Consider the following 54,501-nt stretch of genomic DNA (forward strand, 5'->3'; position numbering starts at 1 on the left):
CGCAGCCAACTCCCCACCCAGCACACCCGATCAACGACACGACCGATCAAGAAGACACGCCATCCCAGACCGCACATGACCAAGCACTACTAGGAGCGCCCCGCCCCGCGGATCGGCGTGAGCAGGGCGGCCGTGGCGATGAGCACGCAGCAGGCGCCCGCCGCCAGGGCGACCGGTGTGGTGCCGTGGTGCTCCGCCGCCCAGGTGAGGACGGCCGCGCCGATGGGGGCGACCGAGTACTGGAGGGTCCAGAAGGCGGAGGTGACGCGGCCGAGCAGGTACTCGGGGGTCACCTCCTGGCGCAGGGACATCGAGCAGGTGCCCGCCATGCCGACGCAGGCGAGGAACGCGGCGCTCAGCAGGGCGACAGCGGGCACCTCGGTCACCCGGCCGAGACCGGCGAAGGCCAGTCCGCACACCGCGACCGAGCCGGTCCAGGTCGGGCCGAAGCCGAGCAGGCGCCGCGCGCGGGCCACCAGCAGCGCGCCGGTGATGGTGCCGAGCGCGCCGACCGCCATGACGGTGCCGACCGTGCCGTCGTCGCGGCCCAGGTCGTGCTTGAGGTGGTAGATGACCAGGTCGTTCAGGCCGAGGGTGAGGAAGCTGAAGCCGCACAGCAGCACGGTGAGCGAGCGCAGCACGGGGTGCCCGTACAGGAACAGGACCCCGGTGCGCAGGTCCTGCCACAGCCCCGGCCGCTTCCCCGTGGCGGGGGCGTCGTCGGCGGGGCGGGAGCGGAAGCGGACGAAGGCGACGCAGGCGGCCGAGACGCCGAAGCTGGCCGCGTCGACGCCGATGGCGGTGGCCGGTCCCGACCAGCCGGCCACCACCCCGGCGCACAGCGGACCCAGCACGCCGGCCGCGGCGGCGGTGGCGTTGAGCCGCCCGTTGGCCTCGGTGAGCTGTTCGGTGCCGACCAGGCTGCGTACGACGGTGACGTAGCCGACGGCGAACAGCATGCCCACGGCCTCGCACAGCGGCAGGACGACGTAGAGCAGCCAGATCTGCGGGCCGAACAGCCAGACGACGGGGACCAGCCCGTACATGCCCATCCGGACGAGGTCGCAGCCGATGAGCAGCTTGCGGCGGTCGACGCGGTCGACGACGGCGCCGGCGAACACGGCCGCGAGGACCGCGGCGCCGCCGCCCACGGCGGTGAGCAGGCCCATCCGGGCGATCGAGCCGGTGGCCTCCAGGACCAGCAGGGGCAGCGCGATCAGCGCGAAGGAGTCGCCGAGGACGGAGAGGGTCTGCGCGGCCCAGAAGACCCCGAAGTCCCGTTGCCGCCACAGGGGCCGGGGGTCCTGCGCGGGGCGTGGGGCGGCCCGGTCGGCGTCGCGTGCCTCGTGGGTCATCCCGTCGTCGCCGTCGGCCGTCGCATGCCGCCTTCTCCCCCTCGCTCGCCCTCCGCGGTCGGCGACACCTTACGGACCCGGGGGCGGTGGGCGCAGCAGGGTTTGTTGCCGCTCGCCTAGCATGTGGGCCGAGATCTCCAGGAGTCCAGGAGATTCCCGGAGAGTCAGGAAGGTGGCGCATGCCCCGAGTGGGCCTCACGACCGGCCGTGTCGTCGCGGCCGCCGCCGACCTCGCCGACGCGCGCGGCTTCGAGAGCGTCACCGTCTCCGCCCTCGCCCGGCACTTCGGGGTGAAGGACGCGAGCCTGTACACGCACGTCAGGAACGTCCAGGACCTGCGCGTGCGGGTCGCGTTGCTGGCCGGCGGCGAGCTGATCGACGAGATCGCGGCGGCGGTGGCGGGCCGGGCCGGGAAGGACGCGCTGGCCGCCTTCGCGAACGCCTACCGCTCCTACGCCCTGCGGCACCCCGGCCGTTACGCCGCGACGCAGATCCGCATGGACCAGTCCCTCGTCGCCGACTCCCCCGCCCTGCGCCGCACCGCCGACATCACCCACGGCATGCTCCGCGCCTACGGCCTCACCGAACCCGACCTCACCGACGCCGTGCGTCTGCTGCGCAGCACGTTCCACGGGTTCTGCGCCCTGGAGGCCACCGGCGGCTTCGGCGCCCCGCGTGCCGTCCAGGCGTCCTGGGACCGCGCGGTGGACGCGCTGCACGTGGCGTTGGAGAACTGGCCGCGCGCGCACTAGCCGCCGCTCAGCGCGGCCACCTCCTCGTACGACGGTGACGTGCCCACCGGCGGCCGGCCCGCGGCGATGTCGGCCGCCGTCTCCAGGGCGGCGCCCAGGGCCCTGCGGTACAGCAGCGAACCGAGGCTCACGCGGGCCACGCCGAGGTCGGCGAGGTGCGGGAGGGTGGGGCCGGTGGGTGAGTGGAGGACGTTGAGCGGGACGTCGAAGTGCGCGGCGAGGGCCGCGATCCGGGCGGGGTCGGTGAGGCCGGGGACGAAGACGCCGTCGGCACCGGCCTCGCGGTAGGCCTCCAGGCGCCGCACGGTCTCCCCGGGATCGCCGTCGCCCGACCAGTACGTGTCCGTACGGGCGTTGACGAACAGGCCCGGGGCCGCCGACCGCACCGCGGCGATCTTCGCGGCGTGCCGGTCGGCGGGGCCCAGCGCGTCCTCCAGGTTGATGCCGGCCGCGCCGACCGCCGCCAGTTGCCGCGCGAACTCCCCCACGTCGTCGGGGTCGTCGGCGAAGCCGCTCTCCGCGTCCACGGTCAGCAGGAACGGCCCGGAGCCCAGGGTGAGGGCCAGCCGCAGGGTCTCGTCGCGGGTCGCCGCCGCGCCGTCGGGCAGCCCGCTCGCCGCCGCGACACCGAGGCTGGTGGTGCCCACGGCCCGAAAGCCCCGGACGGCGAGGGCGTGCGCGGACGCGTGGTCCCAGGCACACGGCAGCAGCAGGGGCTCGCCCGGCCGGTGGAGGGCGGCGAAGGCGGTCACGTCAGGTCACCCACGGCGTCGGCGTAGTACACGGACTCCCCCAGGTGCCGGGCGAGTTCGCGGAAGCTCCAGCCCTCGCCGGGCGAGTCGTCGAGCTGGAGCGGGGTGAGCGCGTCCAGGCGGTCGGCCCAGATCCGGGCGAGCCGGGTGAGACGGCTGCGGGCCTCGTCGAGGTCGTCCGGCGTGAAGGGGGCGCGGTCCGCGTCCGTGGTCGTGGCGGAGGCGTGCCAGTGGTCGGGCTGGGTCGGCCGGCCCGCCAACCGCGCCTCCATCTCGGCGAGATGGTCGACCATGTGGTCGGCGACCCGCCGGACGGCCTTGTGCGGGGTGTAGACGCGCCCGTCGACGTGGACGGGTTCTCCGTCCCAGCGGGTCCAGGTGGCGGCCAGGGCGAGGACGTGCTCGACCATGCCGGTGACGGCGTCGGCCGGTGTGGCACGGGCGGGGGCGGGGGCCGTGGTTGCGGTGTGCGTGTCGCTCATGTGCCCGACGCTATGGGCCGGTTGCTTCGGCGGGCGCCGAAGTGTCCGGCGGCGGCGGGCGGGTATCCGGACGGACACGTGACGTCACCCCCGATCCGGCCGACCGAGAGGCGGACATGAACAGACGCGAGCGAGGCGACGGGGCCCTGGAGCGGGACTGGCGGGACAGGCTGTCGGTGATCGGCCTGGCCGCGCTGGCGGTGGGCGTGGTGGTGCGGCTGGCGGCGAACGGGCTCGACTCGTGGCCGTGGGCGGTGATCAGTGCTGCCCTGATGAGTGTCTGGGTCGTGTTCCTGGTACGCCGTCGCAGGCGTCACGACGCTCGGGACACCGGTGCCGAGCCCGAGGACGTGCCCGCCATGGAGCGGCGGATCCTCAAGGGGGGCGCGCCGCCCGAGGACCCGGAGCGGCGCCGGGAGATGGCCGCGCTCGTGGACTCCCGTCAGCGGCGGCTGCGGCGCAATCGCTGGTGGGCGTTCCCCATGCTGGCCCTCATCTTCTTCGGTACGTCCGTCCTGTGGTTCGCGGCCGGCTCGATGACCGCGGGGAGCCTGACCCTCGCCCTCGCGGTGGCCTTCATGGGCTGGCTGACCTGGAACAACCTCCGCTTCGACCGGCGCCTGACGCAGATGCGGCACCGGCTGCGGACCTGAATCCCCCGGGCCGGTGGGCCTGAATCCGTGCGTCAGGTCACCAGCCCGTGGCGGTAGGCGAACACGACCGCCTGGACGCGGTCGCGCAGGTCCAGCTTGGTGAGGATGCGGGAGACGAAGGTCTTGACCGTCTCGGGGCTGATCACCAGGGCGGCGGCGATCTCGCTGTTGGAGAGGCCGTCCGCGATGAGGCGCAGCACCTCCGTCTCGCGGGGTGTGAGGGGGAGGTTCTCGGCGGGGCCGCCGACGGGCCGGATGCGGGCGGCGTACCGGCCGACGAGGCGGCGCGTCACATCGGGATCGAGGAGCGCCGCGCCCATCGCCACGGTCCGGATGCCGTGCAGCAGGCGGTCCGGCGGCGCGTCCTTGAGCAGGAACCCGCTCGCGCCCGCGCGCAGCGCCTCGTAGACGTACTCGTCGAGGTTGAACGTCGTCACCACGAGGACCTTGACGGGACGCTCCACCCCCGCGCCCGCCAGCCGCCGGGTGGCCTCGATGCCGTCCATCACCGGCATCCGTACGTCCATGACGACCACGTCCGGCCGTACTTCGGCGGCCAGGTCGACGGCGGCCTGCCCGTCGCCGCACTCGCCCGCCACCTCCAGGTCGGGCTGGGCGTCGACGATCGTCGCCAGGCCGACGCGGATCATCACCTGGTCGTCGCAGATCAGGACGCGTACCGGGGCGCTCATGACGGACTTCCCGCGGGGATGCGGGCCTGGACGACGAAGCCTCCGCCCGCCGGGCGGTCCGTGCTGAAGTCGCCGCCGAGGACGTCGACCCGTTCCCGCAGTCCGGCCAGGCCGCGCCCGCTGCCGCCGGGGGAAGCGGCGCCCGAGCCGGTGCCGTCCGTGCCGACCCGCACGGTGATCTCCCTTTCGCCGTGGTGGACCAGGACCGAGGTCCGGCCGCCGTGGTCGTACTTGAGCGCGTTCGTCAGGGCTTCCTGGACGACGCGGTAGGCCACGAGGTCGGCGCTGCCGGTCGCGGCCGCCGGTGTGCCCTCCTCGGTGAACTCCACCGGCTGACCGGCCCGGCGGGTCTGCTCCACCAGCGTGAGCACCCGGCCGACGGGCGGTGTCCTGGGCTCGGCGTTCCGGTCGGTGCCGTGGTCCGGATTGAGCAGGTCGAGCAGGTGCCGCAGGTCGGTGATGGCCCGGCGGCCGGTGTCGCTGACCGCGGCCAGCGTCTGGTCGAGCCGGTCGGGCGCGGCGGTCAGGTACCGGGCGGCCTCGGACTGGACGACCATCGCCGTGACGTGGTGGGTGACGACGTCGTGGAGTTCGCGGGCGATGCGGGTGCGCTCGGCGTTGCGGGCGTCCTCGGCGACCCGCACCCGCCGTTCGGCCTCCGCGACCCGGGCGGAGCGCATCCAGGTGCCGATGCCCCAGGCGAGGCCCATCGCCAGGTAGAACGTGACGAACTCGGCGACCGGGTCGCCCGGTCCGCGCCGGTGCAGCTCGACCGAGAGGGCGACGAAAGCCAGGGAGGCGATGGCCAGGGTCGCGCGCCGGTACCGCTCCACATACGAACCGGCGCTCAGCAGCGCGATGGGCAGCGCGGTGCCGGCGAAGAGGTGGTAGCCGCGGATCTGGTCGAGGGCGAAGCCGATCGCCACCAGGGCGAGGCAGAGGTGCGGCCACCGTCGGCGCACGGCGAGCGGGAGGCACTGGAGGACGGCTGCGACACCGGCGAGTACGTCGGCGGAGCGGGTGGGCAGACCGCCGACCTCGGTCCCGTTGCCCCGCAGCGCCGGCAGCAGGGACGCGACCAGGAGGAGCACTCCGAACGGCAGGTCCCGGACGGTCACGTCGAGGCGTCGCCACCGCTCGGTCATCCCCGGCCACATGTCCGGCATCCCTCGGCGAGCGGTCATCGGGGCAGTGTAGCGGTGGAGTTGGCACGTGCCGCCCGCCGAGCCCCGGGCGCCACGATGTGCCCGCGCCGGTGGGCCAGCCACAGGAACACCAGGGTCAGCAGCGCGCCGAATCCGACCGCGTACACGCTGCCCTCGGGGCCGAACTCGCCGCCCGTGATCAGCTTCGGGCCGTCCGTCGCGGCGTCCAGCAGCCCCTGGTTGGAGCCGTTGCCGGAGACCTCGGTGCTGAAGACGCCGGCCGCGGCGAAGTTCCAGCCGAAGTGCACGCCGATCGTCAGCCAGAGGCTGCGCGTGGCGGCGTAGGCGGCGGCGAGCATGAAGCCGGCCTCGATGGAGATGGCGAGGGCGCCCCAGACGGTCGCGTGCTCGTTGAGCAGGTGCGAGAGGCCGAACACGACGCCGGTCAGGACCAGCGCGACGTACGTGCCGACGTGTTCCTCGACGATCCGGAACAGGACGCCGCGGTACACCACTTCCTCCATCGCGGCGGCGGCCGCCATGAAGCCGACCAGGCCCAGGGCGCCCTCCAGGGAGCCCAGGCCGTCGACCTCGTAGTACCCGGAGGAGAAGAGGTTCACGATGACGGCGCCGAACATCCCGGCGCCAATCAGCGTCCCCCAGCCGGCCTTGGCCGCGGCGCCCTCCCGCGCCACGTCCAGGGCCTGCCGGTGCTCGGTCCGCCGGACCACCCACGCGTACACGAGGACCGCGAGCGCGGCCGCCGTGAGGCCGGCGACGAGTGTCAGCCAGTCGTTCTCCTTCACGGCGTTGACGGCGATCCCGCCTATCGCGTACATCGCCAGGACGGCCAGGAACTGCCAGACGAACCTCACGGGAACTCCTTGGTGGAAGAAGGCCCGCGACCGGGGTGTCCCGGGCCGATCACGACGCTACGGATCCGGCTGCGGGAGTTCGTCCCCTCACGGTGGACACCTGGCCGTAGCTCGCACGGGGGACAAGGCCCCGGGCCCGCGCCCGTACAGGGCCTAGCCTCGTACCATGACCAGCGCTTTCGCCGACGCCCTCGCCTCGGGTCGCCCGCTCGTGCTCGACGGCGGCATGTCCAACCAGCTGGAGGCCGCCGGGCACGATCTGAGCGACGAGCTGTGGTCGGCGCGGCTGCTCGCCGAGGCGCCCGGCGCGATCACCGAGGCGCACCTCGCGTACTACGAGGCGGGCGCCGATGTCGCCATCACGGCCGGCTACCAGGCGACCTTCGAGGGGTTCGCCCGGCGCGGCTTCGGTCGCGAGCGCTCGGCCGAACTGATGGCCCTCGGCGTCGGCTTGGCCAGGGAGGCCGCGCGCCGGGTCCGCACCGACCGCCCGCTGTGGGTGGCGGCCTCCGTCGGCCCGTACGGCGCGATGCTCGCGGACGGCTCGGAGTACCGCGGCCGGTACGGACTCACGGTGGAGGCCCTGGAGCGCTTCCACCGGCCCCGGCTGGAGGTACTGGCCGCCGCCCGGCCCGACGTCCTCGCGCTGGAGACGGTTCCCGACGCCGACGAGGCGGCGGCGCTGCTGCGGGCGGTGCGCGGACTGAACGTCCCCGCCTGGCTTTCGTACACGGTCGCGGGCGGCCGCACTCGCGCCGGGCAGCCGCTGGAGGAGGCGTTCGCGCCGGCCGCCGACGCGGACGAGGTGATCGCGGTCGGCGTCAACTGCTGCGCCCCCGAGGACGTGCCGGGTGCGGTCGAGACCGCCGCCCGGGTCACCGGCAAACCGGTCGTGGCCTACCCCAACAGCGGGGAGACCTGGGACGCGGTGGCCCGGTCCTGGCGGGGGCGTTCCTCTTTCACCCCGGAGCGGGTGCGGGCCTGGCGGGCGTCCGGTGCCCGGCTGGTCGGCGGCTGCTGCCGGGTGGGCCCGGACACGATCAGGTCGATCGCGTCGGGGCCGGGAGGGGGGTGAGGACAGGCGCCCGGGTCACTCCGCCGACCCGGCGGCGCCCTTCCGCCGGCTGGCATGGAAGCGCGCCTTCTTCTGCCGATTCCCGCACGTGTTCATGTCACACCACTTGCGGGTGCGGCTCTGGCTGGTGTCGAAGAAGGCGGCTCGGCAGGTGGGTGACGCGCACAGGGCCAGTTTTCCGTCCCGCTCGCCCGCGATGACGCTGATCGCGTCGGCGGCGATCACGCTGAGGGCGTCCTCCACGCGGGAAGCCGGGCTGAGCCGCCATCGCCGCACACCCTCGGGCGTCAGGACCGCCGCGGCCCGGCCCTGAGCGCTGCGGTCATTGATGACGTGGACGGCGGACGCGGGGAGCGCGTCCTGGACCGCGGCCGCCGTCGCGGCGGCGTGGATCGACTCCCTCAGCTCCCGGGCGAGGTCGAGCTGTGCCGCCGTACAGGAGTCCACGGCCAGGTCGTACACCGCCAGCCAGTCGACGAGTCGCTGCGGCGTGGGAATCCGCTCCACGGCGTCGCCATGACGCTCCGACAGGGTCCCCGTGAAGCTGGTGGCCAGGACCTTGCCGAGACGGAACTCGGGGAACGCAGCAGGCATGGAACCACCTTAGCCGGTTGCGGCATGGCTCGCAGGACTGCTAGAACCGTCTTAGCCGGTTCCATAATGCTCAGGAGGTCTCATGTCCCGTCCAGACAGCGATGTGCGAGCGTTCGAAGCCCACGCGACGGACGCCGAACTCGACGACCTGCGCGCACGACTGGCCGCGGCGCGGCTGCCGGAGGCGGAGACGGTCCGGCGCGCCGCGCCCGGTCGCGGCCGATGGGATCAGGGCGTGCCGCTCGCCGACCTCGTCGATCTCGTGAACTACTGGCGCACGGGGTACGACTGGCGGTCGTTCGAAGACCGCCTCGACCGCGTCGGCCAGTTCCGCACCACTATCGACGGCCTGGGAATCCACTTCCTGCACCGGCGGTCCACGCGCGCGGACGCCACTCCCCTGCTCATGACGCACGGCTGGCCGGGCAGCATCGCCGAGTTCATCGACGTGGTGGACGAGCTGGCGGATCCACAGGACGCGGGCGCGCCGGCGTTCCACGTCGTCGCGCCGTCGCTGCCGGGCTTCGGCTACAGCGACAAACCGGCCACCACCGGGTGGGGAACCGAGAAGATCGCGGCCGCGTGGGTGGAGTTGATGGGAAGGCTCGGCTACGGCGAGTTCGCGGCCCACGGCGGAGACTGGGGCGGCAACATCACCACGGTTCTCGGCGGCAGGTTCCCGGCGCACGTCCTCGGCATCCACAGCACGTTCGCGCAGGCACCCCCCGGCTTGACCACGGACGGACTGACAGCGGTCGAACGCGGGTGGACCGAGCAAACAGCCCACTTCTGGCGCCACCGCGCGGCGTACGCGAAGCAGCAGGCGACCCGGCCCCAGACCATCGGCTACTCCCTCGTGGACTCACCGGCCGGGCTTCTCGCCTGGATCCTGGACAAGTTCGCCGAGTGGTCGGACACGGAGGACAGCCCGTTCGAGAGGATCTCCAAGGACCGCATCCTCGACAACGTGACGCTCTACTGGCTGACACGCACCGGCGCGTCGGCGGCCCGCATCTACTACGAGAGCCACAACTCACTGGACCCCGAACTCCGGGTCGACGTCCCGTCGGCGATCAGCATGTACCCCCGCGACATCGAGAAGTGCCCGCGCCCCTGGGCACAGGAGCGGTACCGGCAGATCGTCCGCTGGAGTGCGCCCGAATCCGGGGGCCATTTCCCGTCACTGGAGGTCCCCGAGTACTTCGTCAAGGACCTCCGGGAGGGCCTCGCGGCAGTACTGACCGCCACGGGGCGCGGAAAGTAGCCGGCCGACACCCCTCCCCCCAACACGAACCTGTTCGCCGTCATGGTCCACGTCCTCGGCGAGACCATCCGGCCTGCCGGGCACGCCGTCCTGCTCGGCGCACCGCCGCGGGCGCCGCGGTCCGGGCGGTAGGGCATGATCGAGTCATGACGGACGACTGGTTGTCGAATCGGGTCAGATCGGCCGAGGCGTCAGCGGGGAGTGGGTTCGACCTCTCGGTGTGCGTACGGGAGCGGATCCATCAGCTGGGAGGCGTCCAGTCGCACGGGACCCTGCTGGCGGCGGACCCGGGGAGTGGGCTGGTGGACACCGCCGCCGAGAACACCGGGAGCCTGCTGGGGGCACCGGCCGACGGCCTCGTGGGCGGGCACGTCACCGCCGTACTGGACGAGGACGACTGGGCGGAGGCCGTGGCGGCGTCGGCCGAGGGCGAGTCCGTCTCCGTGACGTTCCCCGTGACGGCGGGCGCCGCCGGGCACCGGGCGGGCTTCGACCTGTCGGTGCACCGCCGTGAGGGTCTGGTGGTGCTGGAGTTCGAGCCGCGCGACGCGGCGGACGCCTTCCGGTTCGCCGCGTTCTACCAGGAGGTACGCCGCGCCCTGCGCCGGCTGCGCTCCGCGACGACGGTGGTCGACTGCTGCCGCACAGCGGTGACCGAGGTGCGCCGGCTGACCGGGTACGACCGGGTCGTCGCCTACCGTTTCGAGGGCACCGACGGCCCGGGGGAGGTGGTCGCGGAGGACGTCCGGGACAGTTGGGAGCCCTGGCTCGGCCTGTGGTTCCCGGCCACCGACATCCCGCCCCAGGCCCGGCGCCTGTACGAGGAGAACTGGATCCGCGTCATCCGGGACGTCGACGACCCCACGGCCCGGCTCCGTCCGGAGCGCCGCCCGGCCACGGGCACCCCGCTCGACCTGTCCGGTGCCGCGCTGCGCACGGTCTCCGGCTTCCACCTGGAGTACCTGCGCAACATCGGCGTCCGTTCCTCCATGTCGGTGTCCCTGATGCGCGAGGGCCGCCTCTGGGGGCTGATCGCCTGCCACGGGGCCGAGCCGCGCACGCTGGCCCCGGAGGTGCGGTCGGCGTGCGAACTGTTCGGCACCGCCTTCTCCATGCAGCTGGCCGCCATCGCGGAACGTCACCGCGCCGACGCCCTGGAGCGCTCGGGCCGGGACGTGGCCGCGGTCGCCGGACTGCTCGACGAGGACGTCGACGCGTCACTGCTGCGCCACGAGAGCGCGGTGCGCGAACTGGTCGGCGCGGACGGCGTCCTGTTCATGCGCGCGGGCCGCGCGTCCTCGGGCGGTCTGCCCGTGCCCGAGGAGGTGCTTCGGGCCCTCGGCACCTACGCGGCCCACGCGGCGCCCGACGGAGTGTGGTCCACCGACCGGCTGCCGGAACTGCTCGCCGCCCGGGACGACGCCCCGCCGCTGGAGGGCTGCCCCGCGGGCGTGCTGCTGCTGCCCGTCGGACGCGGCGGCGACTACCTGGCCTGGTTCCGGCGGGAGCGGCCGACGCCCCGCGAGTGGGCGGCGGACCCCGCCCACCCGGTGCTCGTCGGGCCGCGGGGCGAGCGCCTGACGCCGCGGGGCTCGGGCGCCGTCTACCGGTCGATGATCCGGGGCCGCAGCCTGCCGTGGACCGCGCGGGACCGGGCCGCGGCGGTGGAGATGGGCCGCCTGCTCACCGAGCTGGTCCTGCGCCACGCCGACGATCTGAGCCAGCTCAACGACGAGCTGCGGATGACCAACCTGGACCTCGACTCCTTCGCGCACGTCGCCGCCCACGACCTCAAGGAGCCGCTGCGCGGCATCGCCAACGCCGCCACCTTCACCCTGGAGGACGCGGGGCAGGACCTCGACGGGACGAGCGTGCGCCGGCTGGAGACCATGCAGCGGCTCGCCGCCCGGATGGACGACCTGCTCAACTCGCTGCTCCACTACGCGCGGATGGGCCGCGCCGGCCTGCGACGGGAGGACATCGCCCTCGACGACGTCCTGGACGCGGTGCTGGAGGTGGCCGGTCCGCGTCTGGACGAGGAGGGGGTGCGGGTCGTGCGGCCGCCGGCCCTTCCCCGGGTCCGTGCCGACGCCGACCGGCTCTACGAGATCCTGCTCAACCTGCTGGTCAACGCCGCGAAGTACGCGGCCGACCGGCCGGACCGCACGGTGGAGGTGGGCGTGGAGGACGCCGTGCCCCCGGGGTCCGGGCGGGCCGCGCCGACGGTGGTGGTCCGCGACAACGGAATCGGCATCCCGCACGACAGGCAGGAGGAGGTCTTCGACCTCTTCCGCAGGCTGCACGGGCCGCGGGAGCGCGGCGGCGGCACCGGGGTGGGGCTGGCGGTGGTCAAGCGGATCGTCGAACGGCACGGCGGCCGGCTCTGGCTGACCAGCGTGCCCGGCGAGGGTTCGGCGTTCTACTTCACCCTGGGCGAGGAGCCCGCCGGCGGGACGGGCGGCTGACCCTTGGCCTCCAGCCAGTAGTCGAGCGCGCCCTTGAGGACCGTACGGAACAGGTGGAAGTTGAGCGGCTTGTAGATGTAGCTGTCGGCTCCGGCCGCGTAGGCGGCGTCGACCTCCGGCGGCGCGGTCGACGAGGTGAAGACCACCACGGCGATCTCGGCCAGTTCCGTACGCGCCCGGATGGCCCGGAGCACCGCGTGACCGCTCAGCCCGGGCATGTTCAGGTCCAGCAGCAGGATGCCGGGCACCTCGTCCTCGGCCAGCAGGCGGTCCACCAGGCCGTCGCCTCGGTCGAGGAACTCCAGGCGGAGCTGGGGGTGACTGCGCGCGAGCGCCCGTTCGATCGCCTCGGCGTCCTCCTGCGAGTCCTCCACCACCAGGACCCGGCCGTTGTCCAGCCGCTTGCCCGGTGCGTGTGCCTGCGTCACGGTCGTCCCCTCAGGTGCGCGATCAGTACTGCGGTGTCGTCGTCGCCCATCTCGCGGAAGTCCGAGGCGGCGGTGACGAGCCGCCGCGCCGAGAGTTCGTCGACGGGTCCGGTCCCCCGCACGGCGTCGTGCAGGAGGTCCTCGAAACAGGTGCCGTCCGCCGCCCTGGCCTCCGTGAGTCCGTCGGTGAACAGCACCAGGGTGTCCCCGTCGGCCAGCCGGACCCGGTGCGGCGTGTACTCGGCTCCGGGCACGACGCCCAGGAGCAGTCCTCGGGCGGGCAGCTCCTCCACCGTCCCGTCGGCATGCCGGACCAGCGGCCAGGGGTGTCCCGCACCGGCGATCTCGGCGTCCCAGCGGCCCCCGGCTGCCGGGGTGAGGGTCATCACCAGGGCGGTCACGAATCGGGCGGCGCCCTCCTCGACCAGCGCGCCGTTCAGCCGCTCCAGGGTCCGTTCCGGCGCGGTGCCGTCCGTGAGCAGCGTGCGCAGGGTGTGCCGGGCCAGCGCGGTGTACGCCGCGGCCTCGGCCCCGCGACCGCAGACGTCGCCGATGAAGAGGGAGATCCGGTCGCCGGCCACCACCGCGTCGTAGAAGTCGCCGCCGACGTCCAGGCTGGGGTCGCCGACCTCGTAGGCGGCGCTCAGCAGCACCCCGGGCGACTCGGGCAGGACGCGGGGCAGCAGCTGGCGCTGCAGGGTCTCCACGTGCTGGCGCCGCTGGGCATAGAGAGTGGCCGTGTCGATGGCGAGCGCGGCCCGGCCGGCCAGGTCGGCGAGGGTCGGCAGGTCCGCCAGGCTGGTGTCGTCGCGGTGGTAGAGGAAGGTCAGCGTGCCCAGGACGCGCCCGCGGGCCCGCAGCGGGCTGACGCTCAGCGCCCGGATGGTCTTGCCGTCGCCCACGGCGTCCGGCCCGAAGGGACCGCCGCTGAGGTCGCCGTCGCGCAGCACCCGCCCCCGGGACTGGCCGGCGACCTGTTGCAGCCGCGCGGCGAGCCAGGCGTCGTGCAGGGCCACCTCCCCGAGCCAGGTCTGCGCGTCGGCCGCGACGTGGGCGGTGGCGACGGGTTCCAGGCCGCCGTCCGGCCGCAGGAGGTGCACCGCGCAGCCCTCGGCCACGGCGGGCACGGCCAGACGCGCCACCCGCCTCAGCGTCTCCTCCACCTCCAGGCTCTCGTCCATCTGGAGCGAGGCTTCGGCGAGGAAGGCGTCGCGGGCCTGGCGCCGTTCGTGGGCCTCGTCCTCCACGATGCGCAGGTTGCTGGCCATGAGGACGTCGGCGACCTGTTGCAGCCGCTCGCGGATCTCCTGCTCCTCGTCCTCGGACGGCGCGTGGTCGAGGGCCGTCCAGAGGCCCGCGGTGTCGTCGGACCCGAGCGGGAATAGGCACTCCAGGACGACGACCGCGCCGGTCCCCCGCAGGGCGGGCACCACGAGCGGTGCGACGGTGCCCGGATCGCGGCGGTGCGCACGCGGCGGGTCGTGGATCGCGTCGGCGGAGGGCGGTACCGCTCCCCCGGGCCAGTCGGCGGCGGCCGGGTACCAGGTGACGGGTCCGTCGGAGTCGGGCGTCCAGCGGCGGAGGTAGCGCGTCTCGCGCCCCTCCCAGCGTGCTCCTACGACCGCGACGGCTCCGGGCACCTCGGACAGAGCGGAGTAGACGCGCGTGGCGAGCGTGGTGACGTCCTGAGCACGCACGGCCGCGAGCCACAGCTCGTGCAGGTGGCGCCACCAGCCGGACGGCGCACCGGGCGTCTCATGGGTACGTTCCTTCACACGATCCTCTCCACTGCCACACTCTACCCGCGCATGGCCCGGACCCCCGTGCTGGACGGACGAGCCGGCCCCTGCCACCAGGGGCGTGTCAGGCCGCGGAGCGCAGGGGTTCCGCCTCGTTTCCGCGCGTGTCCGAGGGGGCCGTGGAGGCGGGGGCGACGACGAGGAAGGCGTCGGCGGCGAGGTCCATGACGACCTCGGCCGTCCGGCCCTGCGCGCGCAGGTGCGACGCGAATTCCTCGGCCGGCCAGGAGCCGCGGGGCGAGCCCGCGGGGAACGTCTTCAACACCAGGGCATGCGTCATCGCGGCACCTCCGCACGTGGATTCGGCACAGCCACCCACCGACCCTGACGGCTGGCTGCCTTGTCCTGCGCATGCCCCCGATCCGCGTGCGACACGCCCTCGGAATCGCGCCGCATCACTCCCATGCCGCCCCACTGTTGGCGAACCAGACCAATCCGCCGATGCATCAACGCACTCCCTCAAACAGGCCGATTACTCCTCGGCCAGTCCCGTCCGGGGGTCTTGCGCAGACGCGCCGCTCTACCCAGCATGGGTGCAAGCGCTTGTCAGGGTCACGCCAGTGATTTCAGTGTGCTCCTGATGACATGTCATGGGGCGCCCACCCAGCGCCCCCTCCCCGGTTCCCCACAACCTGGAGGATTCACAGTGCGACTCTCCCACCCCCACAGCCTTCCGAGACGCGCACGACTGGTCGCCATGGCCACCGGCCTCGCGGCCGCCGCGGCACTGGCGGTCCCCGCCGCCACCGCGTCGGCGCAGCCGGCCCCGGAGACGTTCAGCGCAGCCGAGCTCACCCAGACGACCGCCGCCGTGCGCACCGCCGACGTCGGCGGCACCGCGTGGTACACCGACGCCAAGTCGGGCAAGGTCGTCGTCACGGTCGACAGCACGGTCAGCAAGGCCGAGATAGCCAAGATCAAGGGTGCGGCCGGCGAGAACGCCGACGCGCTCGTGGTCAAGCACACGCCCGGCACGTTCTCGAAGCTCATCGCCGGTGGCGAGGCCATCACCACGGGCGGAGCCCGCTGCTCCCTCGGCTTCAACGTGCAGGACGGCGCGGGCACCAAGTTCGCGCTGACCGCCGGTCACTGCACCAACATCGGCAGCTCGTGGTCGATCGGCACCACCGCCGGCTCCAGCTTCCCGGGCAACGACTACGGCATCATCCGGCACTCCAACGGTGCCGCCGCCGACGGCCGCGTCTACCTCTACAACGGCTCCTACCAGGAGATCACCGGCGCCGGAAACGCCTCGGTCGGCCAGTCCGTCCAGCGCAGCGGCAGCACGACCGGTCTGCACGGCGGCAGCGTCACCGGCCTCAACGCCACCGTCAACTACGGTGCCGACGGCATCGTCTCGGGCCTGATCCAGACCAACGTCTGCGCCGAGCCCGGCGACAGCGGCGGCGCCCTGTTCTCCGGCAGCACCGCGCTCGGCCTGACCTCGGGCGGCAGCGGCAACTGCTCGTCCGGCGGCACGACGTTCTTCCAGCCGGTCACCGAGGCACTCGGCGCCTATGGCGTGAGCATCATCTGAGTCCTCGCCATGGCTCGGCGGGTTCACCGCCGACTCCGAGCACCGCCCCTGTCCGGTCCGCCGGGCGGGGGCGGTGCGCGTTGCCGGGCTCCGCCCGTTCGCCCCATCCCCTGGAACGTCCCGTCAGCGAGCGGCAGTTCTGCGATGCCGCCACCACAGGGTGATGAACGTGGCGAGAGAGAGCAGGAAGAGCGTGGACACCACGATGCGCGTAAGGCTCCAGGCCGGCCCATCCGGGTCCCACCACGCCTCGACGAGGTTGAGAAACAACACGAGGCCGAAGGTGACCTGCAACGCCGCTTTCGCCCTGCCGACCTGCTGACTCCGCCTCATGTGTCCCACCTGTGCCGATTCCGAAGCAGGGGCGCCGGCGCCCTCCCCGATGCGTACCATCCCCTCCGCAGACGGTTCCCGGACGACGCCGGGGGATTCAGTCGAGGCAGAACTCGTTGCCTTCGATGTCCTGCATCGTGATGCAGGACTCGTTGACGCCGTCGGCGCGCTGGGTCAGCACGTGTGTCGCGCCGAGCGCCATCAGCCGTGCGCATTCGGCTTCGAGCGTGGCCAGGCGCTCGTCACCCACCAGCCCGATGCCGGCCCTCACATCGAGATGCACCCGGTTCTTGACGACCTTGCCTTCGGGAACGCGCTGGAAGAGCAGGCGGGGGCCCACACTCGAGGGATCAGCGCACGCGAAGTAGAGCTCATCCTCGGGCGGCAACGAGTGGTGGTACTCCTCCCACGTGGCGAAGCCCTCCGGGACCGGCGGTACGACGTACCCCAGCACCTCGCACCAGAAGGCGGCGAGTCGGGCGGGTTCCGCGCAGTCGAAGGTCACTTGGAACTGTCTGATCGTTGGCATCGGCGCACGATAACAGGGGCGCTGCCCGCCTCCTGGTGGCAAAGGCACATGCTGCATGATCGACGCCATCGCCTGGCAGTTTCAGACCACGGCTCATTTACCGCTCCATGTCAGGAGGACCTGTGCAGCGTGGCGAAGTCTGGTGGGCGGATGTCGATGAACGGCGGCCGGTCGTGCTGCTCTCGCAGGAGGGGGCCGAGTTCCGGGCGATGCAGGTCGTCGCTCCCGCCGGCATCGAATTCGGCGGCATGGCGGCCGAGCTGGCAGTAGGTGCCTCCGAGGGACTGCCCATGGAAGGCGTGCTACGAGTCGCGCTCCCCCGTGCCGGTCTCATCCCTTGTACGTGGCTGGTCACCTTGCGCCGGAATGATCTGGTCGAGCGGGCGGGAGTCCTGTCGCCCGCGAAGCAGGGCGAGCTCGAGGAACTCCTCCGTCTCGGTGGGCTCGAAGAGCCGCCTGCACCCTGAGTGTGCACGCGCTCCTCGTCTGGCGCGCAGATCAGGCTCGAAGAAACGAACCGTACGCAGAAGGAGGTGTGCGATGGTGGATCTGACCGGGCGCACAGTGGTGATTACCGGGGCCGGGCGTGGGTTCGGGCGGGCGTTGGCCCTGTGCGCGGGCCGACTGGGGGCGCGCGTGTTCGTGTCGGCCCGTGCTCTGCCTGCGGCCCAGCGCGTGGCCGATGAGGTGGCGTCCGACAGCGGCGCGAAAGTCGACGCCTTCGCCTGCGATCTGGCCGACCCCGCCTCCATCCGAGCCTTCGTGGAGGGGATCTCCGCCCACGCCGACCGCGTGGACGTGCTGATCAACAATGGTGCCCGCTATCTGGAGGGCCCCGGACTGTGGGACGCCGACGACGACGCGATCACCGACACCATCGCCTCCGGGGCCACCGGCACACTGCTGACGGTCAAGCACTTCCTGCCCTTGCTGCGCGCCTCTGCCGGTGCGGACGTGGTCAACATGGTCTCCTCGGCCGCGGAAGCCCGTGACCACCGCTCCCAGGCGCACCCCGCGTTCTACGCGGCCAAGGCCGCCCAGGCCGGCTTCGCCGACATCCTCTCCCACCGGCTCCGTCCCGAGGGCGTCCGGGTCATCTCGCTCTATCCGCCGGACTTCACGGAAGGTGACCCGCTCCACTCCTCCTGGGATCAGGCTTCCCGGACCTCCGACGGCCCGCTGACCGCCCAGTCCGTCGTCGACTGCGTCCTGTTCGCGATCGGCCAGCCGCGAGACTGCTACATCCGGTCCTTCCACTTCGAGCAGTCGTAGGCGCCGGAGGGGGCGGAACATATGGGCGGTCGGGCCGCTGAACATCCTCGGCCGCTACGTGACTGCCCCCGGCGACGGCCACCCCAGCCACCAGATGAACAGGCCGCTCAGCAGGACGAGCAGGAAGAGTGCGGCGTTGGTGCGGCGGTAGGCGACCAGGAGGGCCACGAACTCGCGGATCATGGCGCTCGGCCAGAAGTACGCGGCTGTCGGGGCCCCGATCACATGGCCCCGGACGCCGGTGCGGCGGGCGGTGATGGCTGCGCGGAAGACGTGGTAGTTGTTCGTGACGATCACGCACCGGTAGTCCGGATTCGCCCGCTCCATCAGGGCTTTGCTGTACGTCAGGTTCTCGTCCGTGGTCGTCGAGCGGTCCTCGCGTTCGATCAGGTCGGCGGGGACACCCTGGGTGACCAGGTAGTCGGCCATCGCGTGGGACTCGGGCAGCTTCTCGTCGGGTCCCTGTCCTCCGGAGGTGATCAGGACCGGGCGCCGGCCCTTCCGGGACAGCCGTGCGTGTTCCTTCCGGGCCCGGTCGAGGCGGCCGGCCAGCAGTGGGGGCACGGTGGTGCCGCCGCTCAGACCCGAGCCGAGGACCACGACGTAGTCCGCCCGGCGCCGGAGGCGCAGACGCCCGTACAGACTCCCGTAGACGAGGAAACAGAGGAACAGGAAGGCGACGTATCCGGCGAGCGCTACCGCCGTCGCCGCGACGACGACAAGCGTGTGCGTGTGCAGCACCAGCGCGGTGATCAGCAGCGCGAGCAGGGCGACGAGGGCTGTGCCCGCCCCCAGGGACAGCAGGTTCGCCAGGCTCCTGCCCTCCTTGCGCACCATGGTGATCCCGTTGGCGATGAGGAACCACGCCAGCGTGACGACCCCCACGCCCGCCAGGGTCAGCAGCACGACGGCCAGATCGCGGCCCAACTGGGTTCGCTCGGAGGCCACATGCAGCAAGAGCGCGAGCAGCGCGAAGACGGCGGACAGGCCCAGCAGAACCGCGTTGCTCACTCGGCGGCGATCTCGAACCACACCAGCGCAGAACAGGAAGAAGCAGACGAACGACGGTACGAAGGCCACCATGCGCCGATCCTACGAGGCGGGGCGCGATCCCGGCCGGGCTCCGTGGTGCCCCGCACCGGCCGCTTCGCCGGGGGCGCCTACGAGGTGCGCTCCACGCCTGGATGGCGCCCGGACATCAGGAGCGATCCTTCCGGTGTGCCTGGAAGGCGAAGACCGCCAGAATCAGCCCACTAACCGCTGCGATCGCACCTAGTACGAGTGACACAGAATCTCCGGTGAATATTCCTGCAACACATGCACACACCCCTCCTGCGATCAGGATCGCGGAAAAGACGCGCACTCCCCTCACTGCCTCATCCATTACCGTCATCCATTGGGGTAGGTGTTGTTGATGGGATCGCCGTTGGCGTAAGGGTAGGGATTCTCCTCCTGGCCGGAGGAGGCGGGCCGGGTGAAGCGGCCCAGGGTGGGGTCGTAGTAGCGGTGGCCCATCTTGTAGAGACCGGTCGGGTCGGCGCAGGCGCCGACATAGCGGTAGGGCTGGGGACGGACTCCGTCGGTGTCGTGCGCGACAACCCCGTCGGACCGTAGGCGTAGGTGTGGGTGCGTTTGGCAGTGCTGTCGGCGAGGCCAAGGACGTTGCCCGTGGCGTCGGTGAGGTAGTAGTAGGACTTCCCCGCGATCGCCGTGAAGTTCAGCGTGCCCGAGGCGAGGCAGGAACCTGCGTAGCGGTACGGCTGAGGCCTGGCCTGTGCTAACTAGAGGCCAGGCCTCTTTGGTGCGGCCGCGTCAACAACTCACTGTCGGCGCCTTCTTCTGCCCATGACGATCACAGCGATCGCTCCGCAGACGGCTCCGACGATTCCGCACGCGAGAATGAGTGCGAGGTCCATCTTCAGCCTTCCATCAGCTATGGCCGTTCCGACCGGACTCTGTGGGCATCACGTCAGGTCGTTCCACAGGCACGTACCTGCGCCGGTGACAAGGCCGCCGGCCGCGCCTGTCGCAGCACCGATCCCGCATCCAGCCAGGGCGCCAGGGCGCCAGGGCGCCAGGGCCAGTCCAGACACTGCCGACGGCTCCAGAAGCACAGCCGCCTGCAGCACCGACCAGGGCACCCCCGATCGTGTCCTTCGGGAAGTCTCCGACGGAGAAGAGTCCGCTGGGATCGTTGCTGTTGATGGGGTCGCCGCCCGCGTAGAGGTAGGGGTTGGTTTCCTGGCCGGAGGGGTCGGGTTGGGTGAAGCCGGCGGGTCCTGGCTGAACTTTGGTCGAGCGGTGGTTCGCCGAACTCACGCAGAAGAAGCTCAAGCGCGGCGTCCACCGCTCCGTCCAGGCACTCGAACGTGACATCCGGTCCTGGCTCGCAGGCTGGAACGAGCACCCCAGGCCCTTCGTCTGGACGAAAACCGCCGACGAGATCCTCGGCAAAGTCGCCGCCTACTGCCGACGAATCTCCGACTCAGGTCACGAGATTGTTCTCCTGAGTTGTAGGTTACGGGGCGGGCGCCAACGGTGCCCGCCCCGGTCTATTTTCCGCGTCGAAACTGAACAAGCACCAATGCTGTTGCGGACACCCCTAGGAGACTGAGGAGCAGGAGGCCCCAATGCTCGCCCATGATGGAGGCTCCCGAAGAGATCACGCACAGAACGAGTACCGTCCAGACGCAGACTTTCCAGGTTCGGCTCTCGCGTAAATCCCTTGAGCTTCGCATGCACACTTCCCCTCACTCTTGCTTGTTGTCTGCAACGTTTCGGGGTGGAGGCGATCATCCGTCGCCTCCACCCCGAGCATCTCTTAAGCGATGTGCCGCCCGACTACCACTCCAACCCCGAACGCGCCGCCGATGAAACCGCCGATGCCGACGCCGACCCCGCAGGCTGCGGGGCCGAAGAAGCACGCACCCCCTCCAAGACCGGCTCCGGCGCCGGCAGACCCACCGATGATGCTGATATCCGTCACCAGGTCGTCGATGCCGTAAAGGCCGCTGGGGTCAATGCGGTTGACGGGGTCGCCTGCGGCGTAGAGGTAAGCGTTGGTTTCCTGGCCCGAGGGGTCGGGCTGGGTGAAGCGGCCGAGGGTGGGGTCGTAGTAGCGGTGGCCCATCTTGTAGAGACCGGTCGGGTCGGCGTAGGCGCCCGCGTAGCGGTAGGGCTGGGGGACGGACTCCGTCGGTGTGGTGCGCGGGAGGCCGGTGGGGCCGTACGCGTAGGTGTGGGTGCGCTTGCCGGTGCTGTCGGCGAGGCCGAGGACGTTGCCGGTGGCGTCGGTGAGGTAGTAGTAGGACTTCCCCCCAGTCGTCATGGAGTTCAGCGTGCCCGAAGGCTCGCGGATGAATCCGGTGTCGACGCCGTTCGTGGTCGTGGACGCCAGGCCGAGGGCCGTGTGGTGGAACCAGGTCGAACCGAGCTTGGTGCGCTCCGCGTTGTCCGTGCCGGCGTGGACCAGGTCGTAGGTCTTGCCGCCGGCGGTGATGCCGGCCAGCTGGCTGTAGTCGGTCCAGGACTCGGCCGTGCGGGGGGTGTTGTCGGCCGCCGACGTCTCGTTGCCGAGCTTGTCGTAGGACCAGCCGGTGGTGGTGCCGTTCTTGGCGGTCAGTTCGGATGCGTCGTTGTACGTGTACGTCGTACCGCCCGGACAGGCCGTCTTGCTGCCGTCGCGGCTGGTGAGGTTGCCGGCCTTGTCGAAGCAGTACAGCCAGGAGGCCTTGCGGGTGCCGGCGGAGTCGGCTTCGAGGGCGTAGGTGAGGCGGTCCTGGGAGTCGTAGGTGTAGCTGGTGGTGTACTTGGTGGTGTTGTCGGTGCGGGTGCGGATCTTGGTGGTGTCCTTGCCCGCGGTGTTCTTGTAGCTGTAGGCGAGGTCGACGAAGGTCTGGGTGCCCGAGGTGGTCTTGATGTTCTCGGGGCGGCCGTTCTTGTCGATCGTCACCGACTGCGTGGTGCCGCCGGGGTAGACCGTCTTCGTGCGCTTGCCGTTCTTGTCGTAGTCGAAATCGGTCTTCTTGCCGTCCGGCGCCATCAGGAAGTCGAGGCGGCCGGCCGTGTCCCAGGTGTAGTCCGTGGTGCCGGTCGGGTCGGTGTAGTAGTCGACGTCGCCGCCCGGGGTGTAGGCCAGGGCGGTCTGGGCGCCGTTCTGCAGGGTGCGGACCCACTCACGGTTGAGCTTGTCGTACGTCCAGGTGGTGGTGCCCGAGGCGTCGGTGCGGGTTTTCACGTTGCCGTCGCCGTCGTAGGTGTAGGTGACGGTGGAGTTCGTGGAGGAGACCTCGCGGACGCGGTCGCGGTTGTCGTAGCGGTAGACGGTGGTGACGTTCCTGCCGTCCTTGACCGTCTCCACCCGGCCCAGCGCGTCGTACGTGTACGTCGTCTCGCCCAGCGGCGTCGGCGGCTTGACCTTCCGCAGGTTGCCCTGGTCGTCGTACGTGAAGGAGGTGACCTTGCCGCCCGCGTCCTTCGCCGTGCAGCGCTGGCCCTCGAAGCCGCCGCACTCGGGGGTGGCCTTGTTGTACGTGTACTCCCGGGTGCCGCCCGCGGTGCCGGACGTCGTCACCGACATCGTGTTGCCGTTGGCGTCGTACTTGAAGGAGTCCTTGCGGCCGTCGGCGGTCGTGAAATCGTTCGGCAGGTCGGTGCCCGCGACCGTCTGGTACGCCGTCACCGACGCCGTCGCGCCCAGCGGCAGCTTCTGGGAGAGGGCGTTGTTCCGGCCGTCCCAGCCGTAGGTGGTGGTGTTGCCGCCCGTGCCGTCCGCGCCGGTGCCCATGGCGTCGATCGCCGTCTGGGTGAGGTGGTTCTTGTACGTGGCGTGGCGGGCGTGGCCGAGGGGGTCGGTGACCTTGGTGACCTCGCCGTCCGCGGTGTGGACGTACTTCGTGGCGTCGCCGTCGGGGTCGGTGACCGTCGTGGTGCCCGCGTCCGCGGGGGTGGCGGCCGTGTAGTCGTAGCGCCAGGTCGGGCCCGTGTGGCCGGCGGGCGTCGACTCGGTGGCGCGCTGCATGGAGCGGACGCGGTTGTGGCCGTCGTAGGTGAACAGGGTGACCGTGCCCTCAGGGGTGGTCACCTTCGTCACGCGGCGCGAGCCGTCGTACTCGTACTCCGTGGCCTGGCCGGCCGTGTCCGTCACCTTGGCCAGGTTGCCGGACCCGTCGAGGTCGAGGACGGCGGTGCGGCCGGTGTGGTCCTTGGCCTGCCACTGGTTCGGGTAGGTCTTGACCAGGTCGATCCAGCGGCCGGAGCGGGTCTCGGTGAGCTTGAAGCCCTTGTGCTCGGCGCCCTCGTCGTGCTGCTCGACGGTGATCGTGCCGTCGTTCTTGTCCGTCACCTTCAGCAGGGTGCCGTGCTCGCTGTACGTGTCCTTCGAGCCGGACTTGCGGTCGGTCAGGGTGTAGGTGCCGTCCGCGTTCTTCTTCAGGTCCTTCGAGTAGCCCGTCGGTGTCGTGTACGTGCCGTCCGACTTGGCGGTGAAGCGGAGCAGGTTGCCGGTGGCGTCGAAGACGTCCACCTCACCCTCGTTGACCTGGAGGTAGCGCTCGTAGGACTGCCACCAGCGCTGCGACACCTTCCCCCAGGGGGCTTCCAGGGAGTTGTAGGTGCGGGTCAGTTGGAGTTTCTGGCCGACGCCCGCGATGTCGAAGTCCGTTGCGGCCAGCATGAGGTTGCCGTCGGAGAGGTTCACCCGCGCCACCAGGGCGTCGTTCAGGCGGGTGTCGGTGATCTGGTGCCAGGGCACCTCGCCCTGCCCCTCGGGCAGATAGTCGGAGGCGGCAGCGGCTGCCGAGCGGGCAGTGGACGCCTTGGTGGGCTGCTCGCCGGTGGCGCGGGTCTTCTGCGCGGCCCGCCAGGCGGCCACCTCCGGCGACGGCTGAGCCTCCGCCTGCGAGGCCGGCGCCCTGGTCTTACCGGCCGGCGTCGCCGGGGCCTCCACCTTCGTCGGCTTCGTCCACGGGCTCTCCGGCTCCGGCAACTGCGGCTTCGGCGTCGCCGCCAGGCCGGGTGCCGCCGCGATCACCACGGCAGCGGTGGTGATCGCCGAGACGAGGGCGGTTCTGTGCGTTCTGCGGGCACGCCGAAACGGCGTGCGCATGGCACGCGAGTGCATCAACTTCCCCCCACAGGAAGACAGACACGGCAACCCCATCGGTCGCCGCGGACTCACAAGCTGTCACAGGAAGCACACAAAACGGCCCGGCGTCCCCCTGAAACGCATATGCATTCCGGCCGGAATCAGCCCCGCCGCTTCACGCCGGAGAATCGGCAGAAATCTGGTCCAACTGTGCGCCTGAGAGGCAGAATTTGTGGTTCCGTTGTCGACTTTCGAGGGGAACCTGGCCGGAAACGAATGAAGTCGACGCTTCATCGCAAGATGTGGTCTGCCATGGTCGCATTCCGGCCAGGTTCAGACCTGGCTCGGTCTCTCCACTCGGCCCGGCAACCAAGGGTTTCGCGCTCGTCACGGCCTGCAGTCACCCCTGGAAACTTGTCCAAGAGCAATGGTTGAGCGCTGAACACTGCTGCGAACTGGCCTTCACGCCATGCACACTTGCCGCGCCCTGCATGCGTGGTCCCCCAGCCCGCGGCAACCGCCCCTGCTGCAAAGGACCCCTTTCCATGAGTGCGCCCGGAAGACGCAGAACCGCCGTTCAGTGGGCCGGTCTGCTGCTGTGCGGGAGCCTGGCTCTCGCCATGGTCTCCGCCGCCGTAGAAGCGCTCTTTCACCCTGGTGCCGCGTGGTGGCCCCTCGCCTGGCCCGTGCCCTGGTACCTCACCCCGGTCGCCGCGCTCGCCTGGGGCATCCTGCGCCTGCGCGAGAAGGGCGCGGGCCGGCCGCCCGGCGACGAGCAGGACGACCTGCCGGGCGAGGACTGGGACCAGGCGGCCTGATCCGCCCTACACACCTTCCACCTCGAACCACACCACCTTGCCGGGGTCCCGCTCCCCCACGCCCCACTTGTCCGCCAGCTCCGACACGAGCAGCAGGCCGCGCCCGCTCTCGCCGGGCTCCCGCGTCTCGGCCTGCGGGATTGCCGGCACACCCTCCCCGCTGTCGTGGACCTCCACCCGTACGCCGCCACCGCAGCGCACCAACCTGAGCAGGAAGCCCCGGCCGGGTGGTACGCCGTGCACCAACGCGTTGGTCGCCAGTTCACTGACGCACAGCAGCACGTCGTCCGCCCGCTCGCGCACGCCCCACTCCGCGAGGGCCTCCCGCGCGAACGCCCTCGCCGCCGGGACGGACCGGCGCTCCCGGCGGTAGAAGCGCTCACGTGGGGACGAGGGTTGAGTTTCGGTGTTCACGTGACGAGGGTCACGCTCCGTGGTCACACTGAGACAGTGCGCAGGGCCGTACGGCCGGTTTGTACGGGCGCTCGATGGTGGACGTACGGGCGTGGGTGGGGAGTTCGACCTCATGGGGACGACGACACGGAGGAACGCCTCCGCGATGAAGATGGTGGGTGCGCTGCTCGCCCTCTACCGGCAGGCGGCCGGGCACACCCAGAGGTCTCTGGGCGAGCGTTTCGTCATCGGCGAGCAGCAGATCGCGTCGATCGAGCAGGGCAGGCGCCCACTGAAGCCGGATCTCGCCGAGCAACTCGACGAACTCCTGGACACCAAGGGCGCGTTGTCTATCGCCCTCAGCAAGATGCCCGAGGTGGATCTCGTTCCGCTGTGGGCGGAGGAGTTCCTCGACCGGGAGCGCGAGGCCATCGTGATCTCGTCCTACGAGAACCAGGTGTTGCCGGGGCTGCTCCAGACGGAGGCGTACGCGTGCGCGGTGTTCCGCAGCCGAGTTCCGTTCTATGGGGAGGACACGATCGTCCGCCTCGCGAGCGCACGGATCGATCGACAGGGCATCTTGTACCGGAAGAGCCCTCCGATCACGTGTTTCGTGGTCTGGGAGCCGGTCGTGAGTGCGCCGATCGGCGGGCGAGAGGTCTGGATCGAGCAGCTCCAACACCTGCGAAGGTGCTCGGAGTTGCCGGGGCTCATGTTCCAAGTGCTCCCTCAGGACCGCACGAGCCACGCAGGGCTGAACGGCTCCTTCGTACTGCTGGAGACCCCTGACCACCAGCGGCTCGCGTACACGGAGAACCAACGCGGAAGCCAACTGATCGCTGATCCCGACGAGGTGGCCATCCTTACTCAGAAGTGTGCGATGCTGCGGTCACAGGCCCTCACACCCGAGGACACGAGGGATCTGCTGGACCGTCTCCTGGGGGAGTCATGAGCAGCACCGACCTTCGGTGGTTCAAATCGAGCTACAGCGGCGACGAAGGCGGCAACTGCGTCGAGGTCGCCACCCACCCCACCGCCATCCACATCCGCGACTCCAAGACCGCCGCCGACGCCGACACCCCCACCCCCCACATCACCGTCGCACCAAGCGTCTGGACCGCATTCCTCGCATGGTGACGTCCGCCTTCCACAGGTCGAACTCCGCGTCGCGCGGCCCGTACGCCACGTAGGGCTCGCCCTCGCCGAAGACCTGGACGGGGTGCGTCGCGTCCCACGCGCGCCAGCCGGGGTCGCCGGATTCCGTGAAGCGGACCCACGCGCCGTGCATCGCGTCCGCCAGGTCCTGCGGGGCGCCCTCCCCCGCGAGCTTGCGGGAGTCCGGGGAGGCGCCCGAGTCGAAGACGAAGCCCAGTTCCAGGGCGTGGCAGGCGCCGAGGCCGGGCAGGGTGGACGGCCAGGCGAACTCGTAGACGTACGACGAGCCGGGCCGCGCGTCGGCCACGCGGTGCAGCGGGACGCGGAGCAGGTGGTCGGTGACGAGTTGCCCCACCGTCTCGGCGGCACCGGCGTCGGGGTGGGCCGCACGGTAGCCGCGTACGACCTCGTTGCCGCAGTGGCAGCGGGCGCGCGCACCCGCGAGGGCCACCGCGCCGAGGCGGTCGACGCGTTCGAGGAGGCCGCCGGGGACCAGCCAGAGCCGGTACTCGTCTCGGGTCCAGCCCATCATGAGGTCGACGTCGCGGGCCGTGTCGCCGTCGACGAGGGCGTCCAGCGGGTCGTGGGGCATCACGTCGCCGTCGACGACGATGCCGAAGGCGGGGCCGCCGAGGACGGGGCTGCTGAACCGGCCCACCTCGGCCTGGGCGCGCAGCAACTGGGCGCGGTCGGCGGCCGCGAAGGACTCGGCGGTGGCGGGGATCCTGAGGCGGGCGGCCATCCGGCGGACCATGCGCCGCACCTTGTCGCGGTCGGCGGCCTCGGGCGCGCCGCTCTGGAGCACCGCCCGGCGGAACAGGCCCTGGGCCCGGGGCGCGGCGAGCAGGGCGCCGGTGCTGATGGCGCCGGCGGACTGCCCGGCGACGGTGACGCGGTCGGGGTCGCCGCCGAAGGCCGCGATCGACGCCCGCACCCACTCCAAGGCGGCGATCTGGTCACGCAGGCCGGCGTTGGCGGGGGCGTCCGGGAAGAGGCCGTAGCCCTCGACGCCGAGGCGGTAGTTGACCGACACGCAGACCACGCCGTCCCGGGCGAAGGTGGCGCCGTCGTAGACGGGAACCGCGGAGGATCCCCTGGTCAGGGCGCCGCCGTGCAGCCAGACCAGGACGGGCAGGCGGGCGCCGGGGCCGGGCTCGGGGGTCCAGACGTTGAGGTTGAGGCAGTCGTCGCCGGGGATCGCCGGGTCGGAGAGGTACTGGGCGAAGGCCTCGGAGTAGGGCGGTTTGGGCGCCGTGGGGCCGAAGAGGCCGGCGTCGCGCACGCCGTCCCAGGGCTCGGGCGGCACGGGCGGGCGGAAGCGCAGCGGGCCGAAGGGCGGGGCGGCGTAGGGGATGCCGCGGAAGACGGCGATCCCGTTCTCGTACCGGCCGCGCACAGCCCCGTACACCGTGCTGACCACGGGTTTCTTCCGGTCTGCCGTCATGTGCCCACCAGCCCTTCGCCGCACTCCCGTACCGCTCATGGCACAGCGTCACCACGGCCGTGTCTATTCCGGACCGTCCGCTTCGGGCCGGCTGGGGGACAATGGAAGCCACGCACGCCCGCACTGCGCAGGAGGCCGTCGTGACCGTCGATCCTCATCGCTCCACTCAGAACGCGCCCGTATGGATCGCCGAGGCGGGCGGACGCCACGCCGTGCTGGCCTTCTCCGGCACCCTCGACTCGCATGCCCTTCAGGTCCTGGAGGAACTGCTCCTGGACCCGCGGCTGCGGGAGCCCACGGACTGGACCCTGGAGATGAGCCGTCTGGAGAACATCGACCTGGCCTCCGCGTACGCGCTGATGCGGGCGGTGACCCGGGCGCCCGAGCCGGTCAGCCTGACCGTCCGGGGCGCGCGCCCGGCCGTCCACCGGGTGCTGCGTCAGGCCGGGCTGGACACCGTGGTCACCTACGCGGAGTGACGGGCCGCAGGACCACGGCTGGCTTTCGCTGGAGCACGGAGCGGTGTGGGTGACGTATACCGACGCGGCCCCGAAGGCCGACGTGGAGAAGCTGGCCGCCAAGGTCAAGAAGACGCAGCACCATCCCGCGCTGGGCGAGCCGGTCGCCCGAGGCGTCGTCGGACATCAGCAGCGTCAGGTCCTCGACGATGAGCGGGCCTTCTGCATGGCCTCTTCCCTCCGTCCACTCCGACTTGCCTGTCGGGAAAGTCAAGAGTAACTTTCCCGACAGGAAAGTAAAGCTGGACGTGAAGTCGTGGAAGTGGAAGACGCGGAAGGGGAGGCGGCGGGCGTGGGCGCACCGGTGAACGCCGAACAGGCATGGCAGGACCTGCAGCGCATCCGGGTGCCGCAGGAGCGGGTGTACGACGAGGTCGAGCGGTCCGCGTCCGGCGGGCCCCGTACGACGTACGGCACGGCCGGGCTCATGTGGCTCTTCCTGGCCGCCCAGGGCCTGGAGCCGCCCCCGTGGGGCGTCGCGCTCGCGGCCGTCGCGTACCTCTCGCTGCTGGCGTGGATGGTCGTGACGCACACCAGCCGGGGCAGGGTGCGGCTGCACCACTCCCGCTACGACTGGCGTTCGGTCGCCACCTTCGCCGGGGGCGCGGTGCTGGTCGGCGGGGTGACGGTGTTGACCGGGCGGCTGGCCCAGCCCCTGGAGCCACTGGCGGGCAGCGTGATCCAGGCGACCGCGGCGGCGGCCGTCTTCGTGCTGTTCGTCGGCCCCGCCAACCGCTGGGCGACCGGCACGCTGCGCGGCCGGGGCGCGGGCGCGGAGGCGGGCCGATGAGCGTGCCCAGCGGCTTCGACGAGCTGATCCACCCCGCCACCCGGCTGTCGGTGGTCGCCCTGCTCGCCGCCACGGAGTGGGCGGACTTCGCGTTCGTCCGCGACAGCCTCTCGCTCAGCGACTCCGCGCTCTCCAAGCAGCTGCACACCTTGGAGGAGGCCGAGTACCTGGAGATCCACAAGGAGGGCGCCGGCCGCAGACGGCGCACCAAGGTGCGGCTGACGGACCGGGGCCGCACCGCCTTCGAGGGGCACGTGGCGGCGCTCCGGGCCATCGTCCAGGGCGCCGGGCCCCAGGACGACAACGACGAGCCGCAGGGCTCCCGTCCGGCGGAGGCGGCACGATGACCGCGTCACCCGCCCCCGTGGTCCGCGCCCGCGGCCTGACCATGGCGTATGGCGCCGTCGGCGTCCTGCACGGCGTCGACCTGGACGTGCACCGCGGCGAGGTCCTCGCCCTGCTCGGGCCCAACGGCGCGGGCAAGACCACCACCGTCGAGATCCTGGAGGGCTTCCGGCAGCGCTCCGGCGGCGAGGTCAGCGTGCTCGGCACCGACCCGGAGCGGGGCGACGACGCCTGGCGGGCGCGGATCGGGCTGGTCCTCCAGTCCTGGCGCGACCACCGCCGCTGGCGAGTCGGCGAACTGCTGACCCACTTCGCGGCGTACTACGCCGACCCGCGCGACCCGGCCGAGCTGCTGGACCTGGTCGGCCTCACCGAGCAGGCCCGGCGGCAGGTGGAGCGGCTGTCCGGCGGCCAGCGCCGGCGGCTGGACGTGGCCCTCGGCATCGTCGGCCGCCCCGAGCTGCTGTTCCTGGACGAGCCCACCACCGGCTTCGACCCCGAGGCCCGCCACGAGTTCCACCTCCTGGTCGAACGGCTGGCCCGCGAGGAGGGCGTCACCGTCCTGCTCACCACGCACGACCTGGTCGAGGCCGAGCGGCTCGCCGACCGGATCGCGATGCTGGTCGGCGGCCGGATCCGGGCCCACGGCACGCCCGCTGAACTGGCCCGGGGGGCCGCCGCGCGGGCCGAGGTCCGCTGGACCGCCCCCGACGGGACGTCCCGCCGCGAACGCACCGCGGACCCCTCGCGGCTGGTCTGGGAGCTGCACCGGGACGCCGGCGGCCCGATCGCCGACCTCGAGGTCCGGCGTCCGACGCTGGAGGACACGTACCTGCACATGGTGCACCGCCCAGACGACGCCGCCGACGCCGCCGACGCCGCCGAGGGCTCCGAGGGCTCCGAGGGCTCCGAGGGCTCCGAGGGCTCCGACGGGATCACGAAGAAGAGCGAGGAACGGGCCGCATGACTGAGACACACCCGGCGCAGGACGGCCCGCGCCGCGCCGTCCGCGCCCCTTGGCGGGCCGGGTTCCAGCGCGGCGGCATCGAACTGCGGCACCTGCTGCGCAACCCCAAGGAGATGACCGGCCACCTCAGCAACGTGGTGGTGGCGCTGGTCGTCGCCGGATTCGTCGGCGACGACGTGCCCGGCACGCGGACGCCGATGGCCCACCTGGTGCTCGCCGGCTTCGCCGCCTACCTGATGTTCCAGATCGGGCTGATCAGCCTCCCGCAGATGCTGGTGACCGAGCGGGAGGAGGGCGCCCTGCTGCGGCTGCGCGCGACACCCGGCGGCATCCTCGCCTACCTGGTGGCCAAGTCCCTGCTGGTGGTCGTCACGACGGTCGCCACCCTGGCGGTCCTCCTGGCGCTCGCCGCGCTGCTGGTGGACGGGCCGTTGCCGCAGGGGGCGGCGGGCTGGGTGACGCTGCTGTGGGTCACCACGCTCGGACTGCTCGCCGTCGTGCCGCTCGGCGCGGCGATCGGCGCGGTGCTGCCCAACCCGCGCGAGGCGCTGGCGTTGATCATGCTGCCCGCGATGGCGCTGCTGTTCACGTCCGGTGCGGTCTTCCCGCTGACGTCGCTTCCGGTGCCGGTCCAGCAGGCGGCCTCCGTCTTCCCGCTCAAGTGGATGGCGCAGGGCCTGCGTTCGGCGCTGCTGCCGGACAGCGCCCGCGCCGCCGAGGCGGCCGGTTCCTGGGAGCTGCCCATGGTCGCCCTCGTCCTGACCGCCTGGGCCGTCCTCGGCTTCCTCCTCGCCGTGCCCCTGCTGCGCCGCGCCGCCCGCCGGGAGTCCGGCTCCCGCCTGAGCGCCGGCATCCGCAAGGCGGAGCAGAGCGGCGCGCTGGCCGGGTAGGGCACGCAGGGCCCCGCCCTCGGCGCGCCGCGTCGTGGGAACGCTGCGATGCTGAGAGGGCGGAGGCGCTTCTCGCGGAGCGGTGACGGCGAAGGTGGTGCTGGCCATGGCCTGGGAGAGGCAGAGTGGTCGCGAGCCGGTGGCGCCGGGGCACGATCCGGGCGCGGGCCCGTTCCTGCGTACGCGTACCGCGGTGCCCGCGCTGCCCACCACGTTCTTGCGCCGCCGGCGCCTGACCCGGCGGCTCGACGCGGGTCAGGACACGCCTCTGACGCTGGTGAGCGGCGCCGCGGGAGCCGGCAAGACCCTGCTCGCCGCCGACTGGGCGGCCCGGGCGGGGCGGCCTGTCGCCTGGCTCACCAACGACGCCGGGCACCAGGGCGGCGGGACGTTCTGGGCGTACGTGCTGGAGGCGCTGCGCACCGCCGGGGAGCCGGTGCCGCCCGAGGTCGGGGCGCCCGCCTGCGGGGACCGCGTCGACCCCCTGTTCCCCGCGCGGCTGGCCGGCGCGCTGTGCGAGCGGGACCGGCCGGTCACCGTGGTGCTGGACGAGTACGACCGTGTGACCGACCCCGAGATCGCGGCGCAGCTGGAGTTCGTCCTGCGGCACGCCGGCCCCGGGCTGCGCCTCGTCCTGGTCACCCGCAACGAACCCCGCCTCCCCCTGCACCGCTACCGGGCCTCCGGTGAGCTGACCGAGATCAGGAACGCCGATCTGGCCTTCACCCCCGACGAGGCCGACGAACTGCTCGGACTGCACGGCCTGCGGCTCCCCCGGCACGCCACGCTCGGGCTGGTGGAACACACACGCGGCTGGGCCGCGGGGCTGCGGCTGTGCGCGCTGGCGGCCCGGGACAGCGCGGACCCGGAGCGGTACCTGAAGGAGTTCGAGGCCGGGCACTCGGCCGTCGCCGACTTCCTGCTGGCGGAGGTGCTCGACCGGCAGAGTCCCGGCACGCGGGGCCTGCTGCTGCGGGTCAGCGTGCTCGGCGACTTCCCGCCCGAGCTGGCGGACGCGCTGACCGGGCGCCGCGACGCCGAGTCCGTACTGGCCGGGCTGCGGCGCCAGAACGCGTTCGTCGAGTACCTGGGGGACGTCTCGTACCGGCTCCACCCGCTGTTCGGGGAGATCCTCCGCGCCCACCTGCGCGAGCGGCTGCCGGGTCTGGAGGCCGAGCTGCACCGGCGGGCCGCGGGCTGGCTGCGGCGGCACGGGCGGCTCACCGAGGCCCTGCGGCACGGGGCCGCCGCCGACGACTGGGAGTTCACCGCCGGGGCCCTGCTCGGGGACCTCGCCGTCGGCCAGCTCTTCACCGGGCTGCGCTCCCCCGACCTCGCGGCGCTGTTCGCGCGGATGCCGGCCACGGCCACCGACCCGGCCGCCGAGCTGGTCCGCGCGGCGAGCCGGCTCGCCCGCTCCGACCCCGAGGGCGGACTCGCCCATCTGCTCCACGCCGAACGGGCGCTGCCCGCGGACGCCCCGGCCGCCACCCGGATGTGCGGCGCGCTGCTCCGGGCGCTGGCGGCGCGGCTCACCGGTTCGCCCGGGGACGCGGCCACCGCGGCCGGGGACGCCGGACGGCTGCTCGGCGAGGTGCCGGAGGGGCTGCGGGAGAGCCACCCGGAAGTGCTCGCCCTGCTGCGGGCACACGTGGGCTGCACCCTGCTGTGGGCCGGGCACCTGGACGAGGCACGCGCCGGTCTCGCGGCCGTGGCGGGCGGCGACGAACGGGCGGCGACGGCCCCGGCCCGCGAGGACGCGCTCGGCCACCTCGCCCTGCTCGACTACCTCGACGGCCGCCCCTCGGCCGCCGAGAACAGGGCACTGGCGGCCACGGCGCTGCGGCGGCGGTTCAGCCTGCCGCCGGGGTGCGGATCGGGCATCGCCCTGGTGGTGCTCGCCGCGGTGGCCGTGGAGCGCGACGAACTCGAACGCGCCGAGGCGTGGCTGGACACGGCGGACGGCGGGGAGCAGGCGGTGCGGGACCCGGTGTGCGCGGGCTTCGGGGCCGCCACCCGGGCCCGGCTGCTGCTGGCCCGCGGCCGGACCCGCGCCGCCCTCGACGTCCTGCGGCGGCCGGTGCCCGGGGTGACCGCCTCACCCTGGCTGGAGGCGCACCGCACCGTGCTGACCGCCGCCGCGCACCAGGCCGAGGGGCACCGCGGGGCGGCCTGCGCCCTGCTGCGGAGGGTGCCGCCGGGCCCGGCGATGTGCGCGGTGGAGGCGGCGGGCGTCCAGTATGCCGCGGGCTTCCCCGAGGCGGCGCTCGGACGGCTCGACGCGTTCCCGGCGCGGGGCCGTCCCGGGCCGGCGGTGCGGGTGCGTGCCGCGCTGCTCAGGGCGCGGGCGGCCGATGCCGCCGGGGACGCCGGCACCGCCCGCCGGCTCGTCGAACAGGCCGTGCGCGAGGCACGCCGCGAACGGCTGCGGCGCCCGCTGCTCGACACCGGCCCGTGGATACGCCCGCTGCTGGATCCGGCGCCCGCGCCGCCGCCCGCCCCGCCGGTCGTCCCCGACCTCAGCCTGCGGGAGCGGGAGGTGCTGAGCGGGGTCGCGCGGCTGATGTCGTACGAGGAGATCGGGGCCGACCTGTTCATCTCGGTGAACACGGTCAAGACCCACCTGAAGAACGCCTACCGGAAGCTGTCCGTCAACCGGCGCTCCGACGCCGTGCGCCGGGCGCGGGAGCTGCACCTGCTGTGAGCCGGCCCGTCACACCGGGCGCTGCCGCAGCTCCAGCACGCGCAGGCCGAGGGACTGGCAGCGGTCGAGCAGCCCGTACAGCTCACCCTCGTCCACGACGGCTCCGTACAGCACCGTCTGGCCGCCCATCTCCACGTGCTCCAGCTCGGGAAAGGCCCCGGCCAGCGCGGTCGACAGATGGCCGTCCACGCGGATCTCGTAGCGCATCGCCCCGCCTCCCTCCTGCGATCGGCGCCCGGGTCAGTCGGGCGGTGTCTCCCGGCCCTGCCGCCGCAATCCGGTCTGCACGGCGCCCACCAGTACCCGGGCGGCCACGCCCACCAGGAGCAGGCCGCCGGCCATCTGGATCATGACCACCAGCCGGCCCGTCTGCGAGCGCGCGACGATGTCGCCGTACCCGACGGTGGCGAACGTGGCCAGCGTGAAGTACAGCGAGTCCGTCTTGGTCAGGGCCTCGCTGAACGTGCCGGGGCTGGCCCGCTCCAGCAGGTAGTAGAAGGCGGCGAACAGCACCAGGAACAGCACGGCCGTGGCGGCCAGCGCCTCCGCGGCCCGCAGCCGGGGGTGCGGGGAGCGCAGGATGGCCCGCAGCTCCCACAGGAAGACCAGGACGACCGCGACCAGGCCGCACACGAACGCCGCCCAGGTGGCGGCCGTGGGGCGCTCGTCCAGCGGCAGCAGGTAGTAGGCGGCGAACAGGCCCGTCGTCACGCCCGCGGCCCGCGCGAGGGCCACGGCCGTCGCCCGCCTGCGCCGGGCCACCGACCCGGTGGGCGGGTCGGGGCCCGCCCGGTCGTCCACCGGTTCGTCCACAGCGTCATCACACCGCCGGACACGGCCGTGCCGGATCACCCGGAGAGGGTGATCCCGCGCGCCCGCGCCGTCACGACACTGTGGGACATGGACGGACAGGTGCTTCTGGCGTACGACTATCCGCTGCTCAGCGTCTTCTGGTCGCTGCTCTGGTTCTTCCTGTGGATCATGTGGTTCATCCTGCTCTTCCGCATCGTGACCGACATCTTCCGCGACGACGACCTCGGGGGCTGGACCAAGGCGGGATGGATGGTGTTCGTCATCGTCCTGCCCTTCGTCGGCGTCCTCGTCTACGTGATCGCCCGGGGCAAGGGCATGGGCCGCCGTGAGCACGCCCATGTACGGGCCCGGCAGGAGGAGATCGACGACTACATCCGCAAGACGGCGGGGAGCGGGCACGGGCGGAGCGGCAGCGTGGACGAGCTGGCCAGGCTCTCCGAGATCCGTGCCCGCGGCGACATCACGGACGAGGAGTTCCGCAGGGCCAAGGAGCTGGTGCTCAGCGGCTCCGGGCCGGCCGGACGCGAGGAGGCACGATGACCGCGACCCACGGCGCACGCGCGCACACGACCCGGGGGGCGATGGCCGGCGGGCTGACCGCCTTCGCGGGCGTGATGCTGATGATCTCGGGCCTGCTCGGGATCTTCCGGGGCATCATGGCGATCGCCGAGGACGACGTGTTCGTCTCGACGCCCGAGTACGTGTTCCGGTTCGACCTCACCGGCTGGGGCTGGATCCATCTCGCGCTGGGGATCGCGGCGGTGCTCGTCTCGCTCGGCCTCTTCCGCGCCTCGCTGTGGGCGCGGGTGGTCGGGGTGGGCATCGCGGCGCTCGTCCTCATCGCGAACTTCCTGTCGCTGCCCTACTACCCCGTCTGGTCGATCGTGGTGATCGCGATGTCGGCGTTCATCATCTGGGCGCTGTGCGTGGTCCGGCAGGACGACTGACACCGCTCCCGGCGCACCGGCCGCCCCTCAGGGCCGGTGCGCCGCCGCGTCCTTGGTCAGCTGGACGGCGGAGAGCAGGGTGAGCCCGGGGGCCGCCTCGCGCAGGGTCTTGACGGCCTGCACGGAGTCGACGGGGCCCTCGTGGCCGGCCGCGGCGAGGCGTTCGTGGACCCAGCGGGCGCGCAGCTCCGCGTCGGACGCGGCGGCGGCCCGCTCGACGACGGCCGCGGCCGCCTCCAGTCCGGGCCGCTCCTCGGGCGTCGCCGTGGCCAGCGCCCGGCGGATGCCGTGGGCGACGACGTCGGCGTCCCGCAGGACGAGTACGTTGAGTTCCGGTGTCTTGCCGCGTCCGAACATGCGGTCATCGTCGACGCCACGGCCCGTTGGGATCAAGCGGCTTGAGGACTTCCTGAGCCAACGGGGCCGCGTCCTGCCGTGTCCGTTTCCTTCAAGACCCGGGCTGCGCCCCCCGCTTACGGTGTCGTCATGACCGCACGATTCAACGCCATCAGTCTCGTCGTCTCCGACATGTCCGCCTCCGTGGCCTTCTACCGCCGGCTCGGTTTCGCGTTCCCCGAGGGCTGTGAGGGGCAGCCGCACGCGGAGGCCGAACTGCCGGGCGGCATCCGGCTGCTGCTGGACACCGAGGAGTCCGTCCGCTCCTTCATGCCGGGCTGGGAGCCGCCGGCCGGGGGCGGGCGCCACTCCCTCGCCCTGCTCTGCGACACACCCGCCGAGGTCGACGCGCTCTACGCCGAACTGACCGCCGCCGGCTGCCACGGCGAGCAGAAGCCGTGGGACGCCGACTGGGGCCAGCGGTACGCCGTGCTGGGCGACCCGGACGGCCACGGGGTGGACCTGTTCGCACCACTGGCGCCGACCGCCGAGTAGGTCGCCGGAGGTGACGCCCGCCGGCTCCCGCACGTCCCGGGTCAGACGGGCCTGGTCGGCGAAGCCGGTCAGGGCTGCCGCCTACGCACGGCGCTACACCGCACCGGGCCGCCGCCTGCGCACGGCGGCACACCGCGCCGGGCCACCGCGACGGCCACACCGCCCGCCCGTCCCCCCGCTAGCCACGGACACCGACCAGCTCCCCCGGAGGGACGCCCGCCAGCTCCCGTACGTCGCGCGTCAGGTGGGCCTGGTCCGCGAAGCCCGTCCGGGCGGCCGTCTCGGCGAGGGGTGTGCCGGCGCGGGCCAGGGCGAGGGCGCGTTGCAGGCGCAGTACCCGGGCCAGGGTCTTGGGGCCGTAGCCGAAGGCGGCCAGGGAGCGCCGGTGCAGCAGGCGGGCGCCGATGCCGAGTTCGTCGGCGGTGGCGGCGACCGGGCGGCCCGCGTCGAGGGCGGCCACGATGCGGCGCAGCAGCGGGTCGGGGGGCTCCGCCTCGGCGGCCCTGGACAGCGCGGCCTCCTCCAGTCCGCTCGCCGGATCGGCGGCCGCGTTCACCCGCGCGGCCAGCTGCCGGGCGCGGGCGGCCGGCCAGAGGTCGGCGAGGTCGACACGCCGGTCGCGCAGCTCGCGGGCGGGGACGCCGAGGAGTGCGGGCGCGGTGCCGGGCGGGAAGCGGACGCCCGCCCAGGGGGCCGGGGTGCCCTGCGTGAGGTGGGCGCGGGTGTCGGGCCCGGCGACCAGGAGCCGGCCGTCGTGCCAGAGGAGGTCCATGCAGCCGTCGGGCAGGACCCGTCCCGGTTCCGGCTCGGTCGGGGTGTTGGTCCACACCACGGCGCCGGTCAGGCGGGAGGCGCGTTCCGCGTACACGGATGCCAGGTTACGCCGGTGTCCGGTACTCCTGCGGGCTGACGCCGTACACCCGCTTGAAGGCGGTGGACAGGGCGAAGGCGCTGCCGTAGCCGACCCGGCGGGCGATCGCGCCGAGGGTGTCCTCGCTGTCGCGCAGCCGGTCGGCGGCGAGGGCGAGGCGCCATCCGGTGAGGTACGCCATCGGGGGTTCGCCCACCAGGCCGGTGAAGCGCCGGGCCAGGGCGGCGCGGGACACTCCGGACTTCGCGGCGAGGGACGCCACCGTCCACGGGTGCGCGGGGTCGTCCTGGAGCAGGCGCAGCGCGGGGCCGACGACGGGGTCGCCCAGGGCCCGGTACCAGGCGGGCGCCTCGCCGGACGGTCCGGCGAACCAGGCCCGCAGTGCGGCGATGACCAGCAGGTCGAGGAGGCGGTCCAGGACCACCTCCTGGCCCGGTTCGTCGCGCGCGACCTCCGTCATGAGCAGGGGGGTGAGCGGGTTGTCCCAGGCGTCGGAGGTGAGGGAGAGCAGCGGGGGCAGGGCGTCGAGGAGGCGCCCGCCGATCTCGCCCCGCACCAGGTAGCTGCCGATCAGCAGCACCACCGCGCCGTCGGGCCGGTCGCCCCAGGCGCGTACGCCGAGGTCCATCGAGCCGTTGAGGGGCCGCCCGTCCGGGTAACTGCACGCCCCGCCCGGCAGGATCACCGCCTGCGGGGCGGTGGCAGGGTCGTCGGCGCAGGTGTACGGCTCGGGCCCGCGCGCGACGGCGAGATCACCGGCCCGCAGCCGCACCCGCTCCCCCGTGTCCGGCACGACCCAGGCGTCCCCGCGGACCGCGAGCATCACCGTCAGCGGCGCCCGGTCCTCCACCCGGACGGCCCACGGCGGATCGAAACAGGCACGGATCATGAACGCCCCGCGGGCGCGAGGGCCCTCCAGCAGACCGGCGAGTGCGTCCATGGCGGACCAGCGTAGAGGCACACGTACGCGGGCGAACCGTCCGGCGACGGGAACGTGCGGCACCCGGCAGCCGACCGAGGTCATGACGGACGCGCTGCCGCTCGGGCGGCACGCGAGCGCGCGCCTCTCCTCGGACGCACGGTGCTGCGGTTGTGCCTGCCCGGGGGACAGCGGATTCTGTAGGGGACGAACGGGGCTGGTGTGGCGCCATGAGCGCAGGGAATGCGGACCAGAGTGCGGACTTTCGTGGCCCTCTCGACGTCACGAGGGCGGCCACGGTGGTCGCCGACGCGCGGAACACGGTCATCGGCTGGAGCCTCGGCGCGGAGCGGCTCTTCGGCTACCGGTCCCAGGAGATCGTCGGCCGCCCCTTGACCACGTTCCTGCCGCCCGGCCCCGCGCCCTCCCTGCCGCCTCTCCTCCCCCGCTACCGGGGGAACGACATACGCGCCGCCCGGCACCGGGACGGCACCGAGGTGATCGTCGCCCTCGCCGAGTGCCCCCTGCCGGGCGCCGGAACGGCGGTACGTGTCCTCGTCGCGACGGAGCTGGGGGATCTCCGGCTCTGGGACTCCCGACTGGCGCTGCTGCACGGAGTGGCCACCCAGTCGCCCGTCGGTCTGGCCATCTACGACGCCGAGCTTCGCCTGACCTGGTGCAACACCGCCTTCGAACGGGAGATCGGGCGACCGTTCGCCGAGTTCCGCGGCCTGCGGGCCGATGAGCTGTACTCCGAGGGAACATTCGTGACCAAGGGGCACCCGCCCACTCTCGACTCGGTGATGCGTCACGTGCTGGACACCGGCGAGCCCTTTCTCGACCTGCACTTCCGGGGCCGCCCGCCGAGCGATCCGGCCACGGAGCACCTCTGGTCCTGTTCCTACTACCGGCTCCAGGACGCCGAGGGCCAGGTCGTCGGAGTGTGCGAGGACGCGTTCGACATCTCCGAGCGCTACCGGGCGCAGCGGCGACTGGCGCTGCTCGTCGAGGCGGGTCGCGGGATCGGAACCGCCCTCGACGTGGTGGCCACCGCTGAGAAGATCACCGAGGTGTCGGTACCGGCATTCGCCTCCACGGTCACGGTCGACCTCGCGCGGGTGGTCCTGGAGGGCGAGATGCCGGCCACCAGCGGCACCGCGGCCATGCCTCTGGTGCGGGTGTCCGCCCGCTCGGCCGGGCGGGCGGACACCGAGCAGGCCGACGCCGACGCAGCCCACTCACCCGTGGAGTACGCCGCTGGTTCGCCGCAGGACCGCAGCCTCTCCTCGGGCGGGCTGGTGCTCGACAACGACAACACGACCCTGGTCGTACCGCTCCGGGCGGGCAACGGCCTGCTGGGACTCGTCACCTTCGTGCGCGACGGGGAGTCGGCCGCCTTCGACAGCGGTGAAGTCGCGCTGGCCGACGAGTTGGCCGCCCGCACGGCCGTGTCCATCGACAACGCCCGCCGGTTCACCCGTGAACGCACCGCCGCCCTGGCGCTGCAGCGCCAGTTGCTGCCGCAGCAGCTGCCCGAGGCGTCGGCCGTCGACCTGGCCTTCCGCTATCTGCCCACGGACGACGTGACAGGAGTCGGTGGTGACTGGTTCGACGTCATTCCGCTCTCCGGGACCCGGGTCGGTCTCGTGGTCGGGGACGTGGTCGGTCACGGCCTGCAGGCGGCCGCCACCATGGGGCGGCTGCGTACGACCGTACGCGCGTTCGCCCAGATGGACATGGATCCCGTCGAGCTGCTGTCGCGGCTCGACGATCTGGTGGCGCAGTCGGCGGAGGAGCAGTGGGGCGGGATGGGTGTGGCGGACGGTGCCCACGCGGATGTGACCACGGGGGCGACCTGCCTCTACGCGGTCTACGACCCGGTCTCGCGACGCTGTGTCATGGCGAGGGCCGGGCATCTGCCACCGGCGGTCGTCGACCCGGAGGGCCGGGTGACCTTTCCCGATCTGCCGGCCGGCCCGCCCCTGGGTCTCGGCGGCCTGCCGTTCGAGTCCCTGGAGCTCGAACTTCCGGTGGGCAGCCTGCTGGCCCTCTTCACCGACGGTCTGGTCGAGGCCCGCGACCACGACATCGATCACGGTCTCGACACCCTGGGACGGGTACTCGGCGACGGGCACGCCCCACTCGAAGAACTGTGCGACCGTGCCGTGGCGGAGCTCGTGCCGAGCGGCTCGACGGCAGACGACACCGCCCTGCTGCTCGTCCGTACCCGCGAACTCGACACCTCGCAGGTCGTCGAATGGGAACTGCCCGCCGAACCGGTCTCCGCGGGCCGCGTCCGGGAACTGGCCACCCGGCAACTGCACCACTGGGACCTCGAGGAACTGTCCTTCACGACCGAGCTGGTCGTCAGCGAACTGGTGACCAACGCGGTCAGACACGCCGAAGGACCGCTCCAGGTGCGCCTCATCCGGGACCGCACCCTCTTGTGCGAGGTCGCCGACACGGGCCACACGTCACCGCATCTGCGCCACAGTGCCGAGGACGACGAGGGTGGGCGCGGCCTGTTCATCGTGGCGCAACTCGTCCAGAGGTGGGGCACCCGCTACTCCCCGTCCGGCAAGACCATCTGGACCGAGCAGGCCTTTCCGGCGGCGGAGGGACAGCACGGTCTCCGTCCGCGTGCGGGGTCCGCTTCGCGAGAATGAGGCGGGAGGCGGTGACGTGCGCGGTGCGCCGCTCACGAGGCCTCCGGCTTGTCGTGGTTGGCGGGCGGGGTCTGTTTCGCGTGGGTGCGCAGGCGGGCCGTGACGTCCTCCGGAGGGAGGAAGCGGGACCAGCGTTCCGGGAACTCCGAGGGCATGTCGGGGTCCGACTCGCCGTTCGCGGAGGCGCGGGCCACGTAGTCGGCGACCTGGGCCTGGCGCAGCCGCTCGTTGGCCTCGCGGGCCGCGGCGGTCGCGGCGGCCGGCCAGACCCGGTCGATGGCCGCGTTGACCGCGGCCCCGACGAGCACCGCGAACGCGGACACACCGATCCACAGCAGCACGGCGACCGGCGCGGCCAGCGAGCCGTAGATCGTGGGGCCCTCGACGGTGCTGGTGAGGTAGATGCGCAGCAGGAAGCTGCCGAGCACCCACATGCCGAGGGCGACCAGGGCGCCGGGCACGTCCTCGATCCACGGGGAGCGCACCGGCACGGAGACGTGGTACAGCGTGGTCAGGAAGGCCACCGACAGGAGGATCACGACCGGCCAGTACAGGACCTGCACGACCGTCGTCGACCAGGGCACGATCCGCACCACCGCGTCCGGTCCGGCCACCATGAGCGGCAGCGCCACCGACCCGATCAGCAGCGCCACCAGGAAGAGCAGGAAGGCCACCAGGCGGGTCTTGACGATGCCCCGGACGCCGTCGAGGCCGTACATCACGGTGATGGTGTCGATGAAGACGTTCACCGCGCGGGAGCCCGACCACAGGGCGATCAGGAAGCCGATGGAGATCACGTCGGGCCGCCCGCCCTTGGTCACGTCGTCCAGGATCGGCTCGGTGATCTGCTTGACGCCCCGCTCGGAGAGCACCGCGCGGGAGGCGTCCAGGATGTTGTTGCGCAGGCTCTCGGTGGTGTCGGCGCCGATCCAGGAGTCGACGTAGCCGAGCAGCCCCAGGAGGCTCAGCAGCAGGGGCGGCACCGACAGCAGCGTGAAGAACGCGGCCTCGGCGGCCAGGCCGAGGATGCGGTACTCCATGCACGAGTTGACCGTGTCCTTGAGCAGCAGCCATGCGGTCCTGCGTTTGGAGACGTTCCGGTACAGGACCCGGGCACGATGAAGCCGGCCGGAGGGCCGTTCGGGGGATTCACTTGCTGGCTGCACGACCTAAAGGTATCCGCCGCCGGGGGTCGCACTCATCCGCGGACGCCCACCGGCCGGTGCCGGCTCCGCGCAGGTCCCCGGCACGATAGGTTCACGTTCATGGCAGGCAGCACCCACACCGTGACGAATCAGGCGCCGCCGCTGGTCGGCCACGACGTCTTCACCGGCGACCGGGCCCTGACGGCCGCCGTCGAGCGGCACCTGGCGCCGGAGCTGCGCGAGGAGGCGCTGGCCGAGCTGTCGGGCCTGGGCCGCAGCTGCGGGTCGCTCCAGGCGCGGGAGTGGGGCGAGCAGGCCAACACGAACCCGCCGGTCCTGCGCACCCACGACCGGTACGGCCACCGCGTCGACGAGGTCGACTTCCACCCGGCCTGGCACCGGCTCCTCGGCAAGGGCGTCGCGGCCGGTCTGACCGCGGCCTGGACCCGGCCGGGCGGGCATGTGCGGCGCGCGGCCGGCTTCGTCCTGTGGACCCAGGTGGAGGCGGGCAACTGCTGCCCGCTGTCCATGACGCACGCCGCCGTGCCGGCCCTGCGCGCCGATCCTGACCTGGCCGCCGAGTGGGAGCCGCGGCTGACCTCGCGGGTGTACGACCGCGAGCTGCGGCCCGCCCGGCTGAAGGCCGGCGCTCTGTTCGGCATGGGCATGACGGAGAAGCAGGGCGGCAGCGACGTACGGGCGAACACCACGTCGGCCCGGCCGCTGGCCGAGGACGGCACGTACGCGCTGACCGGGCACAAGTGGTTCTGCTCGGCGCCCATGTCGGACGGCTTCCTGGTGCTGGCGCGGGCCCCGGGCGGGCTGACCTGCTTCCTGGTGCCGCGCGTGCTGGCCGACGGCACCCGCAACGTGTTCCTGATCCAGCGGCTCAAGGACAAGCTGGGCAACCGGTCCAACGCCTCCGCCGAGGTCGAGTTCGACGGCACCTGGGCCCGCCGGGTGGGCGAGGAGGGCCGCGGGGTGCCCACCATCATCGACATGGTGGCGGCGACCCGGGTCGACTGCGTGCTGGGCTCGGCGGGTCTGATGCGGCAGGCCGTGGCGCAGGCGGTGCACCACTGCGGGTACCGGGAGGCGTTCGGCGCGAAGCTGGCCGACCAGCCGCTGATGCGCAACGTCCTCGCCGACCTGGCGGTCGAGTCGGAGGCGGCGACCACGCTGGCGCTGCGGCTGGCGGCGGCCCAGGACGCCGCGGGCGACGGCGACGAGCGGGAGCGGGCGCTGCTGCGGCTGGCGGTGCCGGCCGCGAAGTACTGGGTGACGAAGCGGTGCGCGCCGGTGGTGGTGGAGGCCGCCGAGTGCCTGGGCGGCAACGGCTACGTCGAGGAGTCCGGCATGCCACGGCTGGTGCGCGAGTCGCCGCTCAACTCGGTCTGGGAGGGCGCCGGCAACGTCCAGGCGCTGGACGTGCTGCGGGCATTGGGGCGGGAACCGCTGGCGATGGACGCGTACCTGACGGAGGTGGGCCTGGCGCGCGGCGCCGATCACCGGCTGGACGCGGCGATCCGGGGCCTGTTGACGGAACTGGCGGACCTGGCGGACGCCCAGGGGCGGGCGCGGCGGCTGGTGGAGCGGCTGGCGCTGGTGCTCCAGGGCTCGCTGCTGGTCCGGTACGCGCCGCCGGAGGTGGCCGACGCGTTCTGCGCCGCGCGGCTGGGCGGCGACGGGGGCGCGGCCTTCGGCACGCTGCCGCCGACCCTGGACCTGGCGTCGGTGGTGGAGCGGGCCCGGCCGGGGGCCTGATCCGGCCAGGTGGTGCGGAGGTGGTGCTGCGCCGACACGGCACCACCCCCGCCACACGGGCCTGTTCGGGCCGCGTACGCCGCTCGGGACGGCGTGGTTCAAGTCTGGCCACCCGCCGGGCCGTCCACCAGGGTTGCAGGGGGTTGCAACTCGCTGTCGGCCGTGTGCGGACTGTGCCCTCATGAGCACGGGCAAGCGGTCACTATGAGACGGACATCCGGCTCCCGAGAGGACAGGAACCCGTGGCGCTCTCGCCGATGGACGTGACGCAGTTCGCCGCCGTCGACGCGGCGCGTGCGGCCCGGATGCTCAGTGAGGTCCGCTCCGCCAGACTCTCCGGAGGACAGGCCCCGGTGGCCCCGAGGCCGGTGATCGAGCAGTCCTGGGACCGGGTGCTGCGCAGCGGCGTCGATCCCGACCACGACGTCCGCTCCGGGCTGCTGTCGCCCGAGGAGGTGCGGCGGCGGCGCGAGTCCTCGGCGCTGCGGCACGTGCTGCCGGTGCTGCGGGAGGCGCTGCTCTCGGTCGCGGACGTCGCCCACCACATCATGGTGGTCGCCGACGACGACGGCCGGGTGCTGTGGCGGGAGGGCAGCGCGCCGGTGCTGCGCAGGGCGGACGGGCTCGGGTTCGAACTCGGCGCGGACTGGCGGGAGGAGGTCGTGGGCACCAACGGCGTGGGGACGCCCGCGGTGACCCGGCGGCCCGTACAGGTCTTCGCCTCCGAGCACTTCGTCCGGTCCCAGGCGACCTGGACCTGCGCCGGGGCACCGATCACCGACCCGCGCAGCGGCCGGCTGCTCGGCGTGGTCGACGTGAGCGGGCCGCTGGAGACGATGCACCCGGCGACGCTCGCCTGGGTCGACTCGGTGGCCAAACTCGCCGAGGCCCGGCTGCGCGAACTGCACGCGCGGTCGCTGGAGCGGCTTCGGGCGGTGGCCGCGCCGGTGCTGGCCCGGCTGGAGGGGCGGGCGCTGGTGACGGACCGGGACGGCTGGACGGCCGCGGTGACGGGCATGCCGTACGTCGACCGGGTGGCGCTGCCCAAGTCGCCCGAGGCGGGGATGATGTGGCTGCCGGCGGTGGGGGCGTGCACCGTGGAGCCGCTGGCCGGGGGCTGGCTTGTGCGGGCCGCCGAGGGGCCGGTGCCGCGGGACGCACGGGGTGCCACCCGGATCGTGCTGGACCTCGGTCAGCCGCGCCGCTGGTCGGTGCGGGTGCTGGGCGGGGCGGGCGACTGGACCCGGGAACTGAGTCCCCGGCACGCCGAGTTGCTGTATCTGCTGGCCGTGCACCGGGGCGGTCGCAGCGCCGCGGGCCTGGCCGAGGACGTGTTCGGCGACCCGGCCCGCACGGTGACGGTACGGGCCGAGATGTCCCGGGTCCGCAGGTATCTGGGCCCGTATCTGGAACATCGGCCGTATCGTTTCTGCGAAGCCGCGGAGGTGGAGCTCCTCCTCCCGCCCGACCCCCGCGACCTGCTCCCCCACTCCACCGCTCCGGCGGTACGGGAGGGCCGGGCGACGCTGGGCGTGCCGTGACGCACGCGGTATCCCGGCAAACGCCCCGGTTGGCCGTAAAGACGGGTTGATTTCGCATAATTGCAACGTCCGCGTCCGCGGACCCCGCCGACTGCCGTAGCATCCTCTTCTGACCGTCCCATCCGCTCCTCGGTCAACGCGTCCACCGTCGAGCGCAGTTGGTCCGGTGTCCGTGGAGGTTCCATGAAGCATCGCGGCAGACACCGCCGGCGCAGGCGGGGACGGGCGCTGCGCGCGGCCCTGACCGGGGCGGCCCTCGCCCTGACCGGCGCCGCCACGCTGATCAGCGCCTCGCAGGCCACGGTCGCCGACGATCCGGGCACCCTCAAGCCCCTCACCTCCGCCGCCGAGACCGACGCCCTGCGGCTGACGGAGCACCGCGTCCCCGGGCCCTGGCTCGACCGGCTCTCCGACTCCATGGGCGAACCGGTGGGCGTCGACGCCGTGCTCGACTCCGCCGACCGCGCCCTGCGCGGCGCCGCCGACTGCACCGCGGGAGAGAAGGAGTCCCTGCCGGTCTCCCCCGCCGCCACCCGCGCCTACTGCTGGGACGTGGCCGACACCGAGGGCTGGCTGCCCGGCGCGGTCACCACCTCGGGGGACGCCGACGAGGACGGGACCTGGGGCACCCACCGCGTCATCGTCTCCGCCTGGTCCCGGGACGACGGCACCCCCCAGGGCGGCCTCGCCCGGGTCTCGTTCGTCGACGCCGACGACCCCGACCACCTCGGCTACACCTCGGCCCTCCTCGCCGTCCCGGTCGACGGCGGCCACGACTACCGGGGGCTCGCCTCCCCCGTCACCGGCATGGTCTGGTACCAGGACAAGCTGCTGGTCACCGCCGCCGCCGGAGACCGCGACGCGCTGTACGTGTACGAGGTGGACCGCGTCCAGCGCGCCACCACCGCGGCCTCCGCCGTCGGCCGGGTGCCGGGCGGCTGGGCGGCCAACGGTCACCGCTGGGTACTGCCCGCCGTCGCCTCGTACCGCCTCCCCGACACCGAGGACGCCGCACGGCCCAGCGCGATCTCGCTGGACCGCGGCACCGCCCCCGACAGCCTGGTGGCGAGCGAGCGGGTGGCCGCGGACGGCGACCGCCCCACCCGGCTGTGGCGCTACCCGCTGAGCACGGACCCGGACCGCACCGGCCTCCCGGCCACCGACTCCGCCGGACACGTGGACCCGGTGGAGGCGTACGAGACCGGGGCGGCCGAGGTCGGCGGCGTGCTGTCGCACCGCCCGGCGGGCGCCGCACGCACCGACTGGTACCTGGACCGCGCGGCCGGCGGCCGCGACGGACGCGGCACCCTGTGGCGCCAGGACACGGAGGGCGCCCGGGCCACCGAGTGCGGCTCCGACGGCTCGCAGCGCTGCTGGAGCGGACAGGCGGGCTCCCTCTCCTACTGGGCGCGGACCGGCGAGGTCTGGTCCCAGTCCGGCAGCATGCTGTTCGCCCTGCCGCTGAGGTCGATCGAGGACGCGCTCGACTGATCCGCGCGGCGAGGGCCTGCCTGGGGGCCGCCCGCCCGGGATCGACAGATCCACGAACCGGATGATTCCCTGACCGGCATGACCAACATCGCCGTGACCACCTGGTCCCTGGAGCAGACGGCGCCCACCGACCTGCTGCCGGCCGCCGGCCCGGAGGGGGACGTACGCATCGTCCGCTCCACTGTGCCCTCCCCCGAGTTCAGCCGCTTCCTCTACGCCTCGGTCGGCGGCGACATCCGCTGGACGGACCGGCTCGGCTGGAGCCACGCCCGCTGGCGGGAGCACCTGGACCGGCCCGGCGTGGAGACCTGGGTCGCGTACGACCGGGGAACGCCCGCCGGCTACGTGGAGCTGGCGGCCGGCGACGACGGCGTGGTGGAGATCGAGTACTTCGGGCTGCTCCCGGCGTTCCGCGGCCGGCGCATCGGCGGCCACCTCCTCTCGTACGGCACCGCCCGCGCCTGGGACCTCGCGGAACGCTGGCCGGGACTGGCCACGACCAAACGGGTGTGGCTGCACACGTGCAGCAAGGACGGCGAGCACGCCATGGACAACTACCGGCGCCGCGGCTTCCGCCTCTTCGACACCAAGGTCGAGGAGGAGGCCGACGTGGCCACGCCGGGACCCTGGCCCGGGGCGTTCCCCGCCTGATCCCCACCTGATTCCCACCTGGTTTCCGCCCGGCCCCGCCCGGCCTCCGCCCGACCGGCCGGCCTCCCGCCCGGCGGGTGTCCGCTGTGATCCACAACACCCTTGTCTCGCTCTACGGGACAAGGGTGTCCGCATCTTGGACGAAGCTGGACTGTGTCCAGATCGCCGTGCCAGTCTTCCGTCATGCCTGGAACTGGAATTGCCTTGGTGAGTCGGCGGCACGTCGACCTCGGCCGCATGTCCAGCGCCATCTGTCCGGCCCGCTGAGAGCCCTCTCCAGCACTACCGGATTCCCCCGCATCAGCCTCCGCCCGCGCAAGGACGCGCATGTCTGCCATGCGCCCGTGCGCGCAGGCCAGAGCCGCTTTCCGTCTGCCTTGAAGGACGTGTCACACCATGGCCGCCACCCCGCCCGAGCCTGCCGCCGCGACCCCCCGCCGCAAGGTGAGCCGTCACCGCGGCGAGGGGCAGTGGGCGGCGGGTCACTTCACCCCGCTCAACGCCAACGAGCAGACCAAGAAGGACGACGACGGTCTCAACGTACGGACACGAATTGAGACGATCTACTCCAAGCGGGGGTTCGACTCGATCGACCCCGGCGACCTGCGCGGGCGTATGCGCTGGTGGGGGCTGTACACCCAGCGCAAGCAGGGCATCGACGGCGGCAAGACGGCCGTCCTGGAGCCGGAGGAGCTGGACGACAGTTACTTCATGCTCCGCGTCCGCATCGACGGCGGCGCGCTGACCACCGCGCAGCTGCGGGTCGTCGGCGAGATCTCGCAGGAGTTCGCGCGCGGCACGGCCGACATCACCGACCGGCAGAACGTCCAGTACCACTGGATCCGGATCGAGGACGTCCCGGAGATCTGGAACCGCCTGGAGGGCGTCGGCCTGTCCACGGTGACCGCCTGCGGCGACACGCCCCGCGTGATGATCGGCTCCCCGGTGGCGGGCATCGCCGAGGACGAGATCATCGACGGCACGCCGGCGCTGGAGGAGATGAAGCGCCGCGTCCTGAACAACCCCGCGTACTCGAACCTCCCCCGCAAGTTCAAGACCGCGATCTCCGGGTCGCCGGTCCTCGACGTGGTGCACGAGATCAACGACGTGGCGTTCGTCGGTGTGGTCCACCCCGAGCACGGGCCGGGCTTCGACCTGTGGGTCGGCGGCGGCCTGTCCACCAACCCCAAGCTGGGCGTGCGGCTGAACGCCTGGGTGCCGATCGAGGACGTGCCCGACGTCTACGAGGGCGTCATCTCGATCTTCCGGGACTACGGCTACCGGCGCCTGCGCAACCGTGCCCGCCTGAAGTTCCTGGTCGCCGACTGGGGCGCGGAGAAGTTCCGCCAGGTGCTGGAGGACGAGTACCTGAAGCGGAAGCTGACCGACGGTCCCGCCCCCGCCGAGCCCACCAGCCGCTGGCGCGACCACATCGGCGTGCACCGGCAGCGCGACGGCCGTTTCTACGTCGGCTTCGCCCCGCGCGTCGGCCGCGTGGACGGCACAATCCTGACCAAGGTCGCCGACCTGGCGGAGGCGCACGGCTCGGGCCGGGTCCGCACGACCGTCGAGCAGAAGATGATCATCCTCGATGTCGAGGAGGGGCGGGTCGACTCCCTGGTGGAGTCCCTGGAGGCGCTCGACCTCACCGCCCGGCCCTCCAGCTTCCGGCGCGGCACCATGGCCTGCACCGGCATCGAGTTCTGCAAGCTGGCCATCGTCGAGACCAAGGCGCGCGGCGCCTCCCTCATCGACGAGCTGGAGCGCCGCCTCCCCGACTTCGACGAGCCCCTCACCATCAACCTCAACGGTTGCCCCAACGCCTGCGCCCGCATCCAGACCGCGGACATCGGCCTCAAGGGCCAGCTGGTCCTGAACGACCGGGGCGAGCAGGTCGAGGGGTACCAGGTGCACCTGGGCGGCGCCCTCGGCCTGGAGCCGGGCTTCGGCCGCAAGGTGCGCGGCCTGAAGGTCACGGCGGAGGAGCTGCCGGACTACGTGGAGCGCGTCCTCAAGCGCTTCGAGGCCGAGCGCGAGGACGGCGAGCGCTTCGCCACCTGGGCGGCCCGCGCCTCCGAGGAGGCCCTGTCATGACCGAGCGTGCCGCGCCCTTCTACTGCCCCTACTGCGGTGACGAGGACCTGCGTCCGCACGAGGAAGGACACGGCGCCTGGGAATGCGCGGCGTGCAACCGCGCATTCCAGTTGAAGTTCCTCGGCCTGCTGGCCCGGGGACTTCAGCCCAACTCCACGGGAGGGGAACCGATATGACCGCGGTCCGGGAAGAGCGTACGACCGACGAACTCAAGGCCCTGGCCGAGCGGGCGGGCCGCGAACTGGAGGACGCCTCCGCCCTGGAGATCCTCCAGTGGGCGGCCGACACCTTCGGCAGCCGCTTCTGCGTGACCTCCTCGATGGAGGACGCGGTCGTCGCCCACCTCGCATCCCGCGCCCTGCCGGGAGTGGACGTCGTGTTCCTCGACACCGGCTACCACTTCCCGGAGACGATCGGCACCCGGGACGCGGTGGAGGCCGTGATGGACGTGAACGTCATCACGCTCACCCCGCGCCAGACCGTCGCCGAACAGGACGCCGAGTACGGACCCAGGCTGCACGACCGCAACCCCGACCTGTGCTGCGCGCTGCGCAAGATCAAGCCGCTGGACGAGGGCCTGGCCGGCTACCAGGCCTGGGCGACCGGACTGCGCCGCGACGAGTCCGAGACCCGGGCGAACACCCCCGTGGTCGGCTGGGACGAGAAGCGGCGGAAGGTGAAGATCTCCCCCATCGCCAAGTGGTCACAGGAAGATGTGCAAACGTACGTCGACGAGCACGGCGTCCTCACCAACCCGCTGCTCATGGACGGCTATGCCTCCGTGGGCTGCGCGCCGTGCACCCGCCGTGTGCTGGAGGGCGAGGACGCCCGCTCCGGACGCTGGGCGGGCCTCACCAAGACCGAGTGCGGACTGCACGGCTGACATGACGACGACCACCGGACCATCGAGTTTCAGGGAGAACCACGTGACGACCGGAGCCACCGTCTGGCTCACGGGCCTGCCCAGCGCCGGGAAGACCACCATCGCCCACGAGCTGGCCGGCCGGCTGCGCGAGGAGGGCAGGCGCGTCGAGCTCCTCGACGGCGACGAGATCCGCGAGTTCCTCTCCGCGGGCCTCGGCTTCGACCGCGCGGACCGGCACACCAACGTGCAGCGCATCGGCTTCGTCGCCGAACTGCTCGCCCGCAACGGCGTCACGGCGCTGGTCCCGGTGATCGCCCCGTACGCCGACAGCCGGGACGCGGTCCGCGAGCGCCACGAGGCGAACGGCACGGCCTACGTGGAGGTACACGTGGCCACCCCGGTCGAGGTGTGCTCGGTGCGTGACGTCAAGGGCCTGTACGCCAAGCAGGCCGCGGGTGAGCTGACCGGGCTGACCGGCGTCGACGACCCGTACGAGCAGCCCCTCAAGCCCGATCTGCGCATCGAGTCGCAGCACCAGACCGTTCAGGAGTCCGCCGCGGCGGTCCACGCCCTGCTCACCGAAAGGGGACTGGCATGACGACGTCCGTGGCGGCCGTGGCGGAGGGCACCGACAGCCCTTACGCCCTCTCCCACCTCGATGCCCTCGAGTCGGAGGCGGTGCACATCTTCCGTGAGGTGGCCGGTGAGTTCGAGCGGCCGGTGATCCTGTTCTCCGGCGGCAAGGACTCCATCCTCATGCTGCACCTCGCGCTGAAGGCGTTCGCGCCCGCGGCGGTGCCGTTCTCGCTGCTGCACGTGGACACCGGACACAACTTCCCCGAGGTCCTCGACTACCGCGACCGCACCGTCGAGCGGCACGGGCTGCGGCTGCACGTCGCCTCCGTCCAGGACTACATCGACCGCGGCGTCCTGCGCGAGCGTCCCGACGGCACCCGCAATCCGCTGCAGACCCTGCCGCTGACCGAGAAGATCCAGGCGGAGAAGTTCGACGCCGTCTTCGGCGGCGGGCGCCGCGACGAGGAGAAGGCCCGCGCCAAGGAGCGGGTGTTCTCGCTGCGCGACGAGTTCTCCCAGTGGGACCCGCGCCGCCAGCGCCCCGAACTGTGGAACCTGTACAACGGCCGCCACGCCCCCGGCGAGCACGTCCGCGTCTTCCCCCTGTCCAACTGGACGGAGCTGGACGTGTGGCAGTACATCGCCCGGGAGAACATCGAACTGCCCGCCATCTACTACGCCCACGAGCGCGAGGTCTTCGCCCGCTCCGGGATGTGGCTGACCGCCGGCGAGTGGGGCGGCCCCAAGCAGGGCGAAGCCGTGGAGAAGCGGCTGGTGCGCTACCGCACCGTCGGTGACATGTCCTGCACCGGCGCGGTCGACTCCGACGCCGACAGCATCGAGAAGGTCATCGCCGAGATCGCCGTCACCCGGCTCACCGAACGCGGCGCCACCCGCGCCGACGACAAGATGTCCGAGGCCGCGATGGAAGACCGCAAGCGCGAGGGGTACTTCTAGCCATGACCCGCACCACCGAACCCGCCGAGCCGCTGTCCGTCTGGCAGCTGTCCGAGACGACCCTGCTGCGGTTCGCCACCGCCGGCTCCGTCGACGACGGCAAGTCCACCCTCGTCGGACGCCTCCTGCACGACTCCAAGTCCGTCCTGACCGACCAGCTCGAAGCGGTCGAGCGGGCCTCCGCGAGCCGCGGCCAGGACGCCCCCGACCTCGCCCTGCTCACCGACGGCCTGCGCGCCGAACGCGAACAGGGCATCACCATCGACGTCGCCTACCGCTACTTCGCCACCCCCAGGCGCCGGTTCATCCTCGCCGACACCCCCGGCCACGTGCAGTACACGCGGAACATGGTCACCGGCGCCTCCACCGCCGAACTGACCGTCATCCTCGTCGACGCCCGCAACGGGGTGGTGGAGCAGACCCGCCGGCACGCGGCGATCGCCGCTCTGCTGCGGGTGCCGCACGTCGTCCTCGCCGTGAACAAGATGGACCTGGTCGACTACCGGGAGCCGGTCTTCGCCGCCATCGCCGAGGAATTCACCGCGTACGCCACCGAGCTGGGCGTCCCCGAGGTCACCGCGATCCCGATCTCCGCGCTCGCCGGGGACAACGTGGTCGAGCCCTCCGCGGTCATGGACTGGTACGGGGGACCCACCGTCCTGGAACACCTGGAGACCGTGCCGGTCAGCCACGACCTGGCGCACTGCCACGCCCGGCTGCCCGTGCAGTACGTGATCCGGCCGCAGAGCGCCGAGTATCCCGACTACCGGGGATACGCGGGTCAGATCGCCGCCGGCACCTTCCGCGTCGGCGACGAGATCACCGTCCTGCCGTCGGGGCGGACTTCGAAGGTATCGGGGATCGATCTGCTGGGGGTGCCGGTCGAGGAGGCCTGGACGCCGCAGTCGGTGACGCTGCTGCTGGAGGACGACATCGACGTCTCCCGCGGCGACCTGATCGTGCCGCGCAAGGACGCCCCGGCCACCAGCCAGGACGTGGAGGCCACCGTCTGCCATGTCGCCGACGCGCCGCTCACCGTCGGCCACCGGGTCCTGCTCAAGCACGGCACCCGCACCGTCAAGGCGATCGTCAAGGACATCCCGGCCCGCCTCACTCTGGACGACCTGTCCCTGCACCCGCACCCCGGGCAGCTCGTCGCCAACGACATCGGCCGGGTCACCATCCGCACCGCCGAACCGCTGCCCGCCGACTCCTACGCCGACTCCCGCCGCACCGGGTCCTTCATCCTCATCGACCCCAGCGACGGCACCACCCTCACCGCCGGCATGGCCGGTGAGTCCTTCGCCACGCCGGAGCCGGTCAAGGACGAGGCGGACGAGGACGGGTGGGACTTCTGAGCATGAACTCCCCCGGTTTCTACTCCATGTTCGCCAAGGAGGGCGGTCGCGTCGGCAGCGGTGCCCTGGGGAGCGGGCAGGGCGGAGTGGCGCGATGTGCGTGCTGACGTACGCGCACCGCCCGCGCGCCCACACCCCCCACCCGCACAGCCGAAGACAAGCCGACCTCCCGGCCACGACCTGACACCTCGGACGACCCGACAGGCGTGAGCGCCGGACCAACGAGAGGAACACCTCCCGTGCCTGCCACCACCGCTCTGCGCCGCACCGTCGCGGTCCTGGCCGCCCTGCCGCTGCTGGCGCTCGCCGGCTGCGGGTACGGCTCCCAGGCCAAGGACGACGACACCGCCAAGGTCGCCGCCGGTGCCGAGAAGATCGACGGTCTGGACTCCGTGCGGATCGGGTACTTCGGCAACGTCACCCACGCCACGCCGCTGGTCGGCAACCAGAAGGGCTTCTTCCAGAAGGCCCTGGGCGCCACCGAGGCCAAGTACGCCGCCTTCAACGCGGGCCCCTCCGAGATCGAGGCACTGAACTCCGGCTCCATCGACATCGGCTGGATCGGCCCCTCCCCCGCCATCAACGGCTACACCAAGTCCGAGGGCAAGAACCTGCGGATCATCGGCGGCTCCGCCTCCGGCGGCGTCAAGCTGGTGGTGAACCCGGACAAGATCAAGTCGCTGAAGGACGTCAAGGGAAAGCGCATCGCCACCCCGCAGCTCGGCAACACCCAGGACGTCGCCTTCCTGAACTGGATCGCCGAGCAGGGCTGGGAGACCGACGCGCAGAGCGGCAAGGGCGACGTCACCGTCGTGCGCAGCGACAACAAGGTCACCCCGGA

56 protein-coding genes and 3 pseudogenes (1 of these 59 only partly in view) are annotated in these 54,501 nt (G+C 72.4%); 36 read left to right on the forward strand and 23 right to left on the reverse strand.

The features are described from left to right. Nucleotides 1-89: 89 nt before the first annotated feature. Entirely contained in the window at nt 90-1,355 is a 1,266-nt protein-coding gene (locus tag ACFW01_RS29810; protein ID WP_234961517.1) for an MFS transporter, read from the reverse strand. A 179-nt stretch (nt 1,356-1,534) separates the two neighbouring features. Here ACFW01_RS29810 and ACFW01_RS29815 point away from each other — a divergent pair, with 179 nt between their 5' ends. Then, nucleotides 1,535-2,107: a TetR-like C-terminal domain-containing protein gene (locus tag ACFW01_RS29815; RefSeq protein WP_234960103.1), complete on the forward strand. Its 573-nt coding sequence runs from the start codon at nt 1,535-1,537 to the stop codon at nt 2,105-2,107. Here ACFW01_RS29815 and ACFW01_RS29820 read toward each other — a convergent pair. Both ACFW01_RS29820 and ACFW01_RS29825 read right to left on the reverse strand, forming a co-directional pair. Further along, nucleotides 2,104-2,859 (reverse strand): isocitrate lyase/phosphoenolpyruvate mutase family protein, encoded by a 756-nt coding sequence (locus ACFW01_RS29820; RefSeq protein ID WP_384508773.1) that lies wholly within the window; start codon nt 2,857-2,859, stop codon nt 2,104-2,106. The genes ACFW01_RS29815 and ACFW01_RS29820 overlap by 4 nt on opposite strands. Continuing rightward, nucleotides 2,856-3,341 carry a hypothetical protein gene (locus ACFW01_RS29825; RefSeq protein WP_384508776.1) on the reverse strand — a complete coding sequence of 162 codons (486 nt, stop codon included), beginning with the start codon at nt 3,339-3,341 and terminating at the stop codon, nt 2,856-2,858. The genes ACFW01_RS29820 and ACFW01_RS29825 overlap by 4 nt, the downstream gene beginning before the upstream one ends. A 116-nt stretch (nt 3,342-3,457) precedes the next feature. Here ACFW01_RS29825 and ACFW01_RS29830 point away from each other — a divergent pair, with 116 nt between their 5' ends. Further along, nucleotides 3,458-3,994 (forward strand): hypothetical protein, encoded by a 537-nt coding sequence (locus ACFW01_RS29830; RefSeq protein WP_384508779.1) that lies wholly within the window; start codon nt 3,458-3,460, stop codon nt 3,992-3,994. Between the two features lie 32 nt (nt 3,995-4,026). Here the strand turns inward: ACFW01_RS29830 and ACFW01_RS29835 are convergent, their stop codons facing one another. The 3 genes from ACFW01_RS29835 to ACFW01_RS29845 are packed head-to-tail and all read right to left on the reverse strand — an operon-like array spanning nt 4,027 to nt 6,706. After that, nucleotides 4,027-4,686, reverse strand: coding sequence for a response regulator (locus ACFW01_RS29835; RefSeq protein WP_384508782.1), 660 nt, complete (start codon nt 4,684-4,686; stop codon nt 4,027-4,029). After that, complete coding sequence (locus ACFW01_RS29840; protein WP_234960098.1) at nt 4,683-5,870, reverse strand: histidine kinase; 1,188 nt, start codon at nt 5,868-5,870, stop codon at nt 4,683-4,685. Before ACFW01_RS29840 ends, ACFW01_RS29835 begins: the two co-directional genes overlap by 4 nt. Further along, nucleotides 5,867-6,706, reverse strand: coding sequence for a CPBP family intramembrane glutamic endopeptidase (locus ACFW01_RS29845; protein WP_234960097.1), 840 nt, complete (start codon nt 6,704-6,706; stop codon nt 5,867-5,869). The genes ACFW01_RS29840 and ACFW01_RS29845 overlap by 4 nt, the downstream gene beginning before the upstream one ends. A 166-nt stretch (nt 6,707-6,872) precedes the next feature. On the opposite strand from ACFW01_RS29845, the gene mmuM reads away from it, so the two are divergent. Further along, nucleotides 6,873-7,781, forward strand: coding sequence for a homocysteine S-methyltransferase (gene mmuM, locus ACFW01_RS29850; protein WP_384508786.1), 909 nt, complete (start codon nt 6,873-6,875; stop codon nt 7,779-7,781). Between the two features lie 15 nt (nt 7,782-7,796). Here the strand turns inward: mmuM and ACFW01_RS29855 are convergent, their stop codons facing one another. Beyond that, the gene (locus ACFW01_RS29855) at nt 7,797-8,375 is read right to left on the reverse strand and encodes a CGNR zinc finger domain-containing protein (protein ID WP_384508789.1); all 579 of its coding nucleotides are present in this window, start codon (nt 8,373-8,375) and stop codon (nt 7,797-7,799) included. A gap of 82 nt (nt 8,376-8,457) precedes the next feature. Here ACFW01_RS29855 and ACFW01_RS29860 point away from each other — a divergent pair, with 82 nt between their 5' ends. The 3 genes and pseudogenes from ACFW01_RS29860 to ACFW01_RS29870 all read left to right on the forward strand — a co-directional run bounded on the left by ACFW01_RS29860 (nt 8,458) and on the right by ACFW01_RS29870 (nt 12,104). Beyond that, nucleotides 8,458-9,639, forward strand: coding sequence for an epoxide hydrolase (locus tag ACFW01_RS29860; RefSeq protein ID WP_384508792.1), 1,182 nt, complete (start codon nt 8,458-8,460; stop codon nt 9,637-9,639). 12 nt (nt 9,640-9,651) lie between these two features. Next, nucleotides 9,652-9,735, forward strand: a pseudogene (locus tag ACFW01_RS29865) (type I restriction endonuclease subunit M); the annotation flags it as partial. A gap of 50 nt (nt 9,736-9,785) precedes the next feature. Continuing rightward, nucleotides 9,786-12,104: an ATP-binding protein gene (locus tag ACFW01_RS29870; RefSeq protein WP_384508795.1), complete on the forward strand. Its 2,319-nt coding sequence runs from the start codon at nt 9,786-9,788 to the stop codon at nt 12,102-12,104. Here the strand turns inward: ACFW01_RS29870 and ACFW01_RS29875 are convergent. From ACFW01_RS29875 to ACFW01_RS29885, 3 genes are all read right to left on the reverse strand, one after another. Beyond that, a complete protein-coding gene (locus ACFW01_RS29875) occupies nt 12,059-12,532 on the reverse strand; it encodes a response regulator (RefSeq protein ID WP_384508798.1) in 474 nt (157 codons plus the stop codon). The genes ACFW01_RS29870 and ACFW01_RS29875 overlap by 46 nt on opposite strands. Continuing rightward, nucleotides 12,529-14,307: a PP2C family protein-serine/threonine phosphatase gene (locus ACFW01_RS29880; protein ID WP_384508801.1), complete on the reverse strand. Its 1,779-nt coding sequence runs from the start codon at nt 14,305-14,307 to the stop codon at nt 12,529-12,531. The genes ACFW01_RS29875 and ACFW01_RS29880 overlap by 4 nt, the downstream gene beginning before the upstream one ends. Before the next feature lie 88 nt (nt 14,308-14,395). Further along, nucleotides 14,396-14,611, reverse strand: a complete 216-nt coding sequence (locus tag ACFW01_RS29885) for a hypothetical protein (RefSeq protein WP_234960090.1) — start codon at nt 14,609-14,611, stop codon at nt 14,396-14,398. 366 nt (nt 14,612-14,977) lie between these two features. On the opposite strand from ACFW01_RS29885, the gene ACFW01_RS29890 reads away from it, so the two are divergent. Next, nucleotides 14,978-15,868, forward strand: a complete 891-nt coding sequence (locus ACFW01_RS29890) for a S1 family peptidase (RefSeq protein ID WP_234960089.1) — start codon at nt 14,978-14,980, stop codon at nt 15,866-15,868. Between the two features lie 123 nt (nt 15,869-15,991). Here the strand turns inward: ACFW01_RS29890 and ACFW01_RS29895 are convergent, their stop codons facing one another. Next, nucleotides 15,992-16,201: a hypothetical protein gene (locus ACFW01_RS29895; RefSeq protein WP_384508805.1), complete on the reverse strand. Its 210-nt coding sequence runs from the start codon at nt 16,199-16,201 to the stop codon at nt 15,992-15,994. Nucleotides 16,202-16,298: 97 nt separating this feature from the next. Then, entirely contained in the window at nt 16,299-16,730 is a 432-nt protein-coding gene (locus ACFW01_RS29900; RefSeq protein ID WP_384508807.1) for a VOC family protein, read from the reverse strand. A 122-nt stretch (nt 16,731-16,852) separates the two neighbouring features. Between ACFW01_RS29900 and ACFW01_RS29905 the strand changes: the two genes are divergently transcribed. Then, nucleotides 16,853-17,197 (forward strand): type II toxin-antitoxin system PemK/MazF family toxin, encoded by a 345-nt coding sequence (locus ACFW01_RS29905; protein ID WP_384508810.1) that lies wholly within the window; start codon nt 16,853-16,855, stop codon nt 17,195-17,197. Between the two features lie 73 nt (nt 17,198-17,270). Next, nucleotides 17,271-18,002, forward strand: a complete 732-nt coding sequence (locus ACFW01_RS29910) for an SDR family oxidoreductase (protein ID WP_384508813.1) — start codon at nt 17,271-17,273, stop codon at nt 18,000-18,002. 54 nt (nt 18,003-18,056) lie between these two features. On the opposite strand, the gene ACFW01_RS29915 is transcribed toward ACFW01_RS29910, so the two are convergent. Beyond that, nucleotides 18,057-19,085, reverse strand: a complete 1,029-nt coding sequence (locus ACFW01_RS29915) for a YdcF family protein (RefSeq protein WP_384508816.1) — start codon at nt 19,083-19,085, stop codon at nt 18,057-18,059. 306 nt (nt 19,086-19,391) lie between these two features. Then, nucleotides 19,392-19,742, reverse strand: coding sequence for an RHS repeat-associated core domain-containing protein (locus ACFW01_RS29920; RefSeq protein WP_384508903.1), 351 nt, complete (start codon nt 19,740-19,742; stop codon nt 19,392-19,394). 537 nt (nt 19,743-20,279) lie between these two features. On the opposite strand from ACFW01_RS29920, the pseudogene ACFW01_RS29925 reads away from it, so the two are divergent. Continuing rightward, nucleotides 20,280-20,496 (forward strand): annotated as a pseudogene (locus ACFW01_RS29925) (IS630 family transposase); the annotation flags it as partial. Nucleotides 20,497-20,823: 327 nt separating this feature from the next. Here ACFW01_RS29925 and ACFW01_RS29930 read toward each other — a convergent pair. Next, nucleotides 20,824-24,108: an RHS repeat-associated core domain-containing protein gene (locus ACFW01_RS29930; protein ID WP_384508819.1), complete on the reverse strand. Its 3,285-nt coding sequence runs from the start codon at nt 24,106-24,108 to the stop codon at nt 20,824-20,826. A 524-nt stretch (nt 24,109-24,632) separates the two neighbouring features. On the opposite strand from ACFW01_RS29930, the gene ACFW01_RS29935 reads away from it, so the two are divergent. Beyond that, nucleotides 24,633-24,905 carry a hypothetical protein gene (locus ACFW01_RS29935; protein ID WP_234960084.1) on the forward strand — a complete coding sequence of 91 codons (273 nt, stop codon included), beginning with the start codon at nt 24,633-24,635 and terminating at the stop codon, nt 24,903-24,905. A 6-nt stretch (nt 24,906-24,911) separates the two neighbouring features. Here the strand turns inward: ACFW01_RS29935 and ACFW01_RS29940 are convergent, their stop codons facing one another. After that, nucleotides 24,912-25,319 carry an ATP-binding protein gene (locus ACFW01_RS29940; protein ID WP_384508823.1) on the reverse strand — a complete coding sequence of 136 codons (408 nt, stop codon included), beginning with the start codon at nt 25,317-25,319 and terminating at the stop codon, nt 24,912-24,914. 112 nt (nt 25,320-25,431) lie between these two features. Between ACFW01_RS29940 and ACFW01_RS29945 the strand changes: the two genes are divergently transcribed. Both ACFW01_RS29945 and ACFW01_RS29950 read left to right on the forward strand, forming a co-directional pair. Continuing rightward, nucleotides 25,432-26,250, forward strand: coding sequence for a helix-turn-helix domain-containing protein (locus ACFW01_RS29945; RefSeq protein ID WP_384508906.1), 819 nt, complete (start codon nt 25,432-25,434; stop codon nt 26,248-26,250). Next, nucleotides 26,247-26,435: a DUF397 domain-containing protein gene (locus ACFW01_RS29950; protein ID WP_234960081.1), complete on the forward strand. Its 189-nt coding sequence runs from the start codon at nt 26,247-26,249 to the stop codon at nt 26,433-26,435. Before ACFW01_RS29945 ends, ACFW01_RS29950 begins: the two co-directional genes overlap by 4 nt. On the opposite strand, the gene ACFW01_RS29955 is transcribed toward ACFW01_RS29950, so the two are convergent. After that, nucleotides 26,392-27,897 (reverse strand): carboxylesterase/lipase family protein, encoded by a 1,506-nt coding sequence (locus ACFW01_RS29955; RefSeq protein WP_384508827.1) that lies wholly within the window; start codon nt 27,895-27,897, stop codon nt 26,392-26,394. The genes ACFW01_RS29950 and ACFW01_RS29955 overlap by 44 nt on opposite strands. Before the next feature lie 140 nt (nt 27,898-28,037). Here ACFW01_RS29955 and ACFW01_RS29960 point away from each other — a divergent pair, with 140 nt between their 5' ends. The 7 genes and pseudogenes from ACFW01_RS29960 to ACFW01_RS29990 all read left to right on the forward strand — a co-directional run bounded on the left by ACFW01_RS29960 (nt 28,038) and on the right by ACFW01_RS29990 (nt 34,111). After that, nucleotides 28,038-28,376, forward strand: coding sequence for an STAS domain-containing protein (locus ACFW01_RS29960; protein ID WP_384508830.1), 339 nt, complete (start codon nt 28,038-28,040; stop codon nt 28,374-28,376). A gap of 25 nt (nt 28,377-28,401) precedes the next feature. Next, a pseudogene (locus ACFW01_RS29965) lies at nt 28,402-28,495 on the forward strand (DUF3105 domain-containing protein); the annotation flags it as partial. Nucleotides 28,496-28,707: 212 nt separating this feature from the next. After that, nucleotides 28,708-29,205 carry a hypothetical protein gene (locus ACFW01_RS29970; RefSeq protein ID WP_384508833.1) on the forward strand — a complete coding sequence of 166 codons (498 nt, stop codon included), beginning with the start codon at nt 28,708-28,710 and terminating at the stop codon, nt 29,203-29,205. Next, complete coding sequence (locus ACFW01_RS29975) at nt 29,202-29,552, forward strand: transcriptional regulator (RefSeq protein WP_384508836.1); 351 nt, start codon at nt 29,202-29,204, stop codon at nt 29,550-29,552. The genes ACFW01_RS29970 and ACFW01_RS29975 overlap by 4 nt, the downstream gene beginning before the upstream one ends. Then, a complete protein-coding gene (locus ACFW01_RS29980; protein ID WP_384508839.1) occupies nt 29,549-30,517 on the forward strand; it encodes an ABC transporter ATP-binding protein in 969 nt (322 codons plus the stop codon). The genes ACFW01_RS29975 and ACFW01_RS29980 overlap by 4 nt, the downstream gene beginning before the upstream one ends. Then, nucleotides 30,514-31,407, forward strand: a complete 894-nt coding sequence (locus tag ACFW01_RS29985; protein WP_234960075.1) for an ABC transporter permease — start codon at nt 30,514-30,516, stop codon at nt 31,405-31,407. Before ACFW01_RS29980 ends, ACFW01_RS29985 begins: the two co-directional genes overlap by 4 nt. Before the next feature lie 106 nt (nt 31,408-31,513). Beyond that, nucleotides 31,514-34,111, forward strand: a complete 2,598-nt coding sequence (locus ACFW01_RS29990) for a LuxR C-terminal-related transcriptional regulator (protein WP_384508909.1) — start codon at nt 31,514-31,516, stop codon at nt 34,109-34,111. Nucleotides 34,112-34,120: 9 nt separating this feature from the next. Here ACFW01_RS29990 and ACFW01_RS29995 read toward each other — a convergent pair whose 3' ends face one another. Together ACFW01_RS29995 and ACFW01_RS30000 are read right to left on the reverse strand one after the other, a co-directional pair. Further along, complete coding sequence (locus tag ACFW01_RS29995; RefSeq protein WP_064730412.1) at nt 34,121-34,318, reverse strand: hypothetical protein; 198 nt, start codon at nt 34,316-34,318, stop codon at nt 34,121-34,123. A gap of 33 nt (nt 34,319-34,351) precedes the next feature. Further along, a complete protein-coding gene (locus ACFW01_RS30000; RefSeq protein WP_384508843.1) occupies nt 34,352-34,924 on the reverse strand; it encodes a potassium channel family protein in 573 nt (190 codons plus the stop codon). Between the two features lie 87 nt (nt 34,925-35,011). Between ACFW01_RS30000 and ACFW01_RS30005 the strand changes: the two genes are divergently transcribed. Then, nucleotides 35,012-35,464, forward strand: a complete 453-nt coding sequence (locus tag ACFW01_RS30005) for an SHOCT domain-containing protein (protein WP_234960074.1) — start codon at nt 35,012-35,014, stop codon at nt 35,462-35,464. Further along, a complete protein-coding gene (locus ACFW01_RS30010) occupies nt 35,461-35,871 on the forward strand; it encodes a hypothetical protein (protein WP_234960073.1) in 411 nt (136 codons plus the stop codon). Before ACFW01_RS30005 ends, ACFW01_RS30010 begins: the two co-directional genes overlap by 4 nt. 27 nt (nt 35,872-35,898) lie before the next feature. Here the strand turns inward: ACFW01_RS30010 and ACFW01_RS30015 are convergent, their stop codons facing one another. Next, nucleotides 35,899-36,228 (reverse strand): hypothetical protein, encoded by a 330-nt coding sequence (locus ACFW01_RS30015; protein ID WP_234960072.1) that lies wholly within the window; start codon nt 36,226-36,228, stop codon nt 35,899-35,901. A 129-nt stretch (nt 36,229-36,357) separates the two neighbouring features. Here ACFW01_RS30015 and ACFW01_RS30020 point away from each other — a divergent pair, with 129 nt between their 5' ends. Next, nucleotides 36,358-36,762, forward strand: a complete 405-nt coding sequence (locus ACFW01_RS30020) for a VOC family protein (protein WP_384508848.1) — start codon at nt 36,358-36,360, stop codon at nt 36,760-36,762. Between the two features lie 178 nt (nt 36,763-36,940). Here ACFW01_RS30020 and ACFW01_RS30025 read toward each other — a convergent pair whose 3' ends face one another. Next, entirely contained in the window at nt 36,941-37,630 is a 690-nt protein-coding gene (locus ACFW01_RS30025) for a helix-turn-helix domain-containing protein (protein WP_384508851.1), read from the reverse strand. Between the two features lie 10 nt (nt 37,631-37,640). Further along, the gene (locus tag ACFW01_RS30030) at nt 37,641-38,573 is read right to left on the reverse strand and encodes an AraC family transcriptional regulator (RefSeq protein ID WP_384508854.1); all 933 of its coding nucleotides are present in this window, start codon (nt 38,571-38,573) and stop codon (nt 37,641-37,643) included. A gap of 209 nt (nt 38,574-38,782) precedes the next feature. On the opposite strand from ACFW01_RS30030, the gene ACFW01_RS30035 reads away from it, so the two are divergent. Then, complete coding sequence (locus ACFW01_RS30035) at nt 38,783-41,218, forward strand: SpoIIE family protein phosphatase (RefSeq protein WP_384508857.1); 2,436 nt, start codon at nt 38,783-38,785, stop codon at nt 41,216-41,218. A 32-nt stretch (nt 41,219-41,250) separates the two neighbouring features. Here the strand turns inward: ACFW01_RS30035 and ACFW01_RS30040 are convergent, their stop codons facing one another. Continuing rightward, nucleotides 41,251-42,384: a YihY/virulence factor BrkB family protein gene (locus tag ACFW01_RS30040; protein WP_234960067.1), complete on the reverse strand. Its 1,134-nt coding sequence runs from the start codon at nt 42,382-42,384 to the stop codon at nt 41,251-41,253. 99 nt (nt 42,385-42,483) lie between these two features. Here ACFW01_RS30040 and ACFW01_RS30045 point away from each other — a divergent pair, with 99 nt between their 5' ends. From ACFW01_RS30045 to ACFW01_RS30100, 12 genes are all read left to right on the forward strand, one after another. Continuing rightward, nucleotides 42,484-44,127: an acyl-CoA dehydrogenase family protein gene (locus ACFW01_RS30045; RefSeq protein WP_384508860.1), complete on the forward strand. Its 1,644-nt coding sequence runs from the start codon at nt 42,484-42,486 to the stop codon at nt 44,125-44,127. A 242-nt stretch (nt 44,128-44,369) separates the two neighbouring features. Continuing rightward, nucleotides 44,370-45,668, forward strand: coding sequence for a GAF domain-containing protein (locus ACFW01_RS30050; RefSeq protein WP_384508863.1), 1,299 nt, complete (start codon nt 44,370-44,372; stop codon nt 45,666-45,668). Nucleotides 45,669-45,851: 183 nt separating this feature from the next. Beyond that, nucleotides 45,852-47,159 carry a hypothetical protein gene (locus ACFW01_RS30055; protein ID WP_384508866.1) on the forward strand — a complete coding sequence of 436 codons (1,308 nt, stop codon included), beginning with the start codon at nt 45,852-45,854 and terminating at the stop codon, nt 47,157-47,159. 78 nt (nt 47,160-47,237) lie between these two features. Further along, on the forward strand, nt 47,238-47,810 hold the full coding sequence (locus ACFW01_RS30060) for a GNAT family N-acetyltransferase (protein WP_234960063.1): 573 nt from the start codon (nt 47,238-47,240) through the stop codon (nt 47,808-47,810). 183 nt (nt 47,811-47,993) lie between these two features. After that, the gene (locus tag ACFW01_RS30065) at nt 47,994-48,077 is read left to right on the forward strand and encodes a putative leader peptide (RefSeq protein ID WP_310887545.1); all 84 of its coding nucleotides are present in this window, start codon (nt 47,994-47,996) and stop codon (nt 48,075-48,077) included. 129 nt (nt 48,078-48,206) lie between these two features. Continuing rightward, nucleotides 48,207-49,904 (forward strand): nitrite/sulfite reductase, encoded by a 1,698-nt coding sequence (sirA, locus tag ACFW01_RS30070; protein ID WP_234960062.1) that lies wholly within the window; start codon nt 48,207-48,209, stop codon nt 49,902-49,904. Beyond that, on the forward strand, nt 49,901-50,080 hold the full coding sequence (locus tag ACFW01_RS30075) for a hypothetical protein (RefSeq protein ID WP_234960061.1): 180 nt from the start codon (nt 49,901-49,903) through the stop codon (nt 50,078-50,080). Before sirA ends, ACFW01_RS30075 begins: the two co-directional genes overlap by 4 nt. Then, nucleotides 50,077-50,787: a phosphoadenylyl-sulfate reductase gene (locus ACFW01_RS30080; RefSeq protein ID WP_234960060.1), complete on the forward strand. Its 711-nt coding sequence runs from the start codon at nt 50,077-50,079 to the stop codon at nt 50,785-50,787. Before ACFW01_RS30075 ends, ACFW01_RS30080 begins: the two co-directional genes overlap by 4 nt. Before the next feature lie 43 nt (nt 50,788-50,830). Beyond that, nucleotides 50,831-51,367: an adenylyl-sulfate kinase gene (gene cysC, locus ACFW01_RS30085; RefSeq protein WP_376347347.1), complete on the forward strand. Its 537-nt coding sequence runs from the start codon at nt 50,831-50,833 to the stop codon at nt 51,365-51,367. Next, nucleotides 51,364-52,302 carry a sulfate adenylyltransferase subunit CysD gene (cysD, locus tag ACFW01_RS30090; RefSeq protein ID WP_234960058.1) on the forward strand — a complete coding sequence of 313 codons (939 nt, stop codon included), beginning with the start codon at nt 51,364-51,366 and terminating at the stop codon, nt 52,300-52,302. Before cysC ends, cysD begins: the two co-directional genes overlap by 4 nt. A 2-nt stretch (nt 52,303-52,304) precedes the next feature. Next, the gene (locus tag ACFW01_RS30095) at nt 52,305-53,660 is read left to right on the forward strand and encodes a GTP-binding protein (RefSeq protein WP_234960057.1); all 1,356 of its coding nucleotides are present in this window, start codon (nt 52,305-52,307) and stop codon (nt 53,658-53,660) included. Between the two features lie 239 nt (nt 53,661-53,899). Next, nucleotides 53,900-54,501: the 5' portion of an aliphatic sulfonate ABC transporter substrate-binding protein gene (locus tag ACFW01_RS30100; RefSeq protein WP_234960055.1), read on the forward strand. The gene runs 502 nt beyond the window's last position; 602 of the gene's 1,104 nt are visible here — the first part of the coding sequence; its start codon is at nt 53,900-53,902; the stop codon falls past the right edge of the window.

Source organism: Streptomyces sp. NPDC058985 (genome assembly GCF_042740985.1).
In the GTDB taxonomy this organism is placed as follows: Bacteria; Actinomycetota; Actinomycetes; order Streptomycetales; family Streptomycetaceae; genus Streptomyces.

What these genes read in the sequence shown, in the direction of transcription:
- sirA (WP_234960062.1), top strand. Translation starts at nt 48,207, where the DNA reads ATGGCCGCCACCCCGCCCGAGCCTGCCGCCGCGACCCCCCGCCGCAAG.
- ACFW01_RS29990 (WP_384508909.1), top strand. Translation starts at nt 31,514, where the DNA reads ATGGCCTGGGAGAGGCAGAGTGGTCGCGAGCCGGTGGCGCCGGGGCAC.
- ACFW01_RS29885 (WP_234960090.1), bottom strand. Translation starts at nt 14,611, where the DNA reads ATGACGCATGCCCTGGTGTTGAAGACGTTCCCCGCGGGCTCGCCCCGC.
- ACFW01_RS30010 (WP_234960073.1), top strand. Translation starts at nt 35,461, where the DNA reads ATGACCGCGACCCACGGCGCACGCGCGCACACGACCCGGGGGGCGATG.
- ACFW01_RS30065 (WP_310887545.1), top strand. Translation starts at nt 47,994, where the DNA reads ATGCCTGGAACTGGAATTGCCTTGGTGAGTCGGCGGCACGTCGACCTC.
- ACFW01_RS30035 (WP_384508857.1), top strand. Translation starts at nt 38,783, where the DNA reads ATGAGCGCAGGGAATGCGGACCAGAGTGCGGACTTTCGTGGCCCTCTC.
- ACFW01_RS29870 (WP_384508795.1), top strand. Translation starts at nt 9,786, where the DNA reads ATGACGGACGACTGGTTGTCGAATCGGGTCAGATCGGCCGAGGCGTCA.
- ACFW01_RS29975 (WP_384508836.1), top strand. Translation starts at nt 29,202, where the DNA reads ATGAGCGTGCCCAGCGGCTTCGACGAGCTGATCCACCCCGCCACCCGG.
- ACFW01_RS30060 (WP_234960063.1), top strand. Translation starts at nt 47,238, where the DNA reads ATGACCAACATCGCCGTGACCACCTGGTCCCTGGAGCAGACGGCGCCC.
- ACFW01_RS29985 (WP_234960075.1), top strand. Translation starts at nt 30,514, where the DNA reads ATGACTGAGACACACCCGGCGCAGGACGGCCCGCGCCGCGCCGTCCGC.
- ACFW01_RS29930 (WP_384508819.1), bottom strand. Translation starts at nt 24,108, where the DNA reads ATGCGCACGCCGTTTCGGCGTGCCCGCAGAACGCACAGAACCGCCCTC.
- ACFW01_RS30030 (WP_384508854.1), bottom strand. Translation starts at nt 38,573, where the DNA reads ATGGACGCACTCGCCGGTCTGCTGGAGGGCCCTCGCGCCCGCGGGGCG.
- ACFW01_RS29810 (WP_234961517.1), bottom strand. Translation starts at nt 1,355, where the DNA reads ATGACCCACGAGGCACGCGACGCCGACCGGGCCGCCCCACGCCCCGCG.
- ACFW01_RS29825 (WP_384508776.1), bottom strand. Translation starts at nt 3,341, where the DNA reads ATGAGCGACACGCACACCGCAACCACGGCCCCCGCCCCCGCCCGTGCC.
- ACFW01_RS29950 (WP_234960081.1), top strand. Translation starts at nt 26,247, where the DNA reads ATGAGCAGCACCGACCTTCGGTGGTTCAAATCGAGCTACAGCGGCGAC.
- ACFW01_RS29830 (WP_384508779.1), top strand. Translation starts at nt 3,458, where the DNA reads ATGAACAGACGCGAGCGAGGCGACGGGGCCCTGGAGCGGGACTGGCGG.
- ACFW01_RS29835 (WP_384508782.1), bottom strand. Translation starts at nt 4,686, where the DNA reads ATGAGCGCCCCGGTACGCGTCCTGATCTGCGACGACCAGGTGATGATC.
- ACFW01_RS29945 (WP_384508906.1), top strand. Translation starts at nt 25,432, where the DNA reads ATGGGGACGACGACACGGAGGAACGCCTCCGCGATGAAGATGGTGGGT.
- ACFW01_RS29860 (WP_384508792.1), top strand. Translation starts at nt 8,458, where the DNA reads ATGTCCCGTCCAGACAGCGATGTGCGAGCGTTCGAAGCCCACGCGACG.
- ACFW01_RS29910 (WP_384508813.1), top strand. Translation starts at nt 17,271, where the DNA reads ATGGTGGATCTGACCGGGCGCACAGTGGTGATTACCGGGGCCGGGCGT.
- ACFW01_RS29855 (WP_384508789.1), bottom strand. Translation starts at nt 8,375, where the DNA reads ATGCCTGCTGCGTTCCCCGAGTTCCGTCTCGGCAAGGTCCTGGCCACC.
- mmuM (WP_384508786.1), top strand. Translation starts at nt 6,873, where the DNA reads ATGACCAGCGCTTTCGCCGACGCCCTCGCCTCGGGTCGCCCGCTCGTG.
- ACFW01_RS30020 (WP_384508848.1), top strand. Translation starts at nt 36,358, where the DNA reads ATGACCGCACGATTCAACGCCATCAGTCTCGTCGTCTCCGACATGTCC.
- ACFW01_RS29995 (WP_064730412.1), bottom strand. Translation starts at nt 34,318, where the DNA reads ATGCGCTACGAGATCCGCGTGGACGGCCATCTGTCGACCGCGCTGGCC.
- cysD (WP_234960058.1), top strand. Translation starts at nt 51,364, where the DNA reads ATGACGACGTCCGTGGCGGCCGTGGCGGAGGGCACCGACAGCCCTTAC.
- ACFW01_RS30095 (WP_234960057.1), top strand. Translation starts at nt 52,305, where the DNA reads ATGACCCGCACCACCGAACCCGCCGAGCCGCTGTCCGTCTGGCAGCTG.
- ACFW01_RS30075 (WP_234960061.1), top strand. Translation starts at nt 49,901, where the DNA reads ATGACCGAGCGTGCCGCGCCCTTCTACTGCCCCTACTGCGGTGACGAG.
- ACFW01_RS30055 (WP_384508866.1), top strand. Translation starts at nt 45,852, where the DNA reads ATGAAGCATCGCGGCAGACACCGCCGGCGCAGGCGGGGACGGGCGCTG.
- ACFW01_RS30080 (WP_234960060.1), top strand. Translation starts at nt 50,077, where the DNA reads ATGACCGCGGTCCGGGAAGAGCGTACGACCGACGAACTCAAGGCCCTG.
- ACFW01_RS29980 (WP_384508839.1), top strand. Translation starts at nt 29,549, where the DNA reads ATGACCGCGTCACCCGCCCCCGTGGTCCGCGCCCGCGGCCTGACCATG.
- ACFW01_RS29895 (WP_384508805.1), bottom strand. Translation starts at nt 16,201, where the DNA reads ATGAGGCGGAGTCAGCAGGTCGGCAGGGCGAAAGCGGCGTTGCAGGTC.
- ACFW01_RS29815 (WP_234960103.1), top strand. Translation starts at nt 1,535, where the DNA reads ATGCCCCGAGTGGGCCTCACGACCGGCCGTGTCGTCGCGGCCGCCGCC.
- ACFW01_RS29900 (WP_384508807.1), bottom strand. Translation starts at nt 16,730, where the DNA reads ATGCCAACGATCAGACAGTTCCAAGTGACCTTCGACTGCGCGGAACCC.
- ACFW01_RS29915 (WP_384508816.1), bottom strand. Translation starts at nt 19,085, where the DNA reads ATGGTGGCCTTCGTACCGTCGTTCGTCTGCTTCTTCCTGTTCTGCGCT.
- ACFW01_RS30045 (WP_384508860.1), top strand. Translation starts at nt 42,484, where the DNA reads ATGGCAGGCAGCACCCACACCGTGACGAATCAGGCGCCGCCGCTGGTC.
- ACFW01_RS29935 (WP_234960084.1), top strand. Translation starts at nt 24,633, where the DNA reads ATGAGTGCGCCCGGAAGACGCAGAACCGCCGTTCAGTGGGCCGGTCTG.
- ACFW01_RS29955 (WP_384508827.1), bottom strand. Translation starts at nt 27,897, where the DNA reads ATGACGGCAGACCGGAAGAAACCCGTGGTCAGCACGGTGTACGGGGCT.
- ACFW01_RS30005 (WP_234960074.1), top strand. Translation starts at nt 35,012, where the DNA reads ATGGACGGACAGGTGCTTCTGGCGTACGACTATCCGCTGCTCAGCGTC.
- ACFW01_RS30015 (WP_234960072.1), bottom strand. Translation starts at nt 36,228, where the DNA reads ATGTTCGGACGCGGCAAGACACCGGAACTCAACGTACTCGTCCTGCGG.
- ACFW01_RS29840 (WP_234960098.1), bottom strand. Translation starts at nt 5,870, where the DNA reads ATGACCGCTCGCCGAGGGATGCCGGACATGTGGCCGGGGATGACCGAG.